The sequence below is a fragment of the Idiomarina sp. Sol25 genome (assembly GCF_033052775.1).
GTDB lineage: Bacteria > Pseudomonadota > Gammaproteobacteria > Enterobacterales > Alteromonadaceae > Idiomarina.
Genome location: NZ_JAUPEW010000001.1, coordinates 461,374 through 518,456, shown reverse-complemented (window position 1 = coordinate 518,456; position 57,083 = coordinate 461,374). Strand labels below are relative to the sequence as shown.

Here is a 57,083-nt window from a genome sequence, read left to right as displayed (position 1 = left end):
ACATAAACAACTCCCATAATAGGAACGATTTTTGAGGTAACCGCCGCTATTCGCTTGATGCCACCAATAATGACCATTGCCAGCAAAATAGAGAGTATGGCTCCGGTCCAGACCGGTTCAATTGAAAACGTCTGCTCCATTGACTGCGCAATGTTATTAATTTGCGGCATATTTCCAGTGCCAAAGGAACTGATAATAGTTGCAATGGCAAAAATAACCGCTAACCATTTCATATTCAGTCGGCGGTCCATGTAATACATTGGCCCGCCAGCCATACTGCCATCTTCGGTTTTTACACGGTATTTGTGCGACAAGGTCACTTCCACAAACTTGGTAGTCATACCGAGGAATGCCGTCACCCACATCCAGAAGATGGCCGCCGGCCCCCCCAGGAATATCGCAAGTGCAACACCACCAATGTTACCAGTACCTACAGTACCGGATAATGCCGTTGATAGCGCCTGAAAGTGACTGGTATCGCCTTGTGAGTCTTTTTTATCGAATTTTCCGGCTAATACTCTCCAGGCATGTCTGAAATAGCGCACCTGAGGAAAACCAAGATACAAGGTGAAAAATAAACCCACACCGAGCAAAAGAAACGGGAAATAAGACGCAGAGCCTAAAAAACCGTCAATCCAAAGCAAAAAATTGTTGAGCACTTCCAAGGAAGACCCCCTTTGTTGTTATTATTTTGTGATCCAACTCTAGTTTTAACGCAATTTTGGGGAGACTGCCAATATTGCGGTTAAAACATCTTCTCCTAAACGCTGACAACGAGCTACTGACCAGCCGAAATCTTCGTCAGGTAAGTCTGCATTGTCTTTAAACGGCATTTCCAGCGTATACGATAAACACTTGAAGCGCTCACCCACCGCAGAGTTTGCGACGGTCATATTCGCTTTACCCGGCTCATCCAGTTCATAACCGTATTGAGTCTGAAACTCCGGAGTTGCAGCTAAAAAGGCTGATTTAAAAGTTTCTTCTAAGTCTTTGTGGCGCTCGTCATATGAAGGAATACCTTCACAGCCCGCGACAAAGTTATAAGGCAAAGCTTCATCACCGTGCACATCAAGAAACATATCAACACCAGTTTCCTGCATGCGTTTTAGTACATAAAAAACTTCCGGGCTTTTCTCCAGGCTTGGTTCTGCCCATTCGCGGTTCAGGTTCGTGCCAACAGCGTTCGTCCGAAGATGTCCACGAACACTACCATCCGGGTTCATGTTTGGTACGACATAAAAAACGTTTTCGTCTAACAACTTACGGGCAACGCCATCTTCGTCGTCCAGTAAACGTGTAATTAAGCCTTCCATAAACCATTCAGCCATTGACTCACCCGGATGCTGGCGTGCAGTCACCCAAATGGTATTTTTGTGCTCAGCGGGTTCACCTATAACCAATAAGTTTAATTCACGACCATCTATCGTTTCGCCTAATAGCTCGTGATAACAGTCAATTGACTGTTGAGCTGATTGAACCAGGTCTTGATGACGCTCGTACGAATAAGGAATGAAATACGCATAATAAACGCTTTCTTGCTCTGGTGTATGACGAATAGTCAGTTCTTTGCCATTGTACTCCGTCGGAACCCGGAACCAGGTCTCACGGTCGTATGAGGCAAGGGCCTGGTATTCCTTCCAACCATCGGGGTAAGCAGAATCAGATGCATTTTCAATCGTCATCACGTGCTCTTCGCCGGCTTCAGCAAACAGCTTAAAATGGAACCATTGGTAAAAATCAGACTGATGATCTTTTTTGATTGCTAAACGAATGTTATCGGCATTGTCTGAGCTGATAACTTGAATATTGCCACTGTCAAAGTTTGCAGTGATATGCATACTTCACCTTTATGTATTGTTTCTGAGAAAGTGAGTAGAAAAAAAGCGCCCGCAGGCGCTTTTTCCATTATTTGGGTAAATTAGGAACCTTAAGTCCGGCCATAGCTTCAGCCACACGAACAACCTGGCAACTATAACCAAATTCGTTGTCATACCAAACGTACAATACAGCTCTGTCGTCTTCTACTATAGTTGCCTGAGAATCAACCACACCAGCATGACGTGAACCCACTAAGTCTGAAGAAACAATTTCAGTCGAAGCGGTATAATCAATTTGATTAGTCAACTCGGAATGCAACGAAACTTTACGCAGATAATCGTTTAATTCATCACGACTTGTCGACTTTTCAAAGTTCAGGTTCATGATTGCCATTGACACATTCGGGGTCGGCACGCGAATGGCATTACCTGTTAACTTACCTGCCATTTCCGGCAGCGCTTTAGCAACAGCTTTAGCCGCACCGGTAGAAGTAATAACCATGTTTAGGGGCGCTGAGCGACCACGACGTTCGGCGGTATGGTAGTTATCAATCAGGTTTTGATCGTTAGTGTACGAGTGAACCGTTTCTACGTGACCGTTACGAATACCAAACTCATCATTTATTGCTTTAAGCACAGGTGTAATCGCATTGGTCGTGCAGCTTGCTGCAGAAACAATTTTATCACTGTCTTCGATCATTTTATCGTTGACGCCAAACACGATATTTTTGATATCACCTTTTGACGGTGCTGTCAGAAGCACTTTATCAACACCTTTTGATTTCAGGTGCAGACCCAGACCATCTTCATCTTTCCAGATACCGGTATTATCGATAACAATCGCGTTGTTAATACCGTACTGGGTATAATCCACTTGGTCCGGCCCATTAGAATAGATCACTTTAATACTGGTACCATTAGCTTTGATGCTTTGACTATCATGATCGACGGTTATTGAACCGTTGAATAAGCCATGGATTGAGTCACGACGCAATAAACTTGCTCGCTTTTCTAAATCGCCATCGCGACCACCTCGAACGACAATGGCACGTAAGCGCATCTTATTGTTGCCACCATTACGTTCAATTAACTGACGAGCCAATAAGCGCCCTATACGCCCAAAACCGTATAAAACGACATCGCGTGGTTCAATATTATCTTCTGAGTCAATGATATCTGCTAACTCACGTTTGACGTAATCTGTAACCGATAAGCCATCAGCTTTATCACCAAACAAGTAGCCATAGGCGAGTTTGCCCAAATCAACGCGTGCCGGAGACAGTTTAAGTTCTGCCATAGCCTGCAAGAACGGAAAGCTCTCGCGTAAACGAACTTTCTGCCCTTCGTGACGAAGAATAAGACGGTGTGCCTTAATTATATTAATGGTCGATACGTTTAATAATGAACGGCCATAAACCAAAATTTCAACACCGAAGTTCCGGTACAACTTCCCGAGCAAAGGTTGCATCTGCTCGGCGAATTCCTGACGTTCCTGCCAACTTGATAAGGTTGGATCTTGCTGGTTAGAGTTCATAGTGAGCCCTGTCCTCTATGGTAATGTCTGTGAGCTTATAAAGTACTACACTTAAAAACCGCAATATTGTACTTAAAAGCTTGGCATGAAGCCAATTTTACGGAACAATTGTATTTCACTAAAAAAATGTTGGTATCTATGTTCAAAAAAATTGTCATTACATGTGCAGCTCTCGTCTTAACAGGATGTATGGAAGGGAAACCTTCAGTCCGTGAAATCTGCGAGTCTAGTCCTGCTATTTGTAGCGACTTAAATACCGATAACTGGTGTAATGTAGAACGTAGTAAGCTGATTTACAGTCGTTACGAACGCAGTCTAAGCGATACGAACGAAAACCAGTACTTTGTCATGCGGGATCTGCAAGAGTACTCAAAGTGTATAGAACTGGCCGCAACGCTTGAAATGACAAAATCCAGAGAGAAGCAGTCTGAACGTTTAGAAGCCTTTATTAACTCCCGAAAAAATATAGAGAAGCTTGCTGACGAAACCACTGATTCCGATCACCCTCTATGGCTATATTGGCATTGGGCCAACCGAGGCGATCAAGGTGCACTGGATGAACTACTGGCGATAGAAGGCACCAAAAAGATGGAAACGCCTGAGCTCAAACTCGCGCTGGCCACCTATTATACCAAAAAAGACTCTCAAAAAACCTTTGAGCTTCTTTACAGTGCATTACGACTTTATCGCCCCGATGACAAGGTTAACCCGGAAATACCTTCAACGTTAGTTTCTATGTATTTAAAAGAAGGTAATGGTCCCGAAGCTTATGTCTGGTCCCAGGTTGCCTGGCAGCTCGGTCAGAAAAACCTGGATAAAAACAGCATGAAATCAATTGTTAATGCCAGCAAAGACCAATACGACGACTGGGATGATCGCGCCGAAGAGATTGTCGATAAACTTAAAGCCGGCAAATTTCGCGGTTACTATTCGTCGTCTTCGTGACGCATCGACAGTGAATTAACACAATACCGTTGTCCGGTTTCTGTTGGCCCGTCGTCAAATACGTGGCCTAAATGACCACCACATTGACTGCAGAGTATTTCAGTACGGGTCATGCCATGGCTTGAATCTTTTACGTAGTCAATCGATCCTTTAATGGCTTCATCAAAGCTTGGCCAGCCGCAATGCGCATCAAATTGGTGTCCGGCTTCGAAAAGTTTCTGACCACAACCGGCACAACGGTAAACGCCCTCTTTATCACAGCTTAAATATTTTCCTGAAAAAGGCCGCTCAGTGCCCTGTTCTCTTAATACATAATAAGCTTCATCGCCTAATATTTCGCGCCACTCCTGTTCACTTTTGTTACTCCATTCATGTTCACTCATGTTTTCTTAACTCCTTTATCTTTCAATTAAATTTCGTACTACTGTAACAGTCCATGTGCTAAACTTAAGCTTAAATTCATGGGTAAATTTGCTGAGGTTTTGCATGCTTCGTCGTACCAAAATTGTGACTACTCTCGGACCTGCTACAGACTCTGAAGAAACACTCAGAGAACTAATTAAAGCCGGTGCCAATGTTGTTCGTTTAAACTTTTCTCACGGCAATGGTGACGATCACAAGCAGCGCGCCTCTATGGTCAGAAAAATTGCCCGGGAATTAAACGCCCATATTGCCATTTTAGGTGACTTGCAGGGCCCCAAAATTCGGGTTGCCCGCTTTCAACAAAAACAAATTACGTTAGCTGTCGGCGATAAGTTCATTTTAGACGCTGAACTTGGAAAAGACAGCGGCGATCAGGAACGTGTTGGCCTGGACTATAAAGACCTGCCAACAGATGTCAGTCCCGGAGACCTTCTTTTGCTGGATGATGGTCGTATCCAGTTAAAAGTTGAAAACATTGATGGTAGCCAGGTAAAAACAGAAGTCACCGTTGGCGGCGTGCTTTCTAATAATAAAGGTATTAACCGTCAAGGGGGGGGCTTGTCAGCTGCCGCATTAACAGAAAAAGATTTAGCGGACATTAAACTGGCTGCAGAAATCAACGTCGACTACCTCGCGGTTTCATTTCCCCGTTCTGGCGATGACATTAATCAGGCTCGTCACTTGCTCCGGGAAGCCGGTGGACAAGGCGTCTTATGCGCTAAAATTGAACGTGCGGAAGCGGTTGCCAGCGAGCATGCATTAGATGACATCATCAGAGCATCCGATGCCGTTATGGTTGCCCGCGGTGATTTAGGCGTCGAGATTGGTGATGCGCAATTAGTGGGTAAACAAAAGCAGATTATTTCGCGTGCACGCCAATTAAATCGTGTGGTTATTACAGCGACTCAAATGATGGAGTCAATGATTGAGAACCCAATGCCAACCCGCGCCGAAGTGATGGATGTTGCTAATGCCGTACTGGATGGCACAGATGCCGTCATGCTGTCGGCTGAGACGGCTGCCGGGAAACATCCGGTAGCAACGGTAAAAGCCATGGCTGAAATATGCCTCGGTGCTGAAACACATCCAACCGCTCAGTTGCGCCATCAGGATCTGGAAGAAATGTTCTCCAGTATTACCGAGGCGACGGCTATGTCTGCAATGTACGCAGCCACCCACTTAAACGGGGTCAAGGCTATTATAGCGCTAACTGAATCTGGTTTTACCGCTAAGCTTATGTCGAGAATTACTTCTCACTTACCCATATTTGCATTATCCCGCCATCCGCAAAGTCGCGACAAATCAGCTTTGTACCGTGGTGTTTACCCTATAGATTTCGATTCTACCAGTGTCAGTAATCCGATAACTGAAGCTATTGAGGTAGTGAAAAAGAGTGGACATATAAAAGCCGGTGACTTGATCATACTGACCCACGGAGATGTAATGGAAACCGTAGGCTCAAGTAACACTTGTAAGATGATAGAAGTTCGTTAATCGTTAAAATCATCAATTAAAGAGTCAAGAAGGTCGATATATTCATCGGCCTTTTCTATCACTTTTTTGCGTTGTTCCCCAGTCAGGCTCTGATACATATCCCATAAAAACGCTTTGCGAAACTGGCTGTTTTCATCCGCTTTTTGCTGAAGTTCTTCGCTTCTTAATTGTTGGGGGTCAAGAATTAATGCTGATAACCTATCTTCGTCTATCGTTTGCCTCAGCAACGCTTTCTCAAATTCACCTAACCAATTTGAGCGATAGCTTAACCATTGTCCACGTAATTCAGGGGAGTCAGCGACCCAGCTGCGTAATAACTTATCCTGTTCTTTAGTCAGAGAACCAATAATACCTTCCAGGTCCTCTTCTACTTCCGAAATACGATCCAAACTTCTTAGTATCGGGTTTTCTTCCTGGTCATCCTGAAAACGCTGGTAACGGTCTTCCTGCGCCTCTTCTAATCGACGAATGAGCTGTTGCCGCTGCTTGAGTGAAAGGGTCGCTAATAAACTCGCTTCTGCTTCTGTTCGGACTAAAACGTTGTCCCAGTATGCCCATAAACTATCTTCAAAATCGCTGATATCCTTTTTTTTCAGGGTCTGCTTGTCGACTTTATTTCTCAGTTTTTTCAGTTCATTTCTGTACAACGGAAGCTGAGTTTGTGCGTGCCAGAGATGGATTTCATCAACTTTCTCTGCTAGCAGCTCTTCCTGCTCACCGGTTAAGTCAACGTAATCCTTTACTTTCCACTCAACCAGAGTGTCAGCAAACTTGTAGCCAAGGTTCGCTGTGCACCCGACTATCAGGATTAAAAAGGTTATTACTGCCAGCAGTCGATACATGATTAGCTCAGAATAAGTTGTTTAATACGGTCTTTATAACTACGACTTACTTTCAGTTTTTGACCATTTTTTAATTGTAAATGATATTCGCCATTTTGTTGGTTACAGAGCTTTTCAACCTGCTTGATATTAACAATGGCCGAGCGATGAACCCGCTGAAACAGTTTAGGGTTTAAATCTTGTTCCAGTTCTTTCATTGTGCGTCGCAGAATATGGGTGTCATCACCAGCATGAATGCACATGTAATCTCCGGCAGCATCAATCCACTTAATGTCTTTGACCGCAACACGTGTTATTTCACCGCTGTCCTTTATGGCGATATAGTCCGGGTATTGGTCTGCGGTGATATTTTCGCCCGATGCCAGTTTCTCCAATAGCGTTTGAGTATCCTGTCCAGTGATTTCTGCAACTAAACTAATGAGTTTATCCTGATGCTCGTCGTTAACTGTCTGCTGTTCACTTATAACGCGATTAACACATTCTGCTAAGCGGTTATCATCAACGGGCTTCAGCAAATAATCTAACGCCCTGACCTCAAAGGCTTTGATAGCGTATGTGTCATAAGCTGTCACAAAAACCACGGTTGGCAACTCATGCCCTTTTTCCTGAATGGCTTTTAATACTTCGAAACCATTAAGCCCAGGCATTTGTATATCGAGAAAAATTAGATCAGGTTTGTTTTCGATAATGACATCGACCGCTTCTCTGCTGCTTTTGCACTCAGGCATTAACTGCAGTTGTTCAAACTCCTGTAAACGAATAGCCAAGCCCTTTCTGGCGAGGGGCTCATCGTCAATAACCAGAGTTTTCAATCGATTCATCTTTGACTCTCCAACATTTCCATCGGAATGGTAATACGAACACAAAGGCCGCTTTCAGCGCCCTTTAACATTTCAAAGCGATACTGCTTACCGTATAAGGACTTAAGCCTTTGACGAGTGTTATTAAGCCCGACACCGTCCTTGCGAAATAGCTTTTCCGGGTCTGTTTCTATTTTCGGACCATTATCACACACCTCAAGAATCAGGTTATCTCTTTCTGACCAGGAACGAACTCTGATTTTCCCCACCCCTTCTACGTTTGAAATGGCGTACTTAATTGAGTTCTCAATTAAGGGCTGACAAATTAAACTAGGTACCAGGGCGCTCTTGGTTTCATCTGACAAATGAATATCAATTTCAAGCATTTCATCAAAACGTACTTTTTCAATATCCAAGTACAAAAGCAGCGCGTCCACTTCTTTTTCCAGGGTCACTTTTTTAATTGGTTCGTTATCTAAAGAGAAGCGCAGGAAGTGGCTCAGTTTATTCACCATCAAATTGGCTTTCTCATTCTCTTTTAGCAAAATAAGCGTAGAAATTGCGTTTAAGGTATTAAATAAAAAATGCGGGTTCAGCTGATACCGTAGCATTTTCAACTGCGCCTGGTGCGCCATAGATGAAGCCAGTAACGCTTTTTGCTTCTCCTCCTGCAGCATTTGATAATATTTAATACCAAAGTAAAGCCCGCTCCAGCTAAGAATGATGTAGAACTTAGCCAAACTGTTTTTCAAATAGAAAAATGGGCTATCCGGGCGAAAACCAAATTTATAAATTTCCCAGTACGTTGCGTTATCGACAATGGCCCAGGCTACAGCGGTAATATAAGAAGCCACAATGGCAATTAAGACCATCAACGCCGGAGGAAACTCCCATATACGCCGATACAAGTAGCGGAGCGGAATGGTACTTAAAAAGCCAGCATAAGCACCTAAAATAATAATGAGGGTGTAAATATCCCGCATTTCATGCATTAGTGACCCTATGTAGTTCACCAACGCATAACCTATCCAGCCTCCCGCCTGCAGTAACCAGAAAAATCGATTCCGGTTATCCATCAATAATTGCCACTGAGTTTTTATCGGTTTTTCCATTAGACTGAGGACTCTAAACGCGATAATTCGTCAATATCCACCAGACTTCCGGAAAAAAGTGAATTAACCTCGTTTTTCTGGTTCCCCATAAATTGCACACCCAACTCAAGCTGGTCGTCTACTGGCTTTATTTGCCGGACTATAGCTTTAAGGGTTAAGTCACCATTATTTTTCTGTTCTATTTTAAGAGCAATTTTGCTGCCATTTTCCCAAAGTTCGTCTATGTTACCTTTTGGCTTCTCATGCTTAAGGCGGCACCCACTTTCTGATACATCCAGCACGTGCCCTCTGAAAGTCTTCTCCTCACCTTTTATTGACTGCCCTGAAACTGAAGCAGGTAAAAAGGCGTCAAACCTGCGCCCTTTCCTAATAACTCGATGCTCAACCTGATTTGGCCACGTAATAAAAAGCATCTTGGTTGGGTGAGAGATGACATAACTTATTTCACTGCGAAACGCACAAATTTCGCCATTTTCGTTTTCCAGAACAAAACGGACAATAACCGGGGTTTTCTCCTGCAAAAGATCTCGCATCTCGCTGTATTTACGCGCATCGGGCATATTAACGATAACCCAGCGCTCGTTAACGGCGCCGATAAAGTCCGAATAAAACCGAGCAGGAACGTTCGAATTGGACACTTGAACTTCTATTTTCTGGCCTGTGACGAGCTGCGAAATTTTGCTTGGCATAGGGGTCTCTTTGCGATGAATCAATATGTTACTATGATCGCTAGTTGTCAGGCTGTGTCAAGCAAAGGAGAACCTCTTGATTGCTTACGATATAACACCCATCGATTTACATGGGCATTTATTTAATGTCGCTCTCACTATTGAGCAAACTAACGATAAGCAGGAGCTCTGGTTACCTAACTGGATTCCGGGCAGTTATTTAATACGGGATTTTAGTAAGCACATTGTCGGCTTGCACGCCGAAAGTAACGGCCATCCTCTGGCGGTTGAGCAAGTAAGTAAGAATCGCTGGCAACTGGATCGCTCAAAACATCCTGTTACTGTTCACTATCAGGTATACGCCTGGGACTTATCTGTTCGCTCGGCTTATCTGGATCAGTTTCAGGGCTTCTTTAATAATACCAGCCTGTGCCTTGCCGTAGAGGGTCAAACTGACCTTCCCTGTGAACTGCATTTGCATGTGCCACCACAAGCCCCACATTGGAAGGTCGCAACCGGAATGCCCCGGAAAAATGGACAAGCACATTCCTGGGGAAGCTTCCTGGCTGATAATTATGATGCGTTAATCGATTACCCTTTTTTAATTGGAGACTTAACCATTGAGGAGTTTATTGCTCACGGCATTAAGCATTCTCTGGTTTTAAGCGGCCGCCATAATGCTGACACCTCGCGTATAACCGCCGATTTAGCAAAAATTTGCGAAACTCAAATTAGTCTGTTTGAAGAAGCACCTTTTCAGTCTTATACCTTCCTGACTATGGTGGTAGGAAATGGCTTTGGCGGACTGGAGCACAGAAACTCAACCGCACTGCTTTGCAGCCGTAAAGATCTAATCAGCGCTCATCAATACGAAATGAATGATGACTATCAGACCTTTTTGAGTTTGTGTTGTCACGAATACTTCCACAGCTGGAACATAAAAACTCTGAAACCACAGGCTTTTCTTCCTTATCAGTTGGAGAAAGAGTCGTACACTGAGCAACTCTGGTTCTACGAAGGTATGACGTCCTACTTTGACGACTACCTTCTGCACACCAGCGGCATTATTGATGAAAAGCGTTATTTAAAGCTCTTGGGCGACACCCTATCGCGGGTTGAGCGTGGTGCCGGGCAATATCAACAAAGTGTGACAGAGTCGAGCTTTCTGGCCTGGACTAAGTTTTATCAGCAAAATGAAAATGCGCCGAACAGCATTGTCAGCTATTACGCGAAAGGTGCTTTAATTGCGCTTAGCCTCGACCTCATGTTACGTCTGCAATCCAACCATAAATTGACGCTTGCAAGAGTCATGAAAGAGCTTTGGCATGAGTTTGGTAAAACATCCATTGGCACAGCCGACGACACGGTTATTAACTGGCTAAATCAGTATCCCGGCATCGATGTTTCCGACTTTTTGAAAGACGCCTTATACAACAAGGAATCGCTGTCGCTTGTGACGTTACTGCAAAACTTTGGCGTTATGGTTCAAAAACAGGTGCCCGTTGATGATAACAGCGTTGGTGGAAAAGCTTCGGAACACCCTGCGCGTGTAAACTTTGGAGCTAAGTACAAAGCGTCATCGCAGGGTCTTGACGTTCTTAACGTGTATCATGATGAAAGCGCTTATCACGCAGGTCTTTCTGCAGGCGACAAAATCATCGCAATTGACCATTTGCAGGTAACCGAGCAGTCGGTTAAACGAATTCTGGAGCGCTATATTCCCGGAGATACGGTGACGATTCATGCGTTTCGCCGCGACGAGCTAATGACACTGGAGCTTACCTGGCAAGAGCCCGCTAAAAGTAGCTATGTTTTAAGCGTAGAACAACCAGATAAGCTGAAAGGCTGGTTAACGCCTTCCGGTTAATCCTGATAAAGCTGGGGGAGTAAGGCCGGATCTAACCGTTCATTTCCCCAGTTAACCCGCCAGTCCAGGTGAGGTCCTGTAGCACGGCCTGTGGCACCTATAGCACCAATTGAGTCGCCCTGCTCAACTTTGTCACCAACCTCGACATGCAGTTCACTCAGGTGCAAATAGGTTGTGTTCACTTTATAGCCATGCTCAATAATGATGGTACCGCCTGAGTAAAATAAATCAGGTTCAGCCAGAACAACCTCACCCGGCCACGGCGCTTTAACGGGAGTTCCTGTTGGCCCTGCAATATCTTCCCCATAATGCGGATTACGGGGCTCGCCATTAAAAATTCGCTGACTACCGTAAACACCACTAATGCGGCCTTCGGCGGGCTTAGTAATTACAGTCAAAAAGTCCGTTCGTGTGGTTTCTTTTTGTCTGGCCAGCCAAACCTTTTCCGCTTCTTTTCTGGCTCGTTTTACTTGCTCCGGGTCTGGTGTAACGGTTTTTTGCGGTACGCCATCGACACGGTCAATCTTGTATTCACGAGGCTCTAGCTTGAGTTCTTTAGTGATAGTTTTCTCGCCTTTACTAACAACTAAGGTGTTTTCTAACTCAGCCTTGCGCGGAAAACCAAAAACAATATAACCCTGCTCCGTTACCTGCAGAGCTTCGCCATTCAGTGTTGCGGTAACACCGGGTTCAGACTTAGCGAGAATTAAAGCCCCCTGAGTCAATGAGCCCTTTATTTCTAACGGCAAAGATACATCGGCCGAGGCCACATTCACCGAACACAGCGCTAAAGCAGCGGCAACAATCATTTTACGCATAGGCTATTGCTCCTTTTCCTACCCCTTCAAAGGCGCGAACCTCTACAGCCTGACCCGCATGCTTAGATTTAATTTCTGCTGCCAGAAAATCCGCAATGCACTCCACTGTTGAGTCTGTCTCTATAACAAAGTTCTCTGCATTCGGAACAATAAGCTCAAACAGCCCCTGGTCCGCAACATAGCTGTAATAGGTGTGAGTTAAGTCGCTGGTTGCAGACGTTGCTGGCTCGGACAGCGTCAGTTCTGTCCTTGAACGGACGTCTTCGGTAGTGCCTAAATAAATGTCTTCCCACTTATCTGACCATTCTTTTTCCAACACCGGTTGGCGAATGTTATCCAGTCGAATTTGAATTTTTGAACGATGACCGTGAGCAATACGCTGGCAATTACCGTCGTGCTTTTTCAAGCCATGTGTGTAGTGATAATAAAAGCCATCGATATTTTCTGGTCTCAGAAACAGCTGCAGACCTTCGACATTAACCGGTAATTCGCGCTTTATAACGGCTTTCAAATAGTCCGTTACTGTCTCCATGGAAACAACATCGGCATCGATAAAGGCAAAGGCATCGGCCGGGCAAAACAAATGAATAGAACCTTGTTCCGGGCGCAGAAAATCGACCCAGTTAGCGCTGTCGTCAGAGTTGTGCGTTACTTTTGTATACGAATGCTCGGCCGGTACAACCAATTTATGGTCAACCGAATTATCGATAATGGCTTTAACTTGCTTTTTCACCCGACCGAAGTCGAGCACCATAGATTGTTCATTTAACGCGCCATCCAGCACGATATCGACAATCCAGCTTTCACCAACTACCCCCCTTTCCGGGCATAAGTAAGAGCAATCAATAACGGTCAAATCATTCACAAATAACTGCATAGTGAGCTGTTCTCATCTCTTCTTCGGTAACTGCAACCAGTATAACCTGAAACGCCTTATCAGATAAGCTCTATCAGGTTTGCCCATTCCCATAATAATTTTAGCGATAATAAAATAAGAGCGACTCCCATGGTACGGTCGACCCAATGACTGTAGTGCCAGAGTGTTTTAAAAATACGTGGTTGGGTCAGCAACCAGGTGAGAAATAAAAACCATAGGCCGGTCGCAACAATTAGATAAATACCGTAACCAAACTGGATAGCAAAAGGAGTTTCCGGAGCAATAATAGTGGTAAATAAGGTCAAAAAGAAAATTGTCGCTTTAACATTTAAGCCATTAGTAATAAAACCAACAATAAAAGCTTTCCGCTTACGCGGCTGGGTAGCAGCCAATTCACTATCGGACATATCCTTTCTGGGTTTAGCTTTAATGGCCTGAGTTCCAATGAAGCCTAAATACAATGCGCCGGCACAAAGTAGAGTCTGATAGAGCCAGTCGGTCTGGTGGATAATCAGCGCCACACCAATAAGAGAATAAGTAACATGAATAATGATTCCTGATGCCACACCTAAACTCACCCAATAACCAGCCTTGCGACCAAAACTCAGGCTGTAGCGTGAAACCACCGCAAAATCGGGTCCCGGGCTCGCGACCGCAAACAGGTGGATCAAAGCAATAGTTAAAAACTCACTCCAGTAAGACAACACAAACTCCTTATTGCGCAAATCAACTTTAGATGCCAGAATCAAAGTTACTTTTTATTAATTACAGATTACTATTAATCAACATGAAAAGCACTAAACTCCCCTCATTAAATGCATTGAGAGTGTTTGATGTCGCCGCCCGAAGTGGCTCTTTTAAACAAGCCTCGCAAGAGCTTGGGGTAACTCAATCTGCGGTCACCCGACAAATACAAACCCTTGAAGAACAGCTCGAAGTCCGTTTATTCCAGCGAGACAACCGGGTTCACTCGCTCACTCCTGTCGGTCTGGAATTAGCCCCTCAAATTGAGCAAATATTTGAGCAACTGGAGCGTACCATTGAGCGCACCCGAAACCTCAGTGACAATACAACAACCCAGTTAAACGTCGCAATCAGTTCTGAGCGACTGCGCTTTTGGTTAGCGGCAAAACTTGCCGACTTTCATTCTCTGTATCCGCACATTCAACTTAGCTTTAGTCGTTGTAATGAGTACTTTTTTAATGAAAGCGCCGCAGAAATGGCTTCAGCAATACAACATCAAAGCTGGGATCTTGCCATTGGTTATGGAAAGGTCACAGATAAGCACATTCAGTCCATTGTGCTACAGAAAAATCAAATGGTCCCGGTTTCTACCATTAAGACCAATGACTCACCTTTCCAGCTGCCCTGGTTAATAAACCCTGAAAACCCTGATCATCAGGCAATGTTAAAGACCTACAGTCAACAATTGAAATCCACACGTATTATTCATTGCAATGATGTACAAATGTCACTGGACTTATCGTCCGCCGAACAAGCCATGGCCTTAATTGACAGTAGTCTTATTACGCCCGGACTGTCTAATTTAAAAGTCTATAACGACTCCGCACAGCCCTGTCAGTATCCACTGAGCATCTTTTATCGCAAACGACAGAGGCAGCCAGTAGCCCTGGTTGCGTTTATAAAGTGGCTGCAAATGATAATTTCTTGAATAAAGACTAAAAAACGCGCAGTCAGTTAACCAAAGCTCATTTTCCATTTTACATACATTCATGTTTGTATGTAAAATATCGCCCCTTTTTGGTTATTGGAGAGTGATATGTGGTTAAGAGCATCACTGGTTGTACTAATAATATCGAGTTTTTCATCTTTTGCAGACGAGGTTCACGTTGCTGGAGCCTATTCCACAGACCAGTTACGCGGCATAAAAGCGGGTTATAGGATTACCAATCTGCCGGTAGAAATGCCCACCTGGTTAGGCTCACCCGATCTTCATTTAGAAGCTGCTTTAAATCACTGGCAGGATTCAAATAACACAGCGGACAACATTACCGCTTTTACCATTAGCCCTATTCTCTCCTGGCAAATAGCCGGAAACAAACGCCCCTTATTCGTTGAAACGGGTATTGGCGGCAGCTACTTTGATAAAACTCAGATAGGTAATCGTCGGTTATCTACCCAGTTTCAGTTTGAAGACCGGGTGTCACTCTCGTGGCAATACAGTCAAAGTTCTGATGCACGAGTAACTTTAGGGTATACCCACTACTCTAATGCCGATATCAAACGCCCGAATGACGGGCTGGACTTTGTATGGTTGAGCTGGGTTTTACCATTTTAATGTAAACAGAGCGTTAGCCTTATTCGGTTGAAGTTGCTACATTTGATTCTAAGTTTTATTCAAAATGGAGGTCTTATGAAGAACCAACTTCTTAAATTATCAGCTATTGCGGCTACCGGTCTATTTTTGTCGGCTTGCGGCAGCCCTGAGTCAGGTATGACACAGTGCACCATGGAGCCTAAAGAAAACTGGTTAGAGCAGGAGCAGTTTCAAGATTCGTTAAAAGAACAAGGTTATGAAATAAGCGAGTTTAAAGTAACTGACGGAAACTGTTATGAAATTTACGGATTTAACCAGAACAAACAGAAAGTTGAAATTTACTTTAATCCTGTAGATGGCAGTATTGTTAAGCAAGAAACCGAGTAACTCAGCAAGAAGGCAGTGCCAATGATTATTTGGGATAAATTTATCAGAGCTTTCCATTGGTTGTTGGTACTGTGTTTTTGTCTGAACTATTTTTTCCTAGAGCATGGCAGCAGCATCCACCAAGCTGTAGGTTACACTGCCGCAGCTTTGGTTATGCTACGTATTGTCTGGGGTTTTATTGGACCTCCCAATGCGCGCTTCAAAAATTTCTTTCCCTCATTCTCGGGTATCAAGAATCACTTTTATGAGCTAAAACAACGAAAAATGAAACAGGAACAGGGCCATAACCCACTCGGTGGCCTGATGGTGTTTGCTATTCTAGTTCTGTTTTTAGTTCAGGCTTTTACTGGCTTTCTTCGTGAAGAGATCGATGCACTGTATGGGGACAGCTTTTTAACCTCACTGCATGGCATATCCGCCAATATCATTTTCGCGCTTGTTATTATTCACATTATTGCCGTATTCATTACAGCTTATTTAGGTAAAATAGAACTCATTCGTCCAATGATTAACGGAAAGCGCCGACAACAACCTCATGACTGATAAAAACACTTCAAGAGAACGTATATACCAAGTTTCCAGTAACCGCGAACAAGCGTCTCACAAACTACGTTACGTGGAAGCTTCAGCCCCCGCAGAGCAAGATTGTCGCTTATGCGTCGGTTCGCTCACCGCAACAGACAGTTCGAAAAGCCAATTTACCATCACGAATACAGTCTATGACGACGTTGCGAAGTTGGCTTTTATGGAAAAGCAGCTCTACTCAAACCAGGCTTACCCTCCTCTGTTTTTCTACCAGGCTTTGCAGCAGTGGCCCAGCACGTTCTTATCGCTAAAAGTTGACGGCAAAGTGGCTGGCTACAGTCTTATAGCGCCTCTGTCTGATAATGCCGTAACACTTATGTCCTTACTGATTGGAAAAGATTTCCAGGGGCAAGGTTTAGGTAAGCAGTTGTTGCAACAGTCGATACGCCTGGCTCAAACCCTGCAGTGTAAACGGCTCGATCTCAGTGTCGCTCCAGACAACGAACCAGCCGTTCGTTTATATGAAAAGTTCGGTTTTTGTGTTACTGAGGCTGTTAAAGATTATTTGGGCCCCGGTGAAGACCGCCTTTTGATGAGCTTACCTTTAGCAAAGACATGACCTCTCTCGATTTATTCGGCAACTTAGGTTCTGAATCGCTGCGTTTGAATATCAGTGAGCAGGCAATATTGTTTCATCAGTTTTTAGCTAAAAATGACGATGCCTTGTTAACTGAGGTTCGTAGTGTCTTAAGGCGCTCCCCTTTACGTCATTTGCAAACACCTGCCGGGCATAAAATGTCGGTTAAAAGTAGTAACTGCGGCGAGTATGGCTGGCTGAGTGATAGAGGGGGCTATCGATACCAAAAGACCGACCCAGTCACCAAGGCGGCCTGGCCAAAAATGCCCTCTCTCATTAGAAGCAAAGCAATAGAGGCAGCAACATTCGCAGGGTTTGCCGATTTTCAGCCAGACGCCTGTCTTATCAACGTTTATTTACCCGGAGCAAAAATGGGACTCCATCAGGATAAAGATGAGACGGACTTTGAAAAGCCCATTGTGTCCTTTTCTTTTGGGTTACCTATCACCTTTATGTGGGGCGGTTTTAAACGCTCTGAGAAGTATCAGAAATTCAGTCTTCAGCATGCCGATGCGCTTGTATGGGGAGGAAGAGATCGCTTGAGGTATCATGGCGTTCAACAGCTTAAGGAGGCTATGCACCCATTAACCGGACGCTGTAGAGTGAATTTAACTATACGCCAGGCCGGTTAACCCGACTTTATCTTGAAGAGCGTATCAGTGCTGACTACAGTGACAAAGCGATAAATTAAAGAACATCGTTTATTAAAAGGGATAATGTCTAAATGAAGCTATGGCGGGTAATATCATTTGGTAGCTCCATGCTTCTCACGCTTCTGCTCATTGTGTTTGCTATAGCACTGTTCGGCTACTTGTATTTAAACCAGCAACTGAAATTAGCTGGTGTTACTGACTGGGAAGTTGAATTTGAGAAACTGACTGCCAGCCACATTGTGATTAAACGGCTGGAAGTAGCAATTGATTCTGTACCCGAATTGGAAGGCACCAGTCCCACTGCAGCGATAAACCTCACAAAGATACTTTCAATGGAAATGCCGACTTTATTACCAGAACGCATTGATATTAAGTCGCTACAATTGAAAGGTCGGCTATTGCCTGAAAGCGTCTCTGCAAGTCTTTCACTGATAAACAAGCAGCAATTGCGGTTAGAGCTCAATAGCCAGCAGCCACTTGTCGCTAATGTGAGAGTTATTCGACAAGATAACCAGGTAAAACTGAAAGCTCGCTACGACAACGCCCTGTTACAGGCTAATTATGACTACAACTCAGGGAAGCTTAAAGCCGGTGGTAGTTATCTTTTAGCGGCACAACAGTTTGCAGACAAAATAACAACCGAACCAGTGTCGGTTGATGCGAAGTGGAACGGTATTCTTTCACCTTATATTGAGTCAGCAACATTGGAGAGTCTTATTGCTGAATTGTCGGGCGAGCTTGTCGTGTCGATTAAGCAGCCCACTTTAATAAAGGTGACCGACACTACCACAACGACAACAGGTGAGCTTCAGCTGAATTTGAGTAAGGGTATTATGGAGTCTTATCGACTCGAGCTGAATAGTGATACTGAAAACTTAGCGTCGTTAATCGAGTACGATCTACCACTGCAATTGTCGTCGTTGTCCTGGGAGCTCAACAGCCGCGACAGCTTGGGCGTTTCATTGTCTAATGCTCAGCAGGCTGTTAATAAAGCTCGTTGGCCTCTAAAGCTAAATGCTGTAGCTAAAGGTGAAAAAAACAAAACAATTCGCCTCGCGTCTGAGTTATCGATACAACAAAAAAAATGGCAATTTAACTCGCTTGATCTCGATTATGTACAACTAAGTGCGGACAGCATTAAGTTTCCTGTTGCCGGGCAATCAATGGCGATAAGCAAACTCACCTCACAATTTGCAGGAACCGTCTCGACCACAGCTGCCGAACTCCACAGTACTAAGCCAACCCGCATTGAGCTTAATGCTTTCGACAACGACGCCCTAGCCATACTGAACTTCAATCAAATTTATTATCCGTACTCCGAACCTCATAATGCGCTTGCAGAATTTGACCTTAACATTCACAGCAACGCGATTAATTTCGAACCGATACGGAACCTCGAAGCCGTTTTTGACAGTAAATTTCAATATCAACAACAGCAACTGACAAGTGACGGAGAGCTCGTACTCGGTGACCATATAAAAGTGGCACACCATAGCCAAATTAATTCTGATCGGCTAAAGAGCAAAATTGAAGTTGGCAAATTCAACTGGCAGCAACTTCCACAACTGGACACCCTGCTGACGAATTTAGCGCCTCAGCTTGTTGTCAGTAAAGCAGCTATTAGTGGCCAAACCGATGTCACTTATTCCATAAATGATAACCGCTGGCACCTCGATAAGGGGCAACTAGAGATTCAACAAGGTGACTGGGTTTTTGATACCTTATCTGTGGTTAATAGCAATATTGATTTTGGTTTCACTGCCAATAACGAACAACTTAAGGTTAATAACGCGCAACTTAACATTGGTAGCGTGCAACAAGGTTTTGCACTGGGGCCAATCACCGCTGAATTTAGAGCCCAACTGCCCTTTCAACAACCTATGCAATCCACTCTCGATTTAACCAGTCACACCATTAAAGCTCTTGGTGGCAGCATAAGCATTCCCAACCAGAGTTACTCGTTAACCGACAGCTTTGTACTGCCCGTTGTGTTCGAAAAAATTTCGCTGGGTGAACTCATGCGTCAATATCCAAGCAACAAAATTTCCATAGATGGTAAGGTTTCAGGAACCATCCCTGTTTACTGGGATTCTAACGATTTAACGATAGAAAGAGGTTATCTGGATGCACTGGCACCCGGTGGTCACCTTCAGGTAGATTCATCCGCTCTGGTTCAACTTGCTGGCAGTAACCCCAGCTTACAGACTTTGGCAGGCGTATTGGGTAACTTCTATTATCGGCAATTGTCTACAACCGTTGATTACAATGACAATGGTAAATTGACCTTAGCAATAAAGCTAAAAGGCTCGAACCCGGAGCTTGAAAATGGACGTCCGGTTGAGCTTAACGTAAGCTTAGAGGAAGACCTGCCCGCATTGATAAAAGGGCTGCAAATAAGTAATAGCCTGAACGATGTTATCCGTAAACGAGTGCAGCAGAAAATCAACTAAACAGGGAATGATATGAAACGATTATTGTTATTAATAAGCGTGCCTTTATTCGTTCTGGGGTGTACCCCGACGGTACAGGTCGCAGCACCTAAAGAGCCTATTACTATTAACCTAAACGTCAAAATAAAACATGAAATTTACGTTAAAGTTGATAAAGCGCTCGACGATGTAATTTCTGAATCCAGTGGCCTGTTTTAACGACAAAGGAATGCAATGATGAAATATTTACTAACCGCAGTTTTAGTTGTTTTTATTGGCTTATCAAGCCCGCTGGCACAAGCTCAGCAATTAGACTTGCAACAGGCAAAAACGCAATTAAGTGAAGCCAAAGAAAAAGGTCTGGTGGGTGAGAGACCCGACGGTTACCTTGGGGTGGTCAAATCTACAGACACTGCCGAACAGATCGTGAAAAAAATTAATGAGGCCCGTCGTAACGAATATACACGAATAGCCAACGAAAATGACATTGCTGTCGCGGATGTCGAGCTATTAGCCGGCAAGCGTGCCATTGAACTGACTGAGTCAGGCCTTTATGTTAAAGTAGATGGGGAGTGGCAGAAGAAGCCTTAAACGGCTTCTTTACCCTTTCAGTAATGTCATTCGAGCCCAAAACACCGTCTTTGCGTCAGCTAAGAGCAGGCCTTCCCGAACGATCGCGGCAAAGATTCACCAGCCAATCGCCCAGTGCCTCTACTCCCGGGCTTTTTGCAGTCGTTGAGGGGTACACAAAATAAAAGCTATCGTCGGTTTTAATACTATGAAAAGGTAATTCAAATAAGCTTTCAGCACGCTCTTGCTCCGTTGTCATAAACTCGTTAAGCAGTGCTATACCCTGGCCGTATTTCGCTGCTTCGGCCGCCAGTAACAAGTGGCTAAAATGGTGGACTTTCGCTGTTGCAGGGAGCTGTAAATTGGCTTTTTCAAACCAACGCTGCCAATCGGTACCCGGTTTCCCACTTGCAAAGGCACTAATTGCCGACAATAACGGGTACTTTATCAGCTCATCGGCACTTTTTAGCCGGTTAACTTCTGAAAAAAGTGCTTTTGAGCAATAAGGCTTGAGGGTTTCATCGTATAAATGATAACGCTGATAACCTGTAGCCGGTGGCTTTGTTGTAATGAAACAGTCTGCCCAGCGGATATCAAAATTACCATCCTGCGTTAACATTTGTAGAGTCAGTTCAATATTGGGGTAACGTTGGCGAAACTCATCTAGCGCAGGAATTAACCACTTAACCGCCAATGAGCCATGCACAGCCAAGCTTACCTGGCGAGAATCATTTTGTTTAAAGTTAACCGTAGCCTCTTCAATCGTACTGATAGCTCCGGCTACCTCGTTAAAGTAGCTTTCTCCCAGCGCGCTCAACATAGTCTGTCTGCCCCGTCGAATAAACAATTGAGCCCCCAGAGACTCTTCCAGCAGTGCTACTTGGTGGCTGACAGCACTTTGCGATACATGCAAACGCTTAGCCGCTTGAGAGAAACTCTCACAGCGAGCCACTTCGACAAAATACTGTATCGCTCTGAACGGCAAGCTCATTATCTAAAAATCTCATCTTATGATTATTTAATATCATTATATTTTATATCAAACCTTCCGTAAAATGCGCCCAAGTCGTCATCATGTCGTTCCCCAAGGGCTATAAGAGTATGAATCGTTCGTTAATCATGGCTGTTTTCCTGCTGGTTGTCGGAAACAATATTGTCATTTTCTCAGATTCATTAATAAAATTACTGGATGGTTTTGATGCCCCCTTTCAGTTTGTTTTATATCGGCAAGTTAGTGCGGCACTCATTTTACTGCCTTTTATCGTATTTTTTAAACGGCCTTTATTGCCGAGAAGACTTCGCTGGCACGCCACAAGGGCGCATATTTTTTTACTTGGTACTGTCTTTATGGTGGTATCACTTACCACCCTTCCGTTAGCAACAGCCAATGCTATTTTCTACGCTGCGCCTATTATTACGGTAGTGCTGGCGCGGCTATTATTTAAAGAGCGAGTTACACGCTTGTCATTGGTCACAGCCGTGTTAGGTATGACTGGCGTGTTGGTTATTATTAACCCAACATCTGCAAATATTTTTGCGCTGGCTGCTCTGGTTGTGGCTACAACACTAGCTTTGAACAATCTATTAATAAAGAAGCTGCCACCAGAGCATGGCATAATAGACACGCTATATTTGACTAACTTATTAGGTATTCCCGTTGCTGCCTGCCTGACCTGGTTTGAAGGTGCCAGTTTTAATTTAGACACATTATTTATAGCTGTAGGCTCTAGCCTATTTTCTATGATTTATGCTGGTACATGTGTTTTTGCTTATCGGGCGGCCGAAAGTAATAAAATTACCAGCGCAGAATACACGGGCCTTATCGGCGCGGTAGTTTTAGGAATGCTATTTTTTACCGAAACGCCAGATGTCCGCTTTTATGTTGGCTCGGTGTTGATTATTGTGCCGCTAACCGTCCTTACTTTGCGAAATTCTAAGTCAGTTGGTTAACACTAAAAACCAGCTTTTTAAATAAGTGGACTCATGTCGTGAAAAATAAAAAACTTTTAATATCAAATTTTTAAGTAATCGCCTCGGCTATTTTTAAAGTTTTTGATTTTTTATTCAAATTAAGCCATGTAAAATTAGTGTTCAGTCTATTGAGGACACTGAATGCTACACGACTATGAAAGAAAGCGTTTGGTCGCGCTTCGCCAGCTAAATTTATTGGACACATCGCCAAGCGAAAGTTTTGACCGTATAACCCGTATGGCAAGTAAACTTTTCGGTTTACCTATCGCAGCAGTCTCCTTAACAGATAAAGACCGGCAGTGGTTTAAATCTCGCGTTGGTGTTGAACATACAGAAATCCCTCGTTTTAAAGCCTGTTGTGGTGAGGTTGCTGATACATCAGGCTTTTTAGTCGTGCCCGACTTGCAGGACTCTCCACTATATCAAAACAGCGTACTGGCGGAATCGGGTGTGCGCTTTTATGCCGGAGCCCCGCTTACGACCCGTGACGGTTATACACTAGGGTCTATGTGTGTACTTGGTAACGAACCCCGCCTAATAAACGACGACGAGCGTGCCCTGCTTCAGGACATGGCTGCTATGGTGATGGACCAGATAGAGCTGCAACACGCCTTCGGGCGAATAGACCCCGTAACAGGACTGCCTAACCGCAATCAATTTGTCGAAGACATTGAAGATTTAAAAACAGAGCAAAGCGGGCTCCGCTATGCCTTGCATGTGGATCTATTTGACGAAAACCAGCTCCGTTCACTACAGCGAGTAGTTGGGTTGCCAAGCCTCGACAACCTAGCGCACGACATTGCCGACTACCTGAAACAACAGCTGCAGAACCGCGATCGCCTTTATTACATCGGTGGCTGTGAATATTTGTACTTAGTCGACGACAATGACGAAGACATTAATAAAACAGCCAGAGCTTTGTGGCAATTAGTTAACGACGTGGTGTTGGGTGAGTCTTCTCCTTTATTACACACTCCAGTCATTGGAATTGCGCCATTCGAAATTAGCGATGCCTTTGGCGCGGACATAATTCGCACAGTACACAGCGCCAGTCAGGACGCGCGCCTGACCGGTGAGGACGTAGTTCTGTACTCTCAGCAAATGGATGCAGAGCATCGCCGGCGCTTTACTATTTTGCACGACTTTCGTCAGGCACTGGAAAGTAATGAACAGTTGTTCCTGTATTTTCAACCCAGATTAACTCTCAGCGACAATAAATGTCACTCGGTAGAAGCACTGATACGCTGGCAACATCCTACCCTGGGCACGATTTCTCCAGCCGAGTTTGTTCCTCTGGTAGAGAGTACGTCATTGGTACGGGAAATGACCCACTGGGTATTGCAGCGCTGTATCGAGCAAATCAACCTGTGGCACCAGCAAGGTTGTTCACTGCAAATAGCGATGAATATTTCTGGTAATAATCTGGATGAAGCCGGCTTTGCAAAACGCATATTATCGGCTCTGAAAGCAGCTGATATTGACACTCGCTGGTTCGAGCTTGAACTTACCGAAAGCGCCATTGTAAGCCACAGTAAACAAGCAATGAAACAATTAAAAACGCTTGCTGAAGCAGGTGTATCAATTGCTATTGACGACTTTGGTACCGGCTACAACACATTGACCTACTTACAAGAAGTTCCGGCACATGTGGTTAAAATTGACACAGCTTTTGTTTTTAACCTTGATCAAAAGCCTCGAAATCAGGCAATCGTGAACGCTATGGTGAGTATGGCGCAACAGTTAGGCTACCGAGTTGTTGCAGAGGGCGTTGAAAACAAAGAAAGTTGTGAGTATCTACGTCGAATTGGTTGTAATGAGATACAAGGCTTTTGGTATAGTAAACCTAGCCCTGCCGATGAGTGCTGTGCGCTGGCTCGTACCTAAAGATAGCGTTTATAAAGCAAAACCAGCGATCCTTTACTATCTTTATCAAGTATAAATAATATCAGCTCGACAATCACTGTGAGGTATAACATGAGCCATACAGTAGTCATTAAGGATATTTCTGACATTACCCACGATGTAAAAAGACTCCGAGTGGAAAAGCCTTCGGGTTATAGCTTCACGCCCGGTCAGGCCACTGAAGTTGCCGTGGATCGCGATGGATGGCTTGATGAGAAGCGGCCCTTTACCTTCACTTCACTGGAGAGTGACTCGTTGTTAGAGTTTATTATCAAAATCTACCCTGATCACGACGGAGTAACAGAGCAGATTGGCCAGTTAACTGAGGGTGACGCGCTGATCATCGGCGACCCCTGGGGCACCATTGAGTATAAAGAAGAAGGGATTTTTCTGGCTGGTGGCGCTGGCGTCACTCCGTTCATTGCCATTTTACGTGACTTACATAACAAAGGCGAAATTGGTAACAATCAGTTAATTTTCTCCAATAAAACCGAAGAAGATATCATCCTTAAGAACGAGTTTGAGTCCATCTTAGGCAGCCAATTTATCAACGTTATCACCCACGAAGAGCCTTCTGGCGATCATATCTTTTTAGATGGCCAACTCGATAAGGACTTTTTGAAGTCACACATTAACGATTTCAGCCAGGCATTTTACATCTGTGGCCCTGATGCGTTTAATGACAGCATTATGGACGTCCTTAAAGAGCTCGGTGCTGACCCTGACGCACTGGTTTTTGAAGAGTAAAGACTGAAACCTAAAAAGGAGACATTATGATACCTAATTTCGGCATGGGAACGTTTCGTCTTAAAGGTCCAACATTAACTGAACTGGTTACGGAAGCCATTGAGATGGGCTACAAACATATTGATACAGCCCAGGCTTATGAGAATGAAGCCGACGTTGGCAACGCTTTGGCGCATGCTAGCAGCGACGATGTATTTGTCACCACCAAGGTCTGGTTTGATAACTTTAAACACCAAAAGGTACTTGATAGCCTTAAGCAAAGTTCAGATAAACTGCAACGCAGCTGTATCGACCTTGCACTTATCCACTGGCCGTCTCCCAACGACCAAGTGCCTATGGAAGAGACCCTGGATGCTCTTACTGAAGCCCGTGAACAGGGTTTAATTAAGCATTTTGGTGTTTCCAATTTCACCACCAGTTTAATGGAGCGTGCCATTAAGCATGTCGGTGCCGACAATATTATGACCAATCAGGTTGAAGTTCATCCCTTTATGCAAAACCGGAAAGTTACTGACGCCTGCGAAAATAAAGACATTAAGGTAACCGCTTACCTCCCTCTGGCCAAAGGTAAAGTAGTTGAAAACAGTACTTTGCAAGCCATTGCTCGTGAGCACAATGTAACAGCAGCTCAAGTTGCACTTGCCTGGGAGATGCATAAAGGCTTTGTTACTATTCCTTCGACCACTAAAACAGAGCATTTACGCAGTAATTTAAAAGCGCAAAAAATACAGCTAACAGAGCAGGATATGGCAGATATCGCCGCGCTCGATCAAAACGAGCGGATAATTGATCCGGATTTCGCTCCGAAGTGGGATTAAGATCAATACAAATTTTGCCATTAATTAACACTGTTGGCGTTGCTAATTTCTTCTTCAACGGGGGGATGACTCCCTCCGTTACCTTTTAGCTACGTCTTTAATATAAACCGAACCACAAGCAGACGATTTATCATAAATATAAACGGAGCTTTGGCAAAATTGCTGCCAATCTTCTTTCTTTAAATTCAACATCGAGCGTTTTTTCCTCAGAAGAAAAACGACTCGACTGATAATGAGTATAAAATACTTAACCTCATCCTGATTCACCACGATACGAAATGTCTCAACCTTAGACTACCCTAGCCTAACTTTAGTGACCGACCACCAAGCGCGTCGATGGTATACCATGCGTCTGAATCAAATCGCTATACTGTATGAGTTACCTGAGAACCTATGCGGAAACTCAATGAACTGATTGCTCAACATATCGAATCGGAACTGAGGGCACACACACTAGGTTTAGTAACCTAAAGACTGACTTATGAGCAAAAGCGCAATCGTTTCTGTGGTTTTGGGTAATTAAATAGTCCATAAAAAACACCTGTACTTTGTTAGTTGGTCTAATACAGACGTGTTATGGCAATTTAGAAGCCTATGATTTGAGCTCTACCCGATGAAATACTTTCGTGACTCAAGGATAGAACGTAAACTAGCTATTGTATCCGGCTTTTTAAAAGCTATTCTCCAAACTACAAACATGGGCCCCAGACAATGACATCACAGGGATCGCGGCAAACACTAGTCAGGCAGTGGGAAATGCTCAAATTGCTACCAACTCCAACTCGCCCGCCCGGCAAATTACTCAACAGCTAAATGACGAGGACTTCGGTGTCTCTAAGCGGCAAGTTGAACGCGACCTTGATCAGCTGTCACAATCCTTTGCTTTGGTGTGTAACGATAAAGGGAAGCCCTATGGCTGGCATTGGATGGAAGGAGCCAGTGTTGATATTCCGGCGATTTCTGCAGCAGAGGCGTTATCCCTGACAATGGTCGAAAAAGTGTTAAAACCGCTGGTACCAAAGAGCGTATTACAGTCCATTGACCCCCGCTTAAATCAGGCAAAAGAAAAATTATCAAAACTACAGCAACACTCGGATTCTCTAGTTCAGCGCGGGGTCAGTACCTATGTGGTTGCTCGCGTTGATCCATACGAGGACGTGTTGCTGTTTGCAATTCATCGAATGGTTAAAGCTGACCTAGTTGAAGACAAGGCTGCCAAGCCACCTGAGGGGTTTAAACTTTCGACCTACTTAGAACAAGGAGCATTGCAATTTTCTGACGGTAAAGAGCTTCGTTTGCGAGCACGAATTAACGATAACCTGACTATGCATTTAAAGGAAACTCCTCTCAGCCCTGATCAGGCAATAACTACAACGTCATCTACTAACCTCCTGGTAGCAACTGTCGCTGATTCATGGCAACTGCGCTGGTGGATATTATCTCAGGGCGATCAAATAGAAGTTGCTGAACCCGTCGAACTTCGAAAAGAGATACAAGCGAGTTTGAAAAATGCGTTACAGAACTATCAGACTTATAACGTATAAAGTTGGCTCCTAACAACTGGTGAGGCTTCTAAAATCACTTCAAACGTCTGTACTGAGCTAATCCAAAAAAGTACAGGTGTTATAATATGACCAAAAAAGATATTGAAAACGGCAGTAATAACCACGCTGCAAATCAGAAGTTAGTTTGCCAGTTCCCAAATCCTGCGCGTTTATGGTTACAGTCTCGGTTGGATGCTTTATCTAAACAGTTTTATCACGCTCTCGATGGGCTGGAGGGAATTATTACCTATGATTATTCTGACGAAAGTGCCCTATATGCAGAGTACCGACTATCGGGCTACAGCGCTAAAAAAATAGAATGTTTTCAGCAAGAGGTGGGCTTTTATCTGCACTCACTCATCGATAACTATCGAAGCATAGAGTTACCCCCCCACATTTTGTATGTAAAAAATCATCGCATTTCAATTCAACCGACTGAATGAAGCGAGGGCATGAAGTGAGAACAAGTCATTGCTTAATCTTCGAATATAGTTTAGCCAATGCCGCAGGGTCGGTCGTGTAGTGCAAGTCACTTTGCCAATCGGCCCTTTGCATTGCAAAACCAAAGTATTCAGCAATGGCGGCTTTGTTTTTTTATTCATTAGTGCTTTATCTAAATAAACTAAAAAGCGTTGTTTATTCATTTGATACAATACCCGTCCGCGAGGCAAATCTTGATAATCATAATGCGCGAGCTCAGGATTACGATCTCGAAACTGATAATGCTTACTCCAGCTCGCAACGTGAGTTGCGTCAGAGTCCATTAAACCATCAACAGATTGCGATGCCTCGCTAATCGTAGTTCGCTCACCAAATACCATTCCGTCGACCATCCAAAAAATCCCGATGTTTTCATCCCGGGAAATTACAAATTCAGACATTCTTCGTTCTCCTGAATCAAACAGCTACGTAGGGCACGTATAACTTGTCGTGGTGTCGCTTTAGCAGATTCATCGATTGTAGGAACTTTAAAGCTATTTACAGCTGCCCACTGACTGACTTTCTTCCTGATCGCCGTTGTAGCCCATGCTTTCATTTGCACGGACAAATCTATCGCACTTTCTATTGTCGGATACTGGGTTAAACTTTGCGCATTGTCTAACGTTATGACTATCGGTCCCTTCGCTGTTCTAATTCTCTGGGTCAAGAGATGAAGCGTACTCTGAGGTGATGGCATCAGACGTTCTATTGCCGTTACAACATGATCGAAGTTGTCAATTGCCAGGAGTCGTTGTGTTTGTGCTGCAACGTTAAACATGTGAGTAAGATTATCCTCAAGTATCTCAGGGCTACAGTCAATAATTGCAGCAGCACTGAAAAATAAGTTACTGCCGTTACAGTCATGGCACAAATAACGAGCCAACGCTGTTTTTCCGCTGCCACTGATGCCATTTATCAACAGACTAACATTTGAACCTTCTTTGCAAAGTCGCTCTAGCTTGTCCTTGGAAATAGTGCCGTCGAGTTGAGCAACACTCATATCAAAGTGACCTAACTCAGGACTATATACCTGTGGTAGCTGTGGCATGTTCATTTCAATAATTTTTTCAGCAGATAAATATTGATCTGAAAATCGACTAACTAATTTTGCCAGCTGAGAAATTTTAGCTGGCGTTAAAGAGTCAGTATATGCCAGCGCCTCAATAATTTCAGAGTTAACATTTTGGTCGTTAAAAGATTTTTTCAATAATTTCATACGCGAATAAAAGTCAGGCTCGTTGATATTGATAATACAGTCAAACCGCCTTAAAAAAGCAGGGTCAAGATGCTGGGCGCTGGCACAAATCCAGTAAGCCGTGGTGTGCCGATATTCTAATAAACGGTTTATCCAAGCTTTTCGTCTTCCATCAAACTTACTTTCACGCAAGGCATCTCCGGCGTCGTCGAATAAAATATGGCTACTGGCGGCGCCTTTTAACATTTGGCTGATGCGGTCAAATTCTGCCAGGCGAAGCTTTCCATAATCACCATTACTATCAGCTTCCTTAAACGGAACTTCTACTAAATCGACTTCTGCATCTTCCGTTAATGCTTTTATTAGTTTCGTCTTGCCAGTTCCGGGGGCACCTACCAGCAGAATACTCATTGGTTCAGAGCGCCCCTCACTTGTTTTTCGCACGCAACCTTTAAGTAACGCAAGCTCATCATTTAAGTAGCGGAACTGTTCAAGTTTAATTGTTTCTGGAAGCGCGTAATTGATAAGGCCTTTAAACACGTCATCCTCCATAGATTGGCATGCGTGAATCCGGCCTGATACCTCTTTGCTCATACGAAAAACTTCCGCCCCAAACTGCTCAGGCGACTCTATTATCTTCATTTTTCTCAAAAGAGAGTGTTTCATTGTATTAAGTTGGTCGAGAGTCATTGTACTCACTCCAATGATTTTACTTAATAACTTAAAATCACCGCAGTAAGCAAAGTATCGATAGATCATATCAAGCATCGCGGCAAGCAGACTGGAGTTACCGCACAGGTAAGAAAAAACGACACAACGATACTCATCATCAGATAAATCAAGCCGGCGCTGGAGAGCTCGTGCGCCTAAAACCTCTGGTATACGAACTCGCCAGTCTTTATTATTTCGACTGAAATCAACCAACTGCTCGAACAAGTTGTCAGGAAGGTCATACAACACTGCAAGTTCATTAAGCCACGACCCCATACCTCGGCGCGCATCATCTTTTTTTACCAAAGTTAGGCAGCGAGCTAGCCAAAAAAAGGAAAGGGGAATCCACTCATATTCAAATGTGTGTTCGTCGCTGATACCAACCTTAATAGGTAATTCCGGTAGTTTGGGACTATCGGCAGTTAGCTGAACCTTGTTTAGTTGTTTCATAGGCACCCCACATTTTAGTTTACTTTGTGAGGCTAGCATAACGTACAGTTGCGACATCTTATGTCGTTGCCAAGTAGGCTAATTGAGCGTGAGCCGCTATGGTTATCTACAAATCTTTTACAGTAATGTGGCGTTTTGCAGCCACTTTTTTCCTGTCTGTGTATGCTCACAGAACTCCGTAAATACGTTCTTTAGTGGATAAACTAAGTGCCCGTTAACAATGTCTGTTGTGTCGCAGTTGCAAAAATAGACGGTTTTGTGACCCGACATGCGGTACTGATCAAGCTTCTGAAGTTTTTTTCCCGTTGGGTTTATTTTTTCAAAAGTGACCTGCACCGAAACCATTTTTCCGTGCTTATCAACGCCCAAGATATCAATGTCTTTCATGGTTCTGCCAACCGGCATTACAGTATACTCAAGCTGCGGCAAGCCGTTTTCTGCAGCCTTTTGTGTGCGCATGTACTCCATGCACATCACCTCCTGTAGGTCAGGTGTTAAGCTACCAAGAACAATGGTTTTATTGCCTTCGACCAAGTCAGCAACCCGCGAGCCTACTTTGTGCCACTGACAAAAGGTGCCCTGACGAGGCTGAACCGCAGTTAGCGATATTGCTTGCCCCGCATTTAATTCACGCGCTTTTTTATTGTTAAGCTTGATTGATTTAAGTATGGCTTCACGCGCTGGCAAATCACCTTTTCGCTTCCATTTACCCCGATGAATTTCAACGCTGCTGCCAGGTTCAACAACGCCAACTTTTCCCCCTGGCTTGCCTCGATAAGCCGCAAAAACATACCCCCCATGACGTGCTAAATCTTTAAACCGTTGTAAGTTTGATTTAGCTGAACCAGAGTAATCATCAGGATCCAGACTCTCCGAATCAAAATCGCCGAAGTTGCCGCTATTATCCACGGGGTAGTGAATAGCAACTCGGTCTTGCTGCCAAAGCTCATCCATCGTCGCTTTGTCAATTGCCAGCGCTGAACTATGTCGTATGAAATAAGTTTTCATTTATTCATCCCTTATCTTATTTAGAGCATTTATACCTCAAGCATGTTAGACGCTTTGCCTTTTAGCTTGCGCCGCTGCTTAAGGGTTGCCCATTCTTTATGAACAGACGGCCTTTTGAATAGCCGGCTTCCATAATATGTCTGCATTGCAAACTTTAAACAGGTTCCCTGTTACCGGCTTAGTCGGTACTTTCAACCCTTTGTGCCATGGCATCAGCCAGCGCTCAGAGCCGACTTTAATCTGCTCAAGTAATGTGTTTGGCTAAATGGGTTTATCGTACTGATGTTGCATACAGCCAATTGTTGAATCATTCATTGGCCGAGCATACTATGCGCTTTTGCATATTTAAATTTATAAGCAACAACCTTACCAAATCTGGCCTATTTATAGGCCTATAAGTCTTGTGGAATAATAATATCGGTCAATACCCCGCCTGTTAAACCTTGGCGGCGCAAGATAAATTCAGCTTGCTCGCCATCAGTTGTCGAATACCCGCAGGGGTGACATAAACATCGACGATTTTGTCTACCATTGCCGATGCTAGCGCAGCGCCTAACGCGGCGAAGGGGGTTATCTCGCATTTCCTCGTCTTCCGCCACTTTTTCGGCAAGCATAATGTTTATTTATGCTTTGAGGCTTTGCCCCACACTTGCAAAATCAATATATTTGGAAAGCGCCTCGCTATCCCCGTCTCGGCCGCAGTTCTCATTTGGGACACGGTGATATAAGGACTTGCTGCCACGTACGCCACAACTGCAATAATTAGCGCCTTCATACTTGGATACCGATATCGATATTGGTATTGGCGAAGCGTCATTCGACGGCTTCGGCTTAAACGGTTCGTTTAGCGTTGCCGACAACTGGGTGCTATTTGCGGATTACAAGGCTGTTTCAGAGGACGCAAACGGTGCCAGTGCTGATTTAGATATGCTTTCTGCCGGTGCCGGCTATTATCGGGGCGTATCTGAGAATACTGACCTTTTTGCCACAGCATCAGTGGAGCGTCTGGATGTCTCAGGTTCATCAGGTGGGTTTTCTGCTTCTGATGATGAGACAGGGTTCGGTATTGGCGTTGGTGTTCGCTCAATGATTACATCCACATTTGAGCTGAGTGCGAAAGTCGACTAAGTGAATATTGACAGTGATGACGTAGTACGTGCAAAAGCTGATGCGTTTTATTACTTTACCGACAACATTTCGGTTGGTGTGGGATATGAGATGTATCGACCAAGCGATGTTGACTTAGATATTGATACGCTGAACGCTTCGTTCCGGTATTCGTTCTGATTCTCATTGTTAGATAGAGTAAAGCCCGCGCGCCATAAGCGGGCTGTTTATTATAATCATTTAAGCTGTTCTACTAACACCACAATTCAAGCTCCACCTGTTTCAGATTCATGAGAGAAAAGTTAAAAGCAACATTGTTTAGTCGAAATTTAGAGCGTAGAAAAACATGCTCTCTATTTTCTTCGTTTGGTCATGAGCACTCCTTATGGGCATATTATGCCTCGTTTTGGATGTGTCCGTAAAATCTGAGTAGAACCCTACAGCGAATTATGAATAGCGGCTTCGCCCTGTACGATAGTTTAAGCAGTCACGATGCGACAATACTGGGGTTAAGACTGACCTGGCTTTATTAGTAAGTAGTGTTCCCTTCTTGTATACTATCGGGTCAGTCGGCATATTTATAGTACTGGATCACTACAAAGGAATTTGCATGCTTACCCCCGAGCATATTATTGATCGGAATAACGTCAACATAATTGGATCTGGCGACAAAGTCATAATGATGGCTCATGGCTTTGGTTGCAATCAAACAATGTGGCGTTTTCTCATACCAGAGCTGCCCGATGACTACAAATTAGTGCTTTTTGATTACGTCGGCTCTGGGGCAGCGAGTATGGCGGAGTATTCAACCTCTAAATACAGCTCCCTAGAAGGTTATGCTCAGGACATTGTCGATATATGCAAGGTACTCGACCTACAGAATGTATCTTTTATAGGTCACTCCGTCAGCGGTACGATAGGTCTACTTGCTACACGAGCCATTCATGACAGAATCAACGCCCTGATTATGATTTGCCCCTCCCCTTGTTTTTTGAATATTGACCCGAGTTACCAAGGTGGCTTTGAAAAGCATGACTTAAGCGAACTCATCGAGTTAATGGATAAAAATTATATTGGCTGGGCGGAGTGCCTGGCCCCTTTGGTAACAGGAATCACGGAGCGCCACCCCGTGACAAATGAGCTGACGGAGAGTTTTTGCACGACCAACCCAATTTCAGCTAAGAATTTTGCCAAGGCTACTTTCTTTTCTGACCATCGAACGATACTTCCCGAAAATACGCATCCGGTATTGCTATTACAAAGTGATAACGATGCCTTAGCTTCGTTATCTGTGGGTCAGTACATGGAAAAACATACACCTGGCAGTGAGTTACAGGTCATAAAAGGAAAAGGCCACTGTTTACATATGACTCATCCTCAAGACGTTGCTCTGCACATCAAACGTTTTTTAGAAGTGACATACGCCAGCGAGTAAAGACAAATGACTAAAGTACAACTGGATAACTTTCCAATCGGACTGGTCGTCACCACAGCTGAAGACCATAACGTACTGCATGGCAATAAGGACTTTTACGGGCTTTGTCAGCAAAAAGCAGAAAGTCTATCGTGCTTAAGAAGCATATTAACTCCAGCCTCTAAGATTATTGTTGAAAGCTTTGTCATGCCGTTGCTTTTACATGAAGGGCATTGCAGGGAAATACAATTAACCATTAACACTCCGAGTGGAGATAAAATTCCCGTTTTGGTTAATGCTGTGATGCATTCAGCAGAGAAAGATTCGATTTATTGGGCCATATCATCCGCTCAGAAGAGAGATGATCTTTATCAAGAACTGATCAACCTTCGCAACGACTTAGAAGATAAAGCTGAGCGACTTAAGCAGTTATCGGAAACCGATGAACTCACCAAATTACTTAACCGTCGCGCCTTCGTCGCGGACGCTCGCACTATGATAAAGCAAGCTAAGCGCAATAACCTATCCTATTCTTTTATGATGCTTGATATTGATCATTTTAAGCACATCAATGATCAGCTGGGACATTTTGTCGGCGATAAGGTGATAGCCGATGTTGGCGCTCTACTTAAAAAGTACTGTCGCGAAAACGACTTAACCGCTCGTATAGGCGGTGAAGAGTTTGCCATCTTTTCGACTAGTAGCGCCACCGATTCTGGCAGCCAATTTGCTGAGAAACTTCTTAAGGTCTTCAGCTCTGAAGACATTCAGGGCCTGAACGTTACGGTCAGTATTGGCGTGGCGACATCGTTCAGCGATGATTTTGATACACTTTACAAAACTGCGGACCGACTACTTTATCAAGCAAAAAAGAACGGCAGAAATCAATTTTGTGGCCACTTTTGTACTTAACACGTAAATCTGGATATCAACGAGCTTTGCCGCTAAACTCATAATCAAACGTTATTTAGTTGTTTGCTGTAACTTTTCTTCAGGGATTAAAAAATGTGCTCAGCTCAAGAGAAACTGGATAAATTGCGCATTCAATACCAAGCTCATTTAGCCGATTACCACGACCGTCTTAATGCGCTTTGGTTAAATGCGACCGCCGACAAGGGCAAAACCGAAGAAATACGACTTATTGCCCATAAGTTAGCGGGCTCTGGGCAAGCCTATGGTTTCCGGGAGCTATCGCAAGTTGCAAAAGAGCTTGAGTCCGTCTTAGATGCCAGTAATAATTTCTCTAAAAAAGAACTGCGTTTGGCACTAACAGAGCCGTTCAATGAGCTTTTGAGAGTATTAAAGCACTGCCTGGAAAAACAAACTCCTGTTCCTTTCTCTGAACAAAGTTTGGTAAACCCCAATGACACTGAACAGGCTGACATTAACGTTCTAATATTTGACGACGATGAGCACTTTTCGGCTAAGTTGACTCAAACTCTGGCAAACTATGGTTACCAAGCCACAATTGAGACTGATATTACAAAGCTCGAAACAACTATCCGTGAGCACGAGCCACTTGCGCTGCTCGTCGATATGGACTTTTACGGACAACGTTTTGCGGGCGCTAACCAGGTTCGTTTGTGGCGCCAAAAAGACGGGGCACCTTTACCAGTCATATTCATATCTCAACATGACTCGTTTGATCTTCGTTTGGCTGCTGTTCGGGCAGGTGGCAATCACTTTCTTACCAAACCACTCGATGTCCAAAAGTTGATTGCATTACTCCGTTCAGAGCTTAACCTCGCACCCGCAGAGCCATACCGGGTGATGATTGTCGACGACGATAGGCACTTACTCGACTTATACGACTCAATACTTACCGATGCCGGCTACACCGTATCGACGGGCACTAGTGCCGAAGCTGCATTATCCTTACTGGACCAGTCACAACCGGAACTCATACTTGTCGACGTGAATATGCCAAACTGTGATGGCATAGAGCTTGGCAGAATTATTCGACAACACGAAGAGTTTGCCTCTATTCCATTGTTATTTATATCGGCCTCTAACGATACTGATATCGAGCTTGCCTGCGCTCGACTCACCAACGACGACTTTATTCATAAACCCATCGAGCCATGGCGACTGTTGATGATGGTAAAGTCTCGGGTGGTAAAAGGGAGACAACTGCGAACAGGAGTATCCAACCTAACGGGCTCGAACGCTGATATAGCTCCCGACTCTTTAACCGGATTAGGTCGCCTTGTTCATCTCAAGTCTGCTATTGATAAAACACTAAAGAGTAGTACAGATAATACCATCGCTCTGTTGAAAATTGATATTCGCAATTTTCATACTATTAACAATTTGCACGGTCAGCACTTCGGCGATCAAGTGTTACAGCAAGTTGCATGGCAGTTAACCCAGTACCTACAACCCAATAGCCAGCTTTGCCGTGAACACAATGATGAATTTATGCTTTTTACAGCTGACTTTACCTCTCAGCAAGCATTAGAGCTGTATCTAACTAAATTGGTCGGTGCCATCAATGAAATTAGCCTGATATCATCCCACGGATCTGCAACCTTATCCGTTGATGCAGGCGTGGCCCTTGCAACTGGTAAAACCCTTAACGCTGACGAACTTATTGATAACGCTGATATGGCATTATTCAAAGCAAAACGGTTGAGCGGTCCCAAAGTCGTCTATTTTGATCAATCCGTGAAGGAGGAACAGAAATATCGGTTTAACCTTGAACAGAATATAAAAAAAGCACTGGATAAAGATGAGTTTATAGCGGTATATCAGCCCATAATTTGCGTCAAAACAGGAGCACTTTTTGGCTTTGAAGCGTTAGCACGATGGGACCATCCTGAACGAGGCCTATTGACCCCCAATGAATTCATACCACCAATGGAAGAGTACGGGATAATCTCCGATTTAACAGCGAGCATAATAAAGCAAGTGACTCGTCAGTTATCTTTGTGGCAAAGTTCACACCCTGATTTATACATTTCCTTCAACTTGTCAGCTTTAGATATTCAACAACCGAAGTTTCTCAAGGTTCTTGATTCACAAGTCGAAGCATGCAATCTGGATGCTAAAAACCTGACTTTGGAAATCACTGAAAGCCTCCTGTTGTCTGATTGGCAGAAGGCCGGCCCAATGCTCGATGCACTCAGTGAGTCGGGCTTCTCATTAGCATTAGACGACTTCGGCACCGGTTACAGTTCACTTAGCTACTTATACCGTATTAACGCTGACAAGCTCAAAATTGATCGTTCTTTTATCCAGTACTGGTCGGAAACGGGGGATGCCCGTCTACTCAATACCATCGTAAAACTGGGCCATCTCATGCACATGCAGGTTATCGCTGAAGGCGTAGAGCAACAGGAAGAGCTTGAGTTTCTTCGCCGTATCGGTTGCGACCAGTACCAGGGATTTTTAAGCGCACGCCCAATGTTGGCAGAACAAGTAGAAAAAACGGGGTGGCTGACTAACCACTAATCAGTATCAATACGAGCGTGGATCAAGTCAATTAGCGCCTCAGTTGACAACCGCGTTTTCATTAAAACGGCCTCCACATCATCCGACTTTTGCTTACTAACATCTCTGCCCGTAAGAACGATAATTGCCGTATTGGGGTTTGCAACTTTTAAATCAGGAACGAGCTCCCAACCAGAGCCATCGGGCAAACCAATATCTAGCAAAATAACATCGTAGTGACGGGCTTTTAACAAACGCCTAGCCTCACCGAGGTTTGACACATTATCAAGCTCAATATGTTCGCCTATCATCAAACGAATAACCGACGATAAATCGACATCGTCCTCTACATGCAATACACGTGGCGAGGCCAGCTTAGCTATCTGCGTATGTACTTTCTTGAGAAGCAGATCACTTTTAATAGGCTTTGAGACCCACTCCACATTGGGGGGGAGCGTTTTTAATTCTAAACGATCTTTTTCAATTTTTCCGGAGACTACAACAATAGGAATGTCAGCAGTACCGGCTTCATCTTTTAAGCGTCTGATAATGTCCAACCCATTAATATCCGGCAAACCTAAATCAAGAGTTATTAAATCAAAATGCTCACTTTCAAGACTTTTTAGTGCTGCGTGGCCATTGTGCTCAAGATGGACGTCATAGTTCTGCGTCTCTAAGGTCAATTTTAATAGCTTTGCGACATCTTCGTCGTCTTCTATGACTAAAATTTTGCGTGCGTTCTCAGTTATTTCTGAGAACTGCACTTGTTGCTTTTTTTGCTTCGAATGAGGCTCAGCTTCTTGTGCTGCTTCTTTTAGTAAAGGGAGTTTAAAGAAAAACCGTGTCCCCTCGCCTTCTTTTGTTTTAAAGCCAATGCTACCCCCCATATGCTCGACAAGCTCTTTAGTTATAGACAGGCCCAGGCCTGTTCCTCCTTTCTCCCGGGTATCGGAGCTATCAGCTTGAGAAAAACGATTAAATAACTTGTGCTGAAATGCTTCAGGAATACCATTACCTCGGTCAGTCACACTTATAACAACATTGTCGTGGTCAGTATCGACATCTATTGTCACCGTTTCATTTTCCGGAGAGAACTTGATCGCGTTCGACAAAAGATTCGCCATGATTTGCTTAAACCGCTGCTCATCCACTTCAAACAAAACGTCGCTTACGGACTTCCCCAGTTCAAGTTTAATTTTTCTTTCCGAACCATACGCCTTATTTTCCTCTATGATTCGCTCAATCAATGAAATAACACGATGAGTTTGTATATCGAAATCCAATTGGCCAGCCGCCACCTTTTCAATATCCAGTAAATCGTTAATGAGGTGAGATAATCGCTCACTGTTGCGGTGTGCCGTATTCAACAGTGTCTCAACTTGCTCAGGTAAGTGCCCCAAGCTGCCGCTTAGTACTAACCCAAGAGCACCGCTAACCGAAGTCAATGGCGTTCGTAACTCATGACTGACTGTAGAGATGAATTCACTTTTCATCTTCTCCATACGTTTACGCTCAGTAATATCCTGCGCAACACCCAAATAACCTACAGTCTTATTCGACTCATCAGTAATTGGTGTCACCACCAAGGTCACCGGGACACGCTCGCCATTTCGGGTAATATAATGCCAGTCGTGGATTTCAGACCCTTCGCGGTTAGCCTTTTTCACAAAAACATCAAAGCCCTCAATGTGCTCTGAAAACTGCTTTGTCAGTTGTTTAGCCCTTTCTTTCACCTCCGTCTGGTCGTGAAAGAGCGCAGGCGTATGTTTGTTGACCACGGATTCCACTTTATAACCCAGCAAGCGCTGTGCGCCAGAGTTAAACAATTTGATAGTTCCCTGAGTATCAGTGGCAATGATAGCCAGTTCAGTGGATGCTTCCAGAATATTGCTCAGCATTGATGACGTTTTTGCTAACTCTTTTGTGCGCTCTGCAACTTCTAATTCAAGGTTCGAGCGCGCAGACTCTAATTTACTAAACGCATCTCTAAGCGACTGGCTCATTGTCGTTACAGAGTCAGATAATTCGTCATATTCAACTAATCGAGTGTCAGGAAGTTTTGTTGTTAGCTGCTGTTCAATATTTTCAGGTAGCTTTCTCGACACCGAGTTTAGTGCTCTCAATGGACGAAGTAGCACCCGGCTCAGCAGAAAACTGATAAGAATGCTCAGCAGAACCAGAATAGTTAATATTAAAAAGCTCGAATTTCGTTCGCTCTCCAATTGGGAAGCTAAAGAAGCAGCCGGTAACTCAACGACTAATTGAGCAACACCTGGAACACCATTGACCGACAATCGATATTGGTAAATGCCTTTTTTCCAACGATTAACCAGACTGCCATTAGTGTCAGGAGTCCAAATATACAAATTATCAACACGTTTCACCGGACTGACATTTTTAGACGTTAAAGCGACCAAATCACCCGCGCCTGTCTGAAGACTGCCTTGCTTGTCGAGAATACCTATCCCGCTCATATTCGCTCCCTGCAGTGCAGTCTTTAATAGCACCAACGGAGTCGCTTGCTGTTGAGTTTGCTGCTGAAACTCACTAACAACGTTTACCAATGTAGTCTGCAATTGTTCGGCGAGCATTTGCTCTTGTTCAACTTTGTGGGTGTAACTATCTAGTATTATGGGTACTGCACCTGAAAGCATCGTTAAACCAACGAGCATATGGAAAACCAGCTCATTTAGTCTCACTCGACTGGGTAGCCAGGCTACTTTGCCATTTTGGATAAAGAGTACCAACAGCTTAATGATCAAGCCGGCAATTAATGCATTAAAAACACCGTTGAGCGCCTGCTTAAGGCCAATTGTGGCAGCAGTCGGGCCGTCCATTCCCAGCAGACCCATATAGGCTAGCGAGATCACGAATGGACCCGCCAACAGCCAGAAGCCTAAATCTGCTATAACTAAATTACTAACTCCCCGGCGAAATAGCAGGCCAACAACACCAGCTTCTAACATAAAGGTCAACAAGGCATAGGGATGCCCCCATAATTGCCACGTATAAAGCCCACCAACAAATGCAACAGCTATGGCAGGCCAAAAACCAACTATTTTAATAGCGGCGATAACAGCCACGGAGCCAAAAATAAAATGGATACCAAAGAACAACGGCACGTTCACTACATTGCCAATAAGCGCAAGCAGCATTAAAATGAGTGTAACAAAAACCTTTAATCTTGGTGTCATGAGCTACTCAACTTAAGTATTGAAATCGTTCCATAATTGTTTTACTTCATCAGCCAAAGCCACAGGATCAAAAGGTTTAGAAAAGACTTTTTGTACGCCCATTCTTTTGTAGCGTTCTATTTCTTTGGGCTGAACCTTGGCGGTCATAAAAGCAACAGCTGTGTATTCCGTAACCGCCCCCATTTCCCGCATCGCCTTTAATACCTGAGGGCCGTCCAGTCCAGGCATCATCACATCGAGTAAAATGACTTGCGGAATAAAAGCTTCTACTTCCTCTAACGCCTGTTCACCTGACTTACATTGTCGAACTGTCAGTCCGCCAATATCTTCTAATGCCACGACTGCTATCTCTCGAATATCGGCATCATCTTCAACATAAAGCACTCGTTCCAGCACATCCATCAATTATTTCCTTTAATCGCTGACTTTATTCCGTCCTGAGCCTTTACCGCGATAAAGCGCTTTATCTGCGCGGCTCAGCAGTTTTGTCCATGTATCGCCATTTACCGCGGCAGCAACACCAATAGTAATGGTTACTGCTATTTCAGTATCAGTACTTATTTTTATTGATTGCTGTTCTATGTTAGCGCGTAATTTTTCTGCCACACGAAACGCATCTTCAAATGGTGTTTTCGGGAGCATTATGGCGAATTCCTCGCCACCAATTCTGCTGACACTATCCCCGGAACGTGTCTCGTGTTGCAAAGTATCCGAGATAGCTTTAATCACTGAGTCACCCGCCGGATGACCATAATTGTCATTAACCGTTTTAAAATGGTCAATGTCCAGCATTAATAATGACAGAGGTTCCTTATGCCTTGATGCATGCAATAACGACTTTTCGACCTCTTCCGAGAAAAAGCGCCGATTGTAGAGCCCGGTCATTTCATCCGTAGCGACCATCTCCCGCAATTTCATCTCAAGCGCTTTTTGCTCGCTGATATCTCGTACGGCTCCTATGAGAGTGACGCCATCGCTCTGCATTTCAGCTTGCTCTTCGACCCAAATATAATGGCCTTTCGCGTGTTTCATTCTATGCTGAACATGATGAACACCGGTTTCCTTGGCTTTTTCTTCGCTTGCGCGAATAGTTGCAATGTCGTCTGGATGTACAAGGCTATTGAACAAATCGACACTAGGCTTTGTTGAGCTTTTTGCCAGCCCAAGTAGTTCATAGATCATATCGGACCAAAATAACTCGCCGGTCTCCAGGCTTGCTTTCCAGTGACCCACTCGCCCTACGCGCTGCGCAAGCTGCAAGTCTTTGTTTGCCTGGCGAACTTTCTCTTCGATTTCTTTTCGCATTGTTGCATCAGTAAAAATACCGTACCACTGCACGCTACTGTTGCTGTCTTGCTCTGCCGAAGCACGCATCGATACCCACTTTAGCTGCTCATTATCGATTATGCGAAATTCGCAGATAATAGGCGATAATGTTTTTGCTGACTCCGACAAGGTTCGCCAAAGTGGCCGAATATCATCAGTATGAACTCGCTGCATTAACTGCAGGCTATCGTTTTTTAATTGCGACTCACTTAAACCCAGTAAATCATTCACCTGATGACTTACATAAGGGAAATCCACTGTTCGGTCATTGTTAAACCGTATTTGGAAAAACACACCAGGAATAACGTCTGCCAAATGATTAACATGTGATCGCGCCTTCACTTCTTTTTCGATAACAGTCATTATGCCGACATAGAATTGAACGTTTTGTTTACTGCTGCTATGTCGCCGAATATGATCTTCTACCCACAGAAAGTGACCCTTCTTATGCTGAAACCGATATTCTCTGCGAAGCACATTGTTAAACTCATGCTGCTCCCAAGCCTCAAATTCTTTTAACGCCAATTTGACATCATTAGGATGAATATGATCAAACCACCACTGTTCTAAATCCGTTATTTCTGCTTTTGAATAGCCAAGTGTTCGTTCTACGTCGTCAGTAATAGCACTCGGAATATCAGGCCGCCCAATTGCGACCCGAAAAACCACTGCCGGGATATCACTAATTAAAGCGTCGAGCTCATCGGTTGCTAACTTGTCCACTTTACGAGCCTCTAGTTTTCTTGATTTGGTGTGTTGTTAAGGCAACAGTCAGGACATAGTTTCACATCCCTGTATAGCGTTTGTCCCTGTTTAAGTGCGATCGTTGCGGTAGGAAAAGCGCCTAACGGAACACCTTCAGTCGCTTTTTCACAGTCTTTTTTATGAATAAAACGAAGGGGCTCTAGGGCGTCTGAAGCTTGCGCAACGAGAACAAATTCTGTCATTGTATTGGTTCAGCTTGTTAAAAAATTATATCTTATATTATATTATTATATAATGTGTCGAATATTCTTCAATAAGTAAACCACCAACCGTTCTCCAATATTGCCTTGTTCTTCAATTCTCATACTTACTCATAAATACTTATAACATTTGGTAGGATCCGTGTAGTAACAACCTGAATTTGGCCACTCTATAAAATAGAATCGAGCGAGTGCATGTTTAGGATGAATCTATTGTATCCGGTTTTTTAAAAGCTACTCTCCAAACTACAGACATAGGCCCCAGACAATGACATCACAGGGATCGCGGCAAACTATGTAGCGTCAATTACCTTGGCCGGTTCGCATTGACTCACTAAGAATCAAACCTAGCAAGCTCGGTTGCCTCATCTAAAATCAAACTCTACGGGAATGATATTAGGTGATTTATGACGACTACTATGAGTCTTTCCGCTCGCCGCGAAATGTTGTTGAGTATCCGGCAGCGGTACTTAGCGGCAAAACGCCCGGAAAAAACCAAGATCCTTGATGGTTTTGTGGCGGCAACCGGTTACGACAGAAAATATGCGCTCGTGCTGTTATGCAAAAAACGTTCACCAATCGACATCGTATCGCTAAAACCCAAATCCCGACCCGGGGCTCAGGTTTATGATGATCAGTTTCGCCACGTGCTCATTAAAGTCTGGAATACTGCGAATCAAGTGTGCTCAAAGCGATTTGTTCCTTTTATACCTGATTTGGTTGCGGCCATGGAGCGACACGGGCACTTGCGAATATCAGACGACATACGAAAAAAACTTATGACAGTGAGCGCTGCCACTGTTGATCGAATACTTCAACCTGAACGCTCTCGACAAGTTCAGGGACTGAGCCAAACCAAAGCCGGAGCCCTTTTAAAGAGTAAAATTCAGGTGCGAACTTTCGCCGACTGGAATGACATAGTGCCCGGGTTTTATGAAGTTGATTTAGTTGCTCATTGTGGAGATGATGCAAATGGCACGTTTCTTAACTCGCTAGTGATGGTGGACGTAAGCACCGGTTGGCTTGAATGCATGCCGTTGTTAAGAAAAAGTGCGGCGGATGTCATCAACGGCGTTAGCGTTGCTCGCTCTCTTATGCCGTTTCCGCTGTTGGGACTTGATACAGACGGCGGCTCAGAATTTATTAATTACGAAGTTTTGGATTACTGTGAGTCAAACAAAATCACATTTACTCGTTCACGGGCTTATAAAAAGAATGACCAGGCTTTTGTAGAAGAGAAAAACGGCTCCGTTGTTCGGCGCTTAGTCGGTTACGACCGCTTCGAGGGCCCTAAAGCGTGGGCAGCTCTCGCGAAGTTCTATAGTGTGTTACGGAAATACGTAAACTTCTTTCAGCCGTCAGTAAAGCTACTTAAAAAAACACGTACCGGTGCCAAAGTGGCGAAACAGTATGACAAAGCATTGACCCCTTACCAACGTATTTTAAGTAGTCCGCACGTAAAGCAAGGCGTCAAAGATGATTTGACCGCAATGTACTTACAACTCGATCCGGTGACGTTAATGTCTGAGTTAAAAGTGTTGCAAAATAATCTAATGACCTTTGCCTGGAATATTAACGGCACCGCCAAAACCGAGCAGTATGCTGATAAGCCGGCTGAACTGAATCAGAGTCATACAGCACCCATAGAGTCAGAAGTTCTAGATTACTTTCGTTTTGAAAAGCCAAAAGACAAACGGAGTCTTCCGAGAACCTGGCGGACTCGCAAAGACCCGTTTGAACACGCCTGGGATGATATAAAATTTAAACTTCAATTAGAGCCTCACTGCACAGGCCCTGAAATTATTGAATGGCTCTCAGTTCGTTATCCTGACCGCCACGATATGGGGCAAGTTAGGACTCTGCAAAGACGTATTTAAGCGTTGCGTTTACGTGACCAGACTTATCAGGCTAAACTAACCGAATTAATGCAAACAGAATGATTTTAGACTGAAATAACCGAGCGATTGGCAAAGTGTTATTTTTTAATGAGGCAATACGGACCGGCCACCGTAATTGTCGCTCAATAGGCAAACACTAGTCAGGCAGTGGGAAATGCTCAAATTGCTACCAACTCCCCCGCCCGGGATCCTCCGGCAAATTACTCAACAGCTAAATGACGAGGACTTTGGTGTCTCTAAACGGCAAGTTGAACGCAACCTTGATTACAATACCCTCGCCTTATGATCTTCAGATCAAACTCGAGCCGTTGCCTGGGATTGATATTTCAACCACTTCGCCGCATAAAACGCAAGCTATTATCATTCACATTTGTTGATTTTGTATCACCAGGATCGACACCATCAGCCAACATGGCTTTGGCTTTGATAGTTGCATCTTTTGCTTGCTTGAGGGTTACATTGGGGAATACACCAAGCGCCAGTGTCTTTTGCTTTTTATTGAAGCGGTATTTCAAACGCCAATATTTACCGCCCTGCTCCCTTACAAGAAGCCGTAAACTGGTGCCACCGGCTACCCGATACCATTATCACGGTCCGAGGGTTTGAGGTGTTCGACGTGCTTATGTTTTTCGATGACTAGTTTGTCGTCTGCCATGGTGCTACATCCGCATAACCGAATTGATATAGCACCAAAAGTAGCACTACTTAGTATCGATTTGCAATGTAGACATCGGGAATAAGAATTTGCCTTGAAAGCCAGTAAAATCAATGGCTCGCGGCATTTAATAGACTTTTAAATAATCGGAATTGGTGCCCGGGGCCGGAGTTAAAAACATACCCAAACCCCTTGTTTTAATTAAGATATTAAAGCTCAACCCTAAAATGTAGCACCCTATGTAGCACCAGGTTTTCAGTGATGAAATCATTAATTTAGGGAGCTGAAACGGGACCAATTTCATTACTTAGCATTTCTCTTTGCATTTAAAATTAAATTTTCAACAAACTGACTTTTATAGCGCGATCCTCCGGCCAAATCTTCCAGAAGCTCCTTAACTTCAGTTGACAGCGTGAGGTTAACTCTCGCTTTTCTGCCGCCACTAGAAACTTCCACACTATTCTTATATGCAGCTTTGGCCAGTCGAATTATTTCATTTTTAAATTGCGAGTCTCTACCCCACAGATGGAAAGCACCATAAATTCTTGACAAACCGTGCTTTTCCATAGAGTCGGCTATTTGACCAGGCATCTTTTGCGTTTTTCTTAAATAGGACCAAAGCCACTTAATTTGATTTAAACTTCCATCTTCCGCGAACTTAAAGTAATCGCACACTGAGGCTTCATTGACCTTGGCTTTCAAGCCTATTAGATAGTCACGTTTCACTTCAAAAGACGGGTGTAAAATACTCACGAAGTCCAAAATGTTGGACAACAACCCTTCTTTGGTTGCAGGGTTACTTTCTAAACCTAGAGACAAATAGTCAAAGGCCAGGTTATTAGCCGACTCTGCGTCAGCGTCGTAGAACTTCAAGGGGTAGTACTCATAAAGCTCAGACCAGGGACTTTTTTTGGACTCGTCTTTTCGTTTTTTCCCATATGTTGTAGCCACATAAAGCCAACACAAGAACATCTGGTCGTGGGATAACTCTTTTATCCAGCGTATATCAGCGTCCCTTAAGCCGGAAGCTTGATATTCCGTATCTAGTTCATTCCGCCATTGCTTAGTTTGCGCCGGCCCTAGGTTTTTAAATTGCTTCGCTTCAACATGGCTGATCTCAAGTTTTCTCTCAGAAATTTTGACCATAGATATTGGTCGCTGAATCAGCCCATCAATGATCAGTCGGTTATAAAGCCAAATTACTTTAGCTTCACTCTTAAGATCCCAAGAACCGATTGCATCAGTAACCTCAGTGTGCACTGCCATCACTTTTCACCTTATTAAAAATAATATCACGCAATTAAAACACTACATTAAAACCATGATAACAGCCTAAAAACATTTGTAAAACATATTTAAAACGCATAATAAAAAACACATAAAAAATACACGAAGCTCTCACAAATAAAGGGCTTTAGTGTTATTTTCATCGAATAAGGCATAGTTTGGCACTATTGTAGTCGCCGTCACAAAACGATGCTGGAAACCGAGCTTCTTACTGAAGGCTCAACACTCGACAAGTCGAGCTCGCTCATCCTAGAAGAAAACCTCTAGATTTCTAAAGTTGATATAACTTTTAAATTAAGGATTGGCTCGCTACCGAGAATATTTAATGGTTCCCCCGTTAATCACCGAGCAAATCCGGCTAAGAAATATCTGCTTATGTCGGTATAGGTAATATATACAAGTAACTAGTATTCAGTAGCCCCCAAAGGGGAAGCTACACCAATGAATCAATATAAAAGTTTACAGGGCGGCATGACCTTATGAATCAATCGATCATAAGGAAACTACTGCATGAAACGCTTACCCGAAAACACCAATCTAAAACTGCTACAAGAAGAGCTATACAAGGGCCTGAAGGTAAATCACAACCACGGATACTTAATTGAAAATTATCTAGATAGGATGTACGAGTGCGTAACAGCCTCGCTGAACCGATACTCTCGCACATTGATGATTAGGTTCGACCTAAGACAGTTTAACTGCCCGTGGGGTGACAATGACGCGCTCATTTCAAAGTTCTTCAAGGCCTTGAATGATGAAATCCGATGGGACCAGGAAAATAAACAGCGACAAGGTAAGCGTGTACATCCTTGCGAACTTCGTTACTGTTGGGTCAAAGAGCAACCCGATGTTAATCGGCCTCCCCACTACCACGTAGCTATCTTCCTGAACAAAGACGCTTATCACAAGCTGGGAAAGTTTAACACCGCAGCGGAGACGATGAGACTTCGTATTGAAATGTCTTGGGCAAGAGCTCTCGAGTGCGACATTTTCGATATCAGAGGCTTGGTTCACTTTCCCCAAAATGCGATATACGAACTCAACCGTAATTCGCCAGACTACTTCAATCAGTTTGGTAAAGCCTTCTTTCGTCTTAGTTACTTTGCGAAGGCCGCAACCAAACGTTACCGAGATGGGACTCGATGGTTTGGGTGTAGTAGTAAGTGAAGCTTCATATACGGGAGTTCCGCGGAACTCCCAGCCTATATCTATGTCCTGTTTAAAGCGTTTTACACTGAAGCTCGATAAAGTGGTATCGCTTTCAAAATCGTGCCAAAATTACTAAAGACTCAAGTTACGGAGTTGGAGCAATGGAACTAAAAAAAATTGAAAACGAAGCGATGCACCTATCTGCAGAAGATAGAGCGCACCTCATTCAAAAGCTTGTAGAAAGTATCGACTCCCCTTCGGCTGATGAACTCAAGTCTGAATGGTTGTCGGTTGCTAAAGATCGAGCCGCGCAATTAGATTCAGGCGCAGTAGCTCCTGTTCCAAGCGATGTTGTATTAAAGAAAGCTCAAGCTCTGATTAAATGAGCTACACATTTCATCCTGCTGCTGAATCAGAGTTTCTCGAATCTGTCGGTTATTATGAATCAAAGGTTCAGGGACTTGGGCAAGCGCTCATTAGCGAGTTTACAGCTCTGGTTAACTTGATTATCGACAACCCTGACGCTTGGCAAGTTGAAGCAAAACTAGGTATCCGAAAGGCCCCTTTACACCGTTTCCCTTTATCGATAATTTATCGGCGGTCCATAGACGACATTCAAATTCTCGCTATTGCACACGACCACCGACGCCCTCAATACTGGCTTGGCCGTTCACTCTAGTAATAGCTTCAAGCAAAAACTAATGGGTAAGCGGATTAAATGGTTGATCTTACCTTTGCATGAGAGTGAGACAGACCGGCATCTCATCGGATTATCTGGTTGATGCTTCACCTACTGCTGGTGCATGTTTCCTTCGCTAATTCCAGCAAGAACCCCACACGCCTCAACTTCCCGGTCATCGTTGCAACTCGCTCTCAGTGAAACGAGTTGTTTCTCAAGCGCTTGCAGAGCGGTTATCTGCGACCGCACATGAGAGATGTGATCATCGAGCAAGGTGTTGACGGCGGTACAAGGCTGATGAGGGTCGTCCTGATAGCTCTGTAGTTCGTGAATCTCAGCCAGTGACAGGCCCAGGATTCTGCAGCGACGGATGAAGGCCAGCCCCTCACCATGCTTCTCGGTATAGACACGGTAACCGTTGTCCTGCCGATCAGGCGGCGGCAACAAGCCCTGCTGTTCATAGAAGCGGATCGTCTGTGTTTCGACCCCTACCAACTGCGCCAACTGACCAATGCGCATCAGCCTCCTCCCCAACGGATTCTTTACTCTATTGACCTTATAGTAGCTTTATAGTTTAAAATGGTACCACAACATTGTTCAAGTGGAGTCGTATCATGAGCAAATCCTGTGGTGGCGCCTGTGGCGGTGATGCAACGTCCGCAGCGGATACCGATATACAGGCCTCCTCCGAGGCGCCAGGGAGATGGGTCAGTGTTTATGCCGTGCCGAAGATGGACTGTCCATCAGAAGAACGAATGATTCGCCTAGCCCTGAACGGCTTTGAGGAGATTCGGGCGCTGTCCTTCGACTTGTCGAACCGCCGGCTGAAGGTCGTGCATGACGGCGAGGTCGAGCCCGTCACCTCGAAACTGAAGACCTTGGGGCTAGGCGCCTCGCTTCAGGAAACCGTCGCTGCAGATCCGGAGACCATCAAGGCCGCCGAGTTTTCGGCAGCTTCTGCTAAGCAAGAATCCGGGACCCTGCGCTGGTTGCTCGGCATCAATGCACTTCTGTTCGTGGTGGAAATGACTGCCGGTCTGATCGCCCGGTCCACCGGCCTGATTGGAGAATCCCTGGACAATTTTGCCGATGCGGCGGTGTACGGGCTTGCCCTTTATGCGGTTGGACATAGCGTGAAAATGCAGGTACGTGCCGCGCATCTTGCTGGTGTACTGCAACTGATCTTGGCTGTGGGCGTGCTCGTAGAGGTGGTGAGACGCTTTGTATTCGGTAGTGAGCCTGAATCGCTGGTGATGATGGCTATCGCATTCGTCGCATTGATTGCCAATACCAGTTGTCTGCTGCTCATATCCAAACATCGGGAAGGCGGGGCGCACATGAAGGCAAGCTGGATATTCTCGGCCAACGACGTGGTGATCAACCTGGGGGTCATCACCGCCGGCGCCCTGGTCGCGTGGACCGGTTCCAATTATCCGGATCTGATTATCGGCACCATCGCGGGGGGCATTGTACTTAACGGTGCCAGACGCATTTTGGCGTTGAAGGGTTAAATAATGCTCATTATTGGCAAAAAGCTCTCGCCGTATGCCCTATTGTCCATATCGGGCCTGCTGGCAGCGTCTGATCAGGCTGTAAAGTGGCTGGTGCAGCAATCAATGGCCTATGGCGAGTATGTTTCGGTGACCCCGTTCTTTAACTGGGTGCACCTATGGAACACCGGTGCCGCATTCAGTCTTTTTGCGAATGGTGGAGGCTGGCAGCGCTACTTTTTTATCGGAATCGCGGTAGTGGTCTCGATTTTTCTGATCAAGCTGATCCTTGAAAATCGTCATAAAGGAGAAGCCATCGCTTACAGTCTTATCCTCGGTGGCGCCATGGGCAACCTGATTGACCGGGTCTTTCGCGGCTATGTTGTGGATTCCTTTGATTTCTATTGGCGAGACTGGCATTGGCCGGCCTTCAACCTGGCTGATATTGCAATTGTCCTCGGTGCCTTACTTTTCGTTTCCAGCAGCTTGTTGGGTAAAAAAGCAAACACCAATGCCGAGTCGGATGGATCTGACTGACACCTACGCCTATACAACACCATGACCGAACTTCCCGACAACATCCTTCACCTGCCGCAATACCAAGTACTGGGCTGCAAATCAACCGACGACGAAATGCACTTCCAGGTGGACGTGCCCGATCCCATCGCCTGCGAGGAATGCGGCGTGCAGGGTGAGTTCGTACGGTTCGGCAAGCGTGACGTTCCCTATCGTGATCTGCCCATCCACGGCAAGCGGGTCACTCTCTGGGTGGTCCGCCGCCGATACACCTGCCGGGCCTGCAAGACAACATTCAGGCCCCAGCTACCGGAGATGGTGGACGGATTCCGTATGACACTGCGGCTGCATGAGTACGTGGAGAAGGAATCCTTCAACCACCCCTACACCTTTTGGCGGCACAGACCGGCCTGGACGAGAAGACGGTGCGCGACATCTTCAACGCCCGCGCCGAGTTCCTGGGGCGCTGGCACCGCTTCGAGACGCCCCGCATCCTGGGCATTGACGAGCTATACCTGAACAAGCGCTACCGCTGCATTCTGACCAACATTGAGGAGCGAACCCTGCTCGACCTGCTGGCCACCCGCCGCCAGGACGTGGTGACCAACTACCTGATGAAGCTGAAAGACCGGCAGAAGGTCGAGATCGTCAGCATGGACATGTGGAACCCCTACCGGGCAGCGGTCAAGGCTGTGCTGCCCCAGGCCCGTATCGTGGTCGATAAGTTCCATGTGGTGCGCATGGCCAACGATGCCCTAGAGAGAGTGCGCAAGGGCCTCAGAAAGGAGCTGAAACCGTCCCAGAGCCGGACTCTCAAGGGAGACCGGAAAATCCTGCTGAAACGCGCTCACGAAGTCTCAGACCGGGAGCGCCTCATCATGGAGACCTGGACAGGCGCGTTCCCGCAACTGCTGGCCGCCTACGAGCACAAGGAGCGCTTCTACGGCATCTGGGACGCCACCACACGGCTCCAGGCAGAAGCCGCCCTGGACGAGTGGATAGCCACCATCCCGAAGGGCCAAAAGGAAGTCTGGAGCGATCTGGTCAGGGCAGTGGGAAACTGGCGCGAAGAGACCATGACCTACTTCGAGACGGACATGCCCGTCACCAACGCTTACACGGAGTCCATCAACCGACTGGCCAAGGACAAGAACCGTGAAGGGCGCGGTTACTCCTTCGAGGTGATGCGGGCACGAATGCTCTACACCACGAAGCACAAGAAGAAGGCACCGACTGCGAAGGTCTCTCCTTTCTACAAGAAAACCATCGGTTACGGACTGCCGGACTTCGCAGAGGAACTCAACTACGGAGTCGATCTATCAACCATCTGAGGGTGGTATCAGATTGATGGGGTGAAGGTGCCCCATCAACCATTAAATCCGTATACCCAAACTAATAAAGAGGCGAAGAGCACTCTCCGCCTCCAAGCTTCATCAGACGATCATTGCGCGGTTCTAGACGAAAAGCTTTGGTTAAATAATCGTACACCGACCTCTTCCAAAGCCGCTCTAACGCTCTCAACAACGTCAGGCTCTATCGACAGTCCATTGGCGTACACAGCTTTGTCGAACGTTAAAACGGCTCCGTACGCTTTCGCTTTGGACGCTGCCCGTTTAATGCCTTCACTATCAACCGCAGAGTCATCACTGATGTGATGACGGATTTGGTAGGACGTGATGACATAGCCCCGCTCATCAAGCAGGAGCAGGCCCACTGGGCTTGCTGACATACTGTTAGGAAAGTCAGACTCCGACCTTAAACATCCAGTATTTTGCTGGCGCTCTCGCAGTTGCGGTAAAAGTGCCAGTGCAGTTATTGCTGCCTTAATTCCCAGCACTACCCACTTTCTCGATGCCGGTGTCTTAAATATTGCCGCCATAAAGGTTTACTCCAGTATTTGGTTACAAGTGAATTAGCGCTAAAGAAGACCGCGCTCAGAGAATGACACGCACTCTTTGCCAACAACGATGTGGTCTTTCACCTCAACGTCGATAACAGCCAGGGCTTTTTGCAGGCGCTCCGTCAAACGGATATCCGCATTGGAAGGCTCAGGCTCTCCTGAGGGATGGTTATGTGACAGTACGAGTGAAGATGCTTTCGTTTCCAGTGCGGCTCGAACCACTTCCCGTGGGTAAACACTGGCCGCGTTAATGGTGCCGTAGAACAGCTCGCGGTACTCAATGAAGTGACCCTTTTCATCCAGGAAGATGATGCTGAAGACTTCGCGCTCATAGTGCGCCAGCTTATACGTCAAAAAGTCCTTAATGACGTTCGGGTTGTAAGGCTCTTTGCCTCGTAAGTGACGCTCTTCCAGGATCTGGCTGGCGCGATGAAAAACGTCTCGCTCAGCTTTATTGTTGGCTGATGAGTAAAAGCCTTTATCAAGTGTGTGCATTGTTAACCTCCTAATTTGGTAAATGCACAGCAGTGATATAGGTCTGAAATCTGATGGGCTCTTAACTATCGCAATAAAACATTACGGCTCCGACCGATGCTTTGAAAGCAAGCACGATCAGTCAACACAACAGAAACTTGGAGTCATCATGTATAACCCTTTTACCTTCGACGCAGAGCACATTGCACTCATTCACAATCACTTTCACGACGACCCTTACTACATTAAAAGGGATGCGTTGGAGTCTGCAGTAAAACAAGCGTCCAACGAAATTTGGAATAACCCGACATATGGAGCTTTTGAAGCGGCAGGCGTTTACGCGTACCAGCTCATTCGCTCAAACGCTTTTGGTAGACAAAGCGGTGATACGGCTTTGGTCTGCGCCCTGCTTTTCCTTAGGCTCTACGGTCACGGTTTTGTCTGTACACAGCAGTACCTTTACAATTTCGTCGAGCGACACGCAGACCCTGAAACTATGGCTATCTGCCTTTCCGGTGCTTATTCCGGAGCTGAAAGCTATGTTGAGTCTCTCCATCTTCAACGGCCTCATGTGCCTATGGACATTGCTGAAATAACTCTCGATGAAGACATGGCTGTGTCGCTTACTGCCACTATAAAAATGGCTTATGACGTAAACGGAGACTACGGGGCTTGCCAAAAAATAAAGAAGCCGTGGTTAGGTGGTCGTAGAAAGCGTTGGGTCAGATTAGCTGATTTATAGTAGTTTGAATCGATAGACAGCTGCGCTCATTGAGCGCAGCAAGGCTGATACTACTTTAAGTTTGCAGGCTCCATGAATATCCGGTCAACAAGTTCAAAAGATACCGGGTCATAGTCCAGAAGCTCCTCTGAACCATTCACTCCGACATGGTTAAACGAATCAACGGAGACGTTAGCGTTGAAGTAGCTTTGTGCAGTTTCCGCAAAGAACTCATCGGCATTAGTCAAAGCGAAAGAATCTTCACCATTCGCTCTAATCCACAGATCGTTGCCCGACTTAACTTGATCAAAACGAGCACGAATTTCATTATTCAACTCGTTAGAAATACCGACGTTCATAATCGTGTGTGCCAACTCATGAACGCAAGTGTTTTCACCATCAGCTTGGCCTCGTTTAAATACGTCGTGCGTCGCACTTAAAGTCAAAGCACTGCAGCCAGTAACCGGGTTACCAGGTGTACCGCCCAGACCCCCCTTGGCACTCTCACATTGAGGTTGTCCCTCAAGCCAAGAGAAGTAAGGTAGATCACACACACCTTCATCTGGACCAAAGACGCCGATGATTGCGCCACTGTCTTGCAGTTGTTCAACCACCAGGGAATTGTATTCAAGCATAGTTTTTTGTAGCTCTGCCGCCTGGCATAGGTTGTGCCACGGAACATTCTCACTGCCGGTAGCGACTAATCCTCCCCGGACACAGTTTCGCTCCATTAAAGGTGAAGCTGGCGTATAGTCAAGAACAACATCATCTGCACTATAACAGTCTACGCACTCATCAAACGCTACATCGATAGAGCAATCACTGACGACATCCTTAACGTAAATATCATCACCAACAACCTCTAGCTCACAACTATCTGATGCAACAGACTTTGTTACCATCTTAGCTCCTGGAGTAACAGTAAACTTGAAGCTTTGACCTGATGAAACTTCCCTTTCATTGGTAGATACGTCGCCACTTCCTGTAGCCTGGATGTTAACTATCGAGCTACCAGTTTGTGAGCCCGTTGAATCATTAGGTGAGTCACTATCACCGCCCCCGCCACATGCTGCGATAGCAATAGTAGAAGCAAAAGCGACACTGAGTTTAATAGTGTTTTTCATGAAACATCCTTTGTAGTTTGAAAGTCCTAATTCATTTTCCACCTTACACTACACAAGAATAAAGGTTGGTAAAAGTCTTAAAATTCATTAGTTTAAATAAGGCCTCGCTCAGCAAGCGAGACAACTTCGTCAGTCACTAGCATGCAATCCAATAGTGACACGTCAATCAGGTTCAGGGCCGACTTTAGCGTTGATAACTCATGCTCTTTGTCAGAGTGACTCAGCTCTTTAGATGGTGAGAAGTAACTGACAATAACCGCCGCTGCATTAACCTTGATAACTTCGCGGTACACCATTGAAGCTGCCAGTTCTTCGCCCTCTTCAAACTCAACATTGTCAATTAGCCGGTGTTGGCTATCGAGTAGAAGTAAACCCGCGACTTCTTTTGAGCACTGCTGATAGCTCCCCTGGACGAACTCTTTAACCATTGAAGGCTCGGTAAAGCCCTCTCCCTGTTTGAATCGTGACTGGATTAGGAGATACGCTTTGTCCAACAACTCTCGCTCTGAGTTGAACTCAGCGCTTTTATCATTTGTGATTTGCTTGTGCATATGGATTCCTTAAGTATTAATGTATCGATGCACAGCGGTAATATAGGTCTCAAATTCTCAGGGTTGGTTGTTTATAATTATTCGTTACAGCTCGCACTAATCCTTTGAAACAAACCGAACAGAGGAAATCATCATGAGATTTTTAAGAATAAACGAAGTGAGAGAGCGCATAGGGCTTGGTAGAACGTCAATCTATAAAATGGTCAACGAAGGCACCTTCCCTAAGCCGGTTCGAGTTTTAGGAAAAAAAGTAGCCTGGGTAGACTCAGAAGTCGATGAGTGGATGTTAGAGCGCATAGCCGAACAACGTAGCGATACCATATCCGCAGTTAACTGCTAATTTATCTTCTAAACGGCGGCTTTCAAGCCGCCTTTATTTTTTCCCTCGCTAACATTCCCACTCAAAAAGGCTTGTAGAGAGCGTTGCAGGCTTACATCTAATCTAAAAAATTACAGCCCTACATCATCCTCTGACACTAAGAGGAGAAATACTATGAAACTAATGAAAGTCAAAGAAGTCATGCACGCTACCAGCCTGGCCCGCCCTACTATCTACAAGTACATGGCTAAAGGACAATTCCCGAAACCGGTATCACTCGGTGGCCGAGCCGTAGCCTGGGTGGCGGATGAGATTGATGATTGGATTATGCAGTGTATTGCGGAGCGTGATGCGGAAGAAGAGAAGGACGAGCAATAGCCGAGCGAAGGTCGTGAGTCACTTGTTGGCTTGCGACCTACATTGTCGCACCCACCGATTACCCTACTGGCAGTGACATCGGATTTATCCGTGGCATAATGACCAAAACTTAAGGACGATATAACAATAAACAGGGTGTGCTGTGAATACTGAAAACTACTCTCAAACCGCTTCCTTTATCTGGTCGGTGGCAGACCTGCTGCGTGGCCATTTCAAGCAATCTCAGTACGGACGGGTCATATTGCCCTTTACCCTCTTACGCCGTTTAGAGTGCGTTTTAGCGCCGAATAAACAAAAGGTATTAGAAGCGGCGAAACAGCATCAGAACAAACCCGATGCGGTGCGAGAGCAGTTATTGCTACGCGAGTCACAGAACGACTTCTACAATGCATCACCATTAAGCCTGGCGACATTATCGGATACCCAAACAGCGGAAGACTTAATCTCTTACGTACAGTCATTTAGCAGCTCTGCCCGTGAAATATTCGAGCACTTTAACTTCGAAGAGTTTGTGCTGAAACTGGCTGAAGCTGACTTGCTGTATCAGGTCACTCAACAATTCGGCTCCAAAATAGACTTATCACCCGACAATATCTCTAACTACGGCATGGGCCTTATTTTTGAAGAGCTCATACGCAAATTTGCTGAAAGCTCAAACGAAACCGCCGGTGAACACTTTACCCCGCGTGACTGTGTGCATGCAGCAACCTCGTTATTGATGACCGGTCAGCAAGAAGTGCTTTCACCTAACAGCATCATTACCATCTACGACCCGACTGCTGGCACCGGTGGCTTCTTGTCAGAATCTGAAGAGTACATTCAGTCCATCAGTGAAAAGGTTACCGTTAAGCTGTTTGGCCAGGAGCTCAATTCAGAGTCCTATGCCATCTGCAAAGCAGACATGATGATCAAAAGTCAGGAAGTCGACAACATTAAGCTGGGTAACACACTGTCGAACGATCAGCTGGCGCATGAGAAGTTTAAATACATGCTGGCGAACCCTCC

Annotated in this window: 59 protein-coding genes and 2 pseudogenes (2 of these 61 only partly in view); 34 read left to right on the top strand and 27 right to left on the bottom strand. The window is 44.9% G+C overall.

Annotated features, from left to right (window positions below):
* The 3 genes from Q5L94_RS02555 to Q5L94_RS02545 form a co-directional block, all read right to left on the bottom strand.
* Positions 1–665, bottom strand: the 5' end (the start) of a protein-coding gene (locus Q5L94_RS02555) for an AGCS family amino acid carrier protein (protein ID WP_317496912.1). 1,012 nt of this gene lie to the left of the window's left edge; the window shows 665 of its 1,677 coding nt (coding positions 1–665); it begins with the start codon at positions 663–665; its stop codon lies off the left edge, out of view.
* A 45-nt stretch (positions 666–710) separates the two neighbouring features.
* Positions 711–1,838 carry a M14-type cytosolic carboxypeptidase gene (locus tag Q5L94_RS02550; protein WP_110013102.1) on the bottom strand — a complete coding sequence of 376 codons (1,128 nt, stop codon included), beginning with the start codon at positions 1,836–1,838 and terminating at the stop codon, positions 711–713.
* Between the two features lie 67 nt (positions 1,839–1,905).
* Positions 1,906–3,351, bottom strand: a complete 1,446-nt coding sequence (locus tag Q5L94_RS02545) for a glyceraldehyde-3-phosphate dehydrogenase (RefSeq protein ID WP_317496911.1) — start codon at positions 3,349–3,351, stop codon at positions 1,906–1,908.
* A 189-nt stretch (positions 3,352–3,540) separates the two neighbouring features.
* On the opposite strand from Q5L94_RS02545, the gene Q5L94_RS02540 reads away from it, so the two are divergent.
* Positions 3,541–4,296: a DUF2989 domain-containing protein gene (locus Q5L94_RS02540; RefSeq protein WP_317496910.1), complete on the top strand. Its 756-nt coding sequence runs from the start codon at positions 3,541–3,543 to the stop codon at positions 4,294–4,296.
* On the opposite strand, the gene msrB is transcribed toward Q5L94_RS02540, so the two are convergent.
* Positions 4,278–4,679: a peptide-methionine (R)-S-oxide reductase MsrB gene (gene msrB / locus Q5L94_RS02535; protein WP_317496909.1), complete on the bottom strand. Its 402-nt coding sequence runs from the start codon at positions 4,677–4,679 to the stop codon at positions 4,278–4,280. The two genes, Q5L94_RS02540 and msrB, sit on opposite strands and share 19 nt — an antisense overlap.
* A 103-nt stretch (positions 4,680–4,782) precedes the next feature.
* Here msrB and pyk point away from each other — a divergent pair, with 103 nt between their 5' ends.
* On the top strand, positions 4,783–6,213 hold the full coding sequence (gene pyk, locus Q5L94_RS02530; protein WP_317496908.1) for a pyruvate kinase: 1,431 nt from the start codon (positions 4,783–4,785) through the stop codon (positions 6,211–6,213).
* On the opposite strand, the gene Q5L94_RS02525 is transcribed toward pyk, so the two are convergent.
* Genes Q5L94_RS02525 through Q5L94_RS02510 form a run of 4 tightly spaced genes read right to left on the bottom strand, consistent with a single transcriptional unit; the run spans position 6,210 to position 9,656 of the window.
* Entirely contained in the window at positions 6,210–7,055 is an 846-nt protein-coding gene (locus Q5L94_RS02525) for a DUF6279 family lipoprotein (RefSeq protein ID WP_317496907.1), read from the bottom strand. The two genes, pyk and Q5L94_RS02525, sit on opposite strands and share 4 nt — an antisense overlap.
* Before the next feature lie 2 nt (positions 7,056–7,057).
* A complete protein-coding gene (locus tag Q5L94_RS02520; RefSeq protein WP_317496906.1) occupies positions 7,058–7,876 on the bottom strand; it encodes a LytTR family DNA-binding domain-containing protein in 819 nt (272 codons plus the stop codon).
* Positions 7,873–8,967 carry a sensor histidine kinase gene (locus Q5L94_RS02515; protein WP_317496905.1) on the bottom strand — a complete coding sequence of 365 codons (1,095 nt, stop codon included), beginning with the start codon at positions 8,965–8,967 and terminating at the stop codon, positions 7,873–7,875. The genes Q5L94_RS02520 and Q5L94_RS02515 overlap by 4 nt, the downstream gene beginning before the upstream one ends.
* Positions 8,967–9,656 (bottom strand): flagellar brake protein, encoded by a 690-nt coding sequence (locus tag Q5L94_RS02510; RefSeq protein ID WP_317496904.1) that lies wholly within the window; start codon positions 9,654–9,656, stop codon positions 8,967–8,969. Before Q5L94_RS02510 ends, Q5L94_RS02515 begins: the two co-directional genes overlap by 1 nt.
* A gap of 76 nt (positions 9,657–9,732) precedes the next feature.
* Between Q5L94_RS02510 and Q5L94_RS02505 the strand changes: the two genes are divergently transcribed.
* Positions 9,733–11,502 (top strand): M61 family metallopeptidase, encoded by a 1,770-nt coding sequence (locus tag Q5L94_RS02505; protein ID WP_317496903.1) that lies wholly within the window; start codon positions 9,733–9,735, stop codon positions 11,500–11,502.
* On the opposite strand, the gene Q5L94_RS02500 is transcribed toward Q5L94_RS02505, so the two are convergent.
* Genes Q5L94_RS02500 through Q5L94_RS02490 form a run of 3 tightly spaced genes read right to left on the bottom strand, consistent with a single transcriptional unit; the run spans position 11,499 to position 13,904 of the window.
* Positions 11,499–12,320, bottom strand: coding sequence for a M23 family metallopeptidase (locus tag Q5L94_RS02500; RefSeq protein WP_317496902.1), 822 nt, complete (start codon positions 12,318–12,320; stop codon positions 11,499–11,501). The two genes, Q5L94_RS02505 and Q5L94_RS02500, sit on opposite strands and share 4 nt — an antisense overlap.
* Positions 12,313–13,197 (bottom strand): 6-carboxytetrahydropterin synthase, encoded by an 885-nt coding sequence (locus Q5L94_RS02495; RefSeq protein WP_317496901.1) that lies wholly within the window; start codon positions 13,195–13,197, stop codon positions 12,313–12,315. The genes Q5L94_RS02500 and Q5L94_RS02495 overlap by 8 nt, the downstream gene beginning before the upstream one ends.
* A gap of 59 nt (positions 13,198–13,256) precedes the next feature.
* Positions 13,257–13,904, bottom strand: coding sequence for a LysE family translocator (locus tag Q5L94_RS02490; protein ID WP_317497195.1), 648 nt, complete (start codon positions 13,902–13,904; stop codon positions 13,257–13,259).
* A gap of 80 nt (positions 13,905–13,984) precedes the next feature.
* Between Q5L94_RS02490 and Q5L94_RS02485 the strand changes: the two genes are divergently transcribed.
* The 9 genes from Q5L94_RS02485 (at position 13,985) to Q5L94_RS02445 (ending at position 20,697) form a co-directional block, all read left to right on the top strand.
* Complete coding sequence (locus Q5L94_RS02485) at positions 13,985–14,869, top strand: LysR family transcriptional regulator (protein ID WP_317496900.1); 885 nt, start codon at positions 13,985–13,987, stop codon at positions 14,867–14,869.
* 108 nt (positions 14,870–14,977) lie between these two features.
* Complete coding sequence (locus Q5L94_RS02480) at positions 14,978–15,496, top strand: acyloxyacyl hydrolase (RefSeq protein ID WP_317496899.1); 519 nt, start codon at positions 14,978–14,980, stop codon at positions 15,494–15,496.
* Positions 15,497–15,571: 75 nt separating this feature from the next.
* On the top strand, positions 15,572–15,862 hold the full coding sequence (locus Q5L94_RS02475; protein WP_317496898.1) for a PepSY domain-containing protein: 291 nt from the start codon (positions 15,572–15,574) through the stop codon (positions 15,860–15,862).
* 21 nt (positions 15,863–15,883) lie between these two features.
* Complete coding sequence (locus Q5L94_RS02470; RefSeq protein ID WP_317496897.1) at positions 15,884–16,405, top strand: cytochrome b/b6 domain-containing protein; 522 nt, start codon at positions 15,884–15,886, stop codon at positions 16,403–16,405.
* The gene (locus Q5L94_RS02465; protein ID WP_317496896.1) at positions 16,398–17,006 is read left to right on the top strand and encodes a GNAT family N-acetyltransferase; all 609 of its coding nucleotides are present in this window, start codon (positions 16,398–16,400) and stop codon (positions 17,004–17,006) included. Before Q5L94_RS02470 ends, Q5L94_RS02465 begins: the two co-directional genes overlap by 8 nt.
* Entirely contained in the window at positions 17,003–17,656 is a 654-nt protein-coding gene (gene alkB / locus Q5L94_RS02460) for a DNA oxidative demethylase AlkB (protein ID WP_317496895.1), read from the top strand. Before Q5L94_RS02465 ends, alkB begins: the two co-directional genes overlap by 4 nt.
* Positions 17,657–17,748: 92 nt before the next feature.
* Complete coding sequence (locus tag Q5L94_RS02455) at positions 17,749–20,127, top strand: YdbH domain-containing protein (protein WP_317496894.1); 2,379 nt, start codon at positions 17,749–17,751, stop codon at positions 20,125–20,127.
* A 12-nt stretch (positions 20,128–20,139) separates the two neighbouring features.
* The gene (locus Q5L94_RS02450) at positions 20,140–20,325 is read left to right on the top strand and encodes a YnbE family lipoprotein (protein ID WP_011234492.1); all 186 of its coding nucleotides are present in this window, start codon (positions 20,140–20,142) and stop codon (positions 20,323–20,325) included.
* Positions 20,326–20,340: 15 nt separating this feature from the next.
* A complete protein-coding gene (locus Q5L94_RS02445; protein WP_317496893.1) occupies positions 20,341–20,697 on the top strand; it encodes a YdbL family protein in 357 nt (118 codons plus the stop codon).
* Between the two features lie 55 nt (positions 20,698–20,752).
* Here the strand turns inward: Q5L94_RS02445 and Q5L94_RS02440 are convergent, their stop codons facing one another.
* Positions 20,753–21,667 (bottom strand): LysR substrate-binding domain-containing protein, encoded by a 915-nt coding sequence (locus Q5L94_RS02440; protein ID WP_317496892.1) that lies wholly within the window; start codon positions 21,665–21,667, stop codon positions 20,753–20,755.
* Positions 21,668–21,777: 110 nt separating this feature from the next.
* Here Q5L94_RS02440 and Q5L94_RS02435 point away from each other — a divergent pair, with 110 nt between their 5' ends.
* The 6 genes from Q5L94_RS02435 to Q5L94_RS02410 all read left to right on the top strand — a co-directional run bounded on the left by Q5L94_RS02435 (position 21,778) and on the right by Q5L94_RS02410 (position 28,101).
* Positions 21,778–22,626 carry a DMT family transporter gene (locus Q5L94_RS02435; RefSeq protein ID WP_317496891.1) on the top strand — a complete coding sequence of 283 codons (849 nt, stop codon included), beginning with the start codon at positions 21,778–21,780 and terminating at the stop codon, positions 22,624–22,626.
* A 162-nt stretch (positions 22,627–22,788) separates the two neighbouring features.
* Positions 22,789–24,531, top strand: coding sequence for a GGDEF and EAL domain-containing protein (locus Q5L94_RS02430; protein ID WP_317496890.1), 1,743 nt, complete (start codon positions 22,789–22,791; stop codon positions 24,529–24,531).
* Between the two features lie 90 nt (positions 24,532–24,621).
* Positions 24,622–25,296, top strand: coding sequence for an FAD-binding oxidoreductase (locus Q5L94_RS02425; protein WP_317496889.1), 675 nt, complete (start codon positions 24,622–24,624; stop codon positions 25,294–25,296).
* 26 nt (positions 25,297–25,322) lie between these two features.
* On the top strand, positions 25,323–26,114 hold the full coding sequence (dkgB, locus tag Q5L94_RS02420) for a 2,5-didehydrogluconate reductase DkgB (protein ID WP_317496888.1): 792 nt from the start codon (positions 25,323–25,325) through the stop codon (positions 26,112–26,114).
* A 749-nt stretch (positions 26,115–26,863) separates the two neighbouring features.
* Positions 26,864–27,658, top strand: coding sequence for a WYL domain-containing protein (locus Q5L94_RS02415; protein WP_317496887.1), 795 nt, complete (start codon positions 26,864–26,866; stop codon positions 27,656–27,658).
* A gap of 86 nt (positions 27,659–27,744) precedes the next feature.
* Positions 27,745–28,101 carry a hypothetical protein gene (locus tag Q5L94_RS02410; protein WP_317496886.1) on the top strand — a complete coding sequence of 119 codons (357 nt, stop codon included), beginning with the start codon at positions 27,745–27,747 and terminating at the stop codon, positions 28,099–28,101.
* On the opposite strand, the gene Q5L94_RS02405 is transcribed toward Q5L94_RS02410, so the two are convergent.
* From Q5L94_RS02405 to Q5L94_RS14255, 5 genes and pseudogenes are all read right to left on the bottom strand, one after another.
* Positions 28,081–28,539, bottom strand: coding sequence for a hypothetical protein (locus tag Q5L94_RS02405; protein WP_317496885.1), 459 nt, complete (start codon positions 28,537–28,539; stop codon positions 28,081–28,083). The genes Q5L94_RS02410 and Q5L94_RS02405 overlap by 21 nt on opposite strands.
* Positions 28,524–30,494: an AAA family ATPase gene (locus Q5L94_RS02400; protein WP_317496884.1), complete on the bottom strand. Its 1,971-nt coding sequence runs from the start codon at positions 30,492–30,494 to the stop codon at positions 28,524–28,526. Before Q5L94_RS02400 ends, Q5L94_RS02405 begins: the two co-directional genes overlap by 16 nt.
* Positions 30,495–30,611: 117 nt before the next feature.
* Complete coding sequence (locus Q5L94_RS02395; RefSeq protein WP_317496883.1) at positions 30,612–31,502, bottom strand: hypothetical protein; 891 nt, start codon at positions 31,500–31,502, stop codon at positions 30,612–30,614.
* A gap of 96 nt (positions 31,503–31,598) precedes the next feature.
* Positions 31,599–31,748 (bottom strand): annotated as a pseudogene (locus tag Q5L94_RS14260) (hypothetical protein); the annotation flags it as partial.
* A 190-nt stretch (positions 31,749–31,938) separates the two neighbouring features.
* Positions 31,939–32,112, bottom strand: coding sequence for a DUF2939 domain-containing protein (locus Q5L94_RS14255; RefSeq protein ID WP_411161925.1), 174 nt, complete (start codon positions 32,110–32,112; stop codon positions 31,939–31,941).
* 167 nt (positions 32,113–32,279) lie between these two features.
* Here Q5L94_RS14255 and Q5L94_RS02390 point away from each other — a divergent pair, with 167 nt between their 5' ends.
* The 5 genes from Q5L94_RS02390 (at position 32,280) to Q5L94_RS02370 (ending at position 37,473) form a co-directional block, all read left to right on the top strand.
* Positions 32,280–32,630 carry an outer membrane beta-barrel protein gene (locus Q5L94_RS02390; RefSeq protein ID WP_317496882.1) on the top strand — a complete coding sequence of 117 codons (351 nt, stop codon included), beginning with the start codon at positions 32,280–32,282 and terminating at the stop codon, positions 32,628–32,630.
* The gene (locus tag Q5L94_RS02385; protein WP_317496881.1) at positions 32,631–32,789 is read left to right on the top strand and encodes a hypothetical protein; all 159 of its coding nucleotides are present in this window, start codon (positions 32,631–32,633) and stop codon (positions 32,787–32,789) included.
* 430 nt (positions 32,790–33,219) lie between these two features.
* Entirely contained in the window at positions 33,220–34,044 is an 825-nt protein-coding gene (locus Q5L94_RS02380; RefSeq protein ID WP_317496880.1) for an alpha/beta hydrolase, read from the top strand.
* Positions 34,045–34,050: 6 nt separating this feature from the next.
* Positions 34,051–34,935, top strand: coding sequence for a GGDEF domain-containing protein (locus Q5L94_RS02375; protein ID WP_317496879.1), 885 nt, complete (start codon positions 34,051–34,053; stop codon positions 34,933–34,935).
* Between the two features lie 93 nt (positions 34,936–35,028).
* Entirely contained in the window at positions 35,029–37,473 is a 2,445-nt protein-coding gene (locus tag Q5L94_RS02370; RefSeq protein WP_317496878.1) for an EAL domain-containing protein, read from the top strand.
* Here Q5L94_RS02370 and Q5L94_RS02365 read toward each other — a convergent pair.
* Genes Q5L94_RS02365 through Q5L94_RS02355 form a run of 3 tightly spaced genes read right to left on the bottom strand, consistent with a single transcriptional unit; the run spans position 37,470 to position 42,695 of the window.
* On the bottom strand, positions 37,470–40,646 hold the full coding sequence (locus Q5L94_RS02365; RefSeq protein WP_317496877.1) for a response regulator: 3,177 nt from the start codon (positions 40,644–40,646) through the stop codon (positions 37,470–37,472). The two genes, Q5L94_RS02370 and Q5L94_RS02365, sit on opposite strands and share 4 nt — an antisense overlap.
* A gap of 12 nt (positions 40,647–40,658) precedes the next feature.
* Positions 40,659–41,048, bottom strand: coding sequence for a response regulator (locus tag Q5L94_RS02360; protein ID WP_317496876.1), 390 nt, complete (start codon positions 41,046–41,048; stop codon positions 40,659–40,661).
* Between the two features lie 12 nt (positions 41,049–41,060).
* Positions 41,061–42,695 carry a diguanylate cyclase gene (locus tag Q5L94_RS02355; RefSeq protein ID WP_317496875.1) on the bottom strand — a complete coding sequence of 545 codons (1,635 nt, stop codon included), beginning with the start codon at positions 42,693–42,695 and terminating at the stop codon, positions 41,061–41,063.
* A 649-nt stretch (positions 42,696–43,344) separates the two neighbouring features.
* Here Q5L94_RS02355 and Q5L94_RS02350 point away from each other — a divergent pair.
* Positions 43,345–44,814 (top strand): transposase family protein, encoded by a 1,470-nt coding sequence (locus Q5L94_RS02350; protein ID WP_317496874.1) that lies wholly within the window; start codon positions 43,345–43,347, stop codon positions 44,812–44,814.
* Positions 44,815–45,161: 347 nt separating this feature from the next.
* On the opposite strand, the gene Q5L94_RS02345 is transcribed toward Q5L94_RS02350, so the two are convergent.
* Positions 45,162–45,350, bottom strand: coding sequence for an Arm DNA-binding domain-containing protein (locus Q5L94_RS02345; protein ID WP_317496873.1), 189 nt, complete (start codon positions 45,348–45,350; stop codon positions 45,162–45,164).
* A gap of 443 nt (positions 45,351–45,793) precedes the next feature.
* Complete coding sequence (locus Q5L94_RS02340; protein ID WP_317496872.1) at positions 45,794–46,756, bottom strand: hypothetical protein; 963 nt, start codon at positions 46,754–46,756, stop codon at positions 45,794–45,796.
* A gap of 531 nt (positions 46,757–47,287) precedes the next feature.
* Here Q5L94_RS02340 and Q5L94_RS02335 point away from each other — a divergent pair.
* The 3 genes from Q5L94_RS02335 (at position 47,288) to Q5L94_RS02325 (ending at position 48,605) form a co-directional block, all read left to right on the top strand.
* Positions 47,288–47,944, top strand: coding sequence for an inovirus Gp2 family protein (locus Q5L94_RS02335; RefSeq protein ID WP_278355016.1), 657 nt, complete (start codon positions 47,288–47,290; stop codon positions 47,942–47,944).
* Positions 47,945–48,087: 143 nt separating this feature from the next.
* Entirely contained in the window at positions 48,088–48,312 is a 225-nt protein-coding gene (locus Q5L94_RS02330) for an addiction module protein (protein ID WP_317496871.1), read from the top strand.
* Positions 48,309–48,605, top strand: a complete 297-nt coding sequence (locus Q5L94_RS02325; RefSeq protein ID WP_317496870.1) for a hypothetical protein — start codon at positions 48,309–48,311, stop codon at positions 48,603–48,605. Before Q5L94_RS02330 ends, Q5L94_RS02325 begins: the two co-directional genes overlap by 4 nt.
* A gap of 111 nt (positions 48,606–48,716) precedes the next feature.
* On the opposite strand, the gene cadR is transcribed toward Q5L94_RS02325, so the two are convergent.
* Positions 48,717–49,124: a Cd(II)/Pb(II)-responsive transcriptional regulator gene (gene cadR, locus Q5L94_RS02320; RefSeq protein ID WP_007148576.1), complete on the bottom strand. Its 408-nt coding sequence runs from the start codon at positions 49,122–49,124 to the stop codon at positions 48,717–48,719.
* Positions 49,125–49,219: 95 nt separating this feature from the next.
* On the opposite strand from cadR, the gene Q5L94_RS02315 reads away from it, so the two are divergent.
* From Q5L94_RS02315 to Q5L94_RS02305, 3 genes and pseudogenes are all read left to right on the top strand, one after another.
* Entirely contained in the window at positions 49,220–50,116 is an 897-nt protein-coding gene (locus tag Q5L94_RS02315; protein WP_317496869.1) for a cation transporter, read from the top strand.
* Positions 50,117–50,119: 3 nt separating this feature from the next.
* Entirely contained in the window at positions 50,120–50,632 is a 513-nt protein-coding gene (lspA, locus tag Q5L94_RS02310) for a signal peptidase II (RefSeq protein WP_003821921.1), read from the top strand.
* 21 nt (positions 50,633–50,653) lie between these two features.
* A pseudogene (locus Q5L94_RS02305) lies at positions 50,654–51,942 on the top strand (ISL3-like element ISPpu12 family transposase).
* 110 nt (positions 51,943–52,052) lie between these two features.
* Here the strand turns inward: Q5L94_RS02305 and Q5L94_RS02300 are convergent.
* Both Q5L94_RS02300 and Q5L94_RS02295 read right to left on the bottom strand, forming a co-directional pair.
* Positions 52,053–52,490, bottom strand: coding sequence for a hypothetical protein (locus Q5L94_RS02300; protein ID WP_317496868.1), 438 nt, complete (start codon positions 52,488–52,490; stop codon positions 52,053–52,055).
* A gap of 39 nt (positions 52,491–52,529) precedes the next feature.
* Positions 52,530–53,006 (bottom strand): RadC family protein, encoded by a 477-nt coding sequence (locus tag Q5L94_RS02295; protein ID WP_317496867.1) that lies wholly within the window; start codon positions 53,004–53,006, stop codon positions 52,530–52,532.
* Between the two features lie 148 nt (positions 53,007–53,154).
* Here Q5L94_RS02295 and Q5L94_RS02290 point away from each other — a divergent pair, with 148 nt between their 5' ends.
* Positions 53,155–53,727, top strand: coding sequence for a death-on-curing protein (locus tag Q5L94_RS02290; RefSeq protein ID WP_317496866.1), 573 nt, complete (start codon positions 53,155–53,157; stop codon positions 53,725–53,727).
* A gap of 50 nt (positions 53,728–53,777) precedes the next feature.
* Here the strand turns inward: Q5L94_RS02290 and Q5L94_RS02285 are convergent, their stop codons facing one another.
* Together Q5L94_RS02285 and Q5L94_RS02280 are read right to left on the bottom strand one after the other, a co-directional pair.
* A complete protein-coding gene (locus tag Q5L94_RS02285; RefSeq protein WP_317496865.1) occupies positions 53,778–54,830 on the bottom strand; it encodes a hypothetical protein in 1,053 nt (350 codons plus the stop codon).
* A 92-nt stretch (positions 54,831–54,922) separates the two neighbouring features.
* Positions 54,923–55,381, bottom strand: a complete 459-nt coding sequence (locus Q5L94_RS02280; RefSeq protein ID WP_317496864.1) for a JAB domain-containing protein — start codon at positions 55,379–55,381, stop codon at positions 54,923–54,925.
* Positions 55,382–55,514: 133 nt separating this feature from the next.
* Here Q5L94_RS02280 and Q5L94_RS02275 point away from each other — a divergent pair, with 133 nt between their 5' ends.
* From Q5L94_RS02275 to Q5L94_RS02265, 3 genes are all read left to right on the top strand, one after another.
* Positions 55,515–55,721: a helix-turn-helix transcriptional regulator gene (locus Q5L94_RS02275; RefSeq protein ID WP_011233892.1), complete on the top strand. Its 207-nt coding sequence runs from the start codon at positions 55,515–55,517 to the stop codon at positions 55,719–55,721.
* Between the two features lie 153 nt (positions 55,722–55,874).
* On the top strand, positions 55,875–56,078 hold the full coding sequence (locus tag Q5L94_RS02270; protein ID WP_317496863.1) for an AlpA family transcriptional regulator: 204 nt from the start codon (positions 55,875–55,877) through the stop codon (positions 56,076–56,078).
* A 142-nt stretch (positions 56,079–56,220) separates the two neighbouring features.
* Positions 56,221–57,083: the 5' portion of a class I SAM-dependent DNA methyltransferase gene (locus Q5L94_RS02265; RefSeq protein ID WP_317496862.1), read on the top strand. 1,120 nt of this gene lie beyond the right edge of the window; 863 of the gene's 1,983 nt are visible here — the first part of the coding sequence; its start codon is at positions 56,221–56,223; its stop codon lies beyond the right edge, outside the window.

Excerpts from the sequence above, each read along its gene's own strand:
- Q5L94_RS02270 (WP_317496863.1), top strand. The coding sequence starts at position 55,875 with ATGAAACTAATGAAAGTCAAAGAAGTCATGCACGCTACCAGCCTGGCC.
- pyk (WP_317496908.1), top strand. The coding sequence starts at position 4,783 with ATGCTTCGTCGTACCAAAATTGTGACTACTCTCGGACCTGCTACAGAC.
- Q5L94_RS02330 (WP_317496871.1), top strand. The coding sequence starts at position 48,088 with ATGGAACTAAAAAAAATTGAAAACGAAGCGATGCACCTATCTGCAGAA.
- Q5L94_RS02455 (WP_317496894.1), top strand. The coding sequence starts at position 17,749 with ATGAAGCTATGGCGGGTAATATCATTTGGTAGCTCCATGCTTCTCACG.
- Q5L94_RS02500 (WP_317496902.1), bottom strand. The coding sequence starts at position 12,320 with ATGCGTAAAATGATTGTTGCCGCTGCTTTAGCGCTGTGTTCGGTGAAT.
- Q5L94_RS02545 (WP_317496911.1), bottom strand. The coding sequence starts at position 3,351 with ATGAACTCTAACCAGCAAGATCCAACCTTATCAAGTTGGCAGGAACGT.
- Q5L94_RS02540 (WP_317496910.1), top strand. The coding sequence starts at position 3,541 with ATGGAAGGGAAACCTTCAGTCCGTGAAATCTGCGAGTCTAGTCCTGCT.
- Q5L94_RS02435 (WP_317496891.1), top strand. The coding sequence starts at position 21,778 with ATGAATCGTTCGTTAATCATGGCTGTTTTCCTGCTGGTTGTCGGAAAC.
- Q5L94_RS02405 (WP_317496885.1), bottom strand. The coding sequence starts at position 28,539 with ATGTCTGAATTTGTAATTTCCCGGGATGAAAACATCGGGATTTTTTGG.
- Q5L94_RS02395 (WP_317496883.1), bottom strand. The coding sequence starts at position 31,502 with ATGAAAACTTATTTCATACGACATAGTTCAGCGCTGGCAATTGACAAA.
- cadR (WP_007148576.1), bottom strand. The coding sequence starts at position 49,124 with ATGCGCATTGGTCAGTTGGCGCAGTTGGTAGGGGTCGAAACACAGACG.
- Q5L94_RS02475 (WP_317496898.1), top strand. The coding sequence starts at position 15,572 with ATGAAGAACCAACTTCTTAAATTATCAGCTATTGCGGCTACCGGTCTA.
- Q5L94_RS02510 (WP_317496904.1), bottom strand. The coding sequence starts at position 9,656 with ATGCCAAGCAAAATTTCGCAGCTCGTCACAGGCCAGAAAATAGAAGTT.
- Q5L94_RS02430 (WP_317496890.1), top strand. The coding sequence starts at position 22,789 with ATGCTACACGACTATGAAAGAAAGCGTTTGGTCGCGCTTCGCCAGCTA.
- Q5L94_RS02495 (WP_317496901.1), bottom strand. The coding sequence starts at position 13,197 with ATGCAGTTATTTGTGAATGATTTGACCGTTATTGATTGCTCTTACTTA.
- Q5L94_RS02350 (WP_317496874.1), top strand. The coding sequence starts at position 43,345 with ATGACGACTACTATGAGTCTTTCCGCTCGCCGCGAAATGTTGTTGAGT.
- Q5L94_RS02400 (WP_317496884.1), bottom strand. The coding sequence starts at position 30,494 with ATGAAACAACTAAACAAGGTTCAGCTAACTGCCGATAGTCCCAAACTA.
- dkgB (WP_317496888.1), top strand. The coding sequence starts at position 25,323 with ATGATACCTAATTTCGGCATGGGAACGTTTCGTCTTAAAGGTCCAACA.
- Q5L94_RS02520 (WP_317496906.1), bottom strand. The coding sequence starts at position 7,876 with ATGAATCGATTGAAAACTCTGGTTATTGACGATGAGCCCCTCGCCAGA.
- Q5L94_RS02485 (WP_317496900.1), top strand. The coding sequence starts at position 13,985 with ATGAAAAGCACTAAACTCCCCTCATTAAATGCATTGAGAGTGTTTGAT.
- Q5L94_RS02360 (WP_317496876.1), bottom strand. The coding sequence starts at position 41,048 with ATGGATGTGCTGGAACGAGTGCTTTATGTTGAAGATGATGCCGATATT.
- Q5L94_RS02525 (WP_317496907.1), bottom strand. The coding sequence starts at position 7,055 with ATGTATCGACTGCTGGCAGTAATAACCTTTTTAATCCTGATAGTCGGG.
- Q5L94_RS02480 (WP_317496899.1), top strand. The coding sequence starts at position 14,978 with ATGTGGTTAAGAGCATCACTGGTTGTACTAATAATATCGAGTTTTTCA.
- Q5L94_RS02315 (WP_317496869.1), top strand. The coding sequence starts at position 49,220 with ATGAGCAAATCCTGTGGTGGCGCCTGTGGCGGTGATGCAACGTCCGCA.
- Q5L94_RS02450 (WP_011234492.1), top strand. The coding sequence starts at position 20,140 with ATGAAACGATTATTGTTATTAATAAGCGTGCCTTTATTCGTTCTGGGG.
- Q5L94_RS02425 (WP_317496889.1), top strand. The coding sequence starts at position 24,622 with ATGAGCCATACAGTAGTCATTAAGGATATTTCTGACATTACCCACGAT.
- Q5L94_RS02290 (WP_317496866.1), top strand. The coding sequence starts at position 53,155 with ATGTATAACCCTTTTACCTTCGACGCAGAGCACATTGCACTCATTCAC.
- Q5L94_RS02365 (WP_317496877.1), bottom strand. The coding sequence starts at position 40,646 with ATGACACCAAGATTAAAGGTTTTTGTTACACTCATTTTAATGCTGCTT.
- Q5L94_RS02515 (WP_317496905.1), bottom strand. The coding sequence starts at position 8,967 with ATGGAAAAACCGATAAAAACTCAGTGGCAATTATTGATGGATAACCGG.
- Q5L94_RS02375 (WP_317496879.1), top strand. The coding sequence starts at position 34,051 with ATGACTAAAGTACAACTGGATAACTTTCCAATCGGACTGGTCGTCACC.
- Q5L94_RS02410 (WP_317496886.1), top strand. The coding sequence starts at position 27,745 with ATGACCAAAAAAGATATTGAAAACGGCAGTAATAACCACGCTGCAAAT.
- Q5L94_RS02335 (WP_278355016.1), top strand. The coding sequence starts at position 47,288 with ATGAAACGCTTACCCGAAAACACCAATCTAAAACTGCTACAAGAAGAG.
- lspA (WP_003821921.1), top strand. The coding sequence starts at position 50,120 with ATGCTCATTATTGGCAAAAAGCTCTCGCCGTATGCCCTATTGTCCATA.
- Q5L94_RS02280 (WP_317496864.1), bottom strand. The coding sequence starts at position 55,381 with ATGCACAAGCAAATCACAAATGATAAAAGCGCTGAGTTCAACTCAGAG.
- Q5L94_RS02325 (WP_317496870.1), top strand. The coding sequence starts at position 48,309 with ATGAGCTACACATTTCATCCTGCTGCTGAATCAGAGTTTCTCGAATCT.
- Q5L94_RS02445 (WP_317496893.1), top strand. The coding sequence starts at position 20,341 with ATGATGAAATATTTACTAACCGCAGTTTTAGTTGTTTTTATTGGCTTA.
- Q5L94_RS02285 (WP_317496865.1), bottom strand. The coding sequence starts at position 54,830 with ATGAAAAACACTATTAAACTCAGTGTCGCTTTTGCTTCTACTATTGCT.
- Q5L94_RS02340 (WP_317496872.1), bottom strand. The coding sequence starts at position 46,756 with ATGGCAGTGCACACTGAGGTTACTGATGCAATCGGTTCTTGGGATCTT.
- Q5L94_RS02465 (WP_317496896.1), top strand. The coding sequence starts at position 16,398 with ATGACTGATAAAAACACTTCAAGAGAACGTATATACCAAGTTTCCAGT.
- alkB (WP_317496895.1), top strand. The coding sequence starts at position 17,003 with ATGACCTCTCTCGATTTATTCGGCAACTTAGGTTCTGAATCGCTGCGT.
- Q5L94_RS02300 (WP_317496868.1), bottom strand. The coding sequence starts at position 52,490 with ATGGCGGCAATATTTAAGACACCGGCATCGAGAAAGTGGGTAGTGCTG.
- Q5L94_RS02295 (WP_317496867.1), bottom strand. The coding sequence starts at position 53,006 with ATGCACACACTTGATAAAGGCTTTTACTCATCAGCCAACAATAAAGCT.
- Q5L94_RS02275 (WP_011233892.1), top strand. The coding sequence starts at position 55,515 with ATGAGATTTTTAAGAATAAACGAAGTGAGAGAGCGCATAGGGCTTGGT.
- Q5L94_RS02440 (WP_317496892.1), bottom strand. The coding sequence starts at position 21,667 with ATGAGCTTGCCGTTCAGAGCGATACAGTATTTTGTCGAAGTGGCTCGC.
- Q5L94_RS02380 (WP_317496880.1), top strand. The coding sequence starts at position 33,220 with ATGCTTACCCCCGAGCATATTATTGATCGGAATAACGTCAACATAATT.
- Q5L94_RS02470 (WP_317496897.1), top strand. The coding sequence starts at position 15,884 with ATGATTATTTGGGATAAATTTATCAGAGCTTTCCATTGGTTGTTGGTA.
- Q5L94_RS02550 (WP_110013102.1), bottom strand. The coding sequence starts at position 1,838 with ATGCATATCACTGCAAACTTTGACAGTGGCAATATTCAAGTTATCAGC.
- msrB (WP_317496909.1), bottom strand. The coding sequence starts at position 4,679 with ATGAGTGAACATGAATGGAGTAACAAAAGTGAACAGGAGTGGCGCGAA.
- Q5L94_RS02370 (WP_317496878.1), top strand. The coding sequence starts at position 35,029 with ATGTGCTCAGCTCAAGAGAAACTGGATAAATTGCGCATTCAATACCAA.